The organism is Phocaeicola sp. RTP21198st1_B8_RTP21198_201120, from assembly GCF_040929485.1.
Lineage (GTDB): Bacteria > Bacteroidota > Bacteroidia > Bacteroidales > Bacteroidaceae > Phocaeicola > Phocaeicola dorei.
Window position 1 is genome coordinate 1 of sequence record NZ_JBCOCI010000001.1, and the last position, 57671, is coordinate 57671.

General features: G+C 45.0%; 38 protein-coding genes and 3 pseudogenes (1 of these 41 running past the window's edge). 28 read left to right on the forward strand and 13 right to left on the reverse strand.

Going from position 1 to position 57671, the window contains the following annotated elements:
• Position 1: 1 nt before the first annotated feature.
• The 4 genes from AB5935_RS00005 (at position 2) to AB5935_RS00020 (ending at position 4968) form a co-directional block, all read left to right on the forward strand.
• Complete coding sequence (locus tag AB5935_RS00005) at positions 2 to 1948, forward strand: RagB/SusD family nutrient uptake outer membrane protein (protein WP_368327299.1); 1947 nt, start codon at positions 2 to 4, stop codon at positions 1946 to 1948.
• Between the two features lie 201 nt (positions 1949 to 2149).
• The gene (locus AB5935_RS00010) at positions 2150 to 3586 is read left to right on the forward strand and encodes a glycosyl hydrolase family 28 protein (RefSeq protein ID WP_038610831.1); all 1437 of its coding nucleotides are present in this window, start codon (positions 2150 to 2152) and stop codon (positions 3584 to 3586) included.
• 750 nt (positions 3587 to 4336) lie between these two features.
• Complete coding sequence (locus AB5935_RS00015; protein ID WP_038610822.1) at positions 4337 to 4642, forward strand: DNA-binding protein; 306 nt, start codon at positions 4337 to 4339, stop codon at positions 4640 to 4642.
• Complete coding sequence (locus AB5935_RS00020; RefSeq protein ID WP_007482332.1) at positions 4639 to 4968, forward strand: hypothetical protein; 330 nt, start codon at positions 4639 to 4641, stop codon at positions 4966 to 4968. The genes AB5935_RS00015 and AB5935_RS00020 overlap by 4 nt, the downstream gene beginning before the upstream one ends.
• A gap of 162 nt (positions 4969 to 5130) precedes the next feature.
• Here AB5935_RS00020 and AB5935_RS00025 read toward each other — a convergent pair whose 3' ends face one another.
• The 5 genes from AB5935_RS00025 to AB5935_RS00045 all read right to left on the reverse strand — a co-directional run bounded on the left by AB5935_RS00025 (position 5131) and on the right by AB5935_RS00045 (position 12348).
• Positions 5131 to 6147, reverse strand: coding sequence for a hypothetical protein (locus AB5935_RS00025; protein ID WP_038612519.1), 1017 nt, complete (start codon positions 6145 to 6147; stop codon positions 5131 to 5133).
• Positions 6148 to 6228: 81 nt separating this feature from the next.
• Positions 6229 to 10185, reverse strand: a complete 3957-nt coding sequence (locus AB5935_RS00030) for an N-6 DNA methylase (RefSeq protein ID WP_038612516.1) — start codon at positions 10183 to 10185, stop codon at positions 6229 to 6231.
• A 153-nt stretch (positions 10186 to 10338) separates the two neighbouring features.
• Positions 10339 to 10518, reverse strand: a complete 180-nt coding sequence (locus tag AB5935_RS00035; protein ID WP_007482326.1) for a hypothetical protein — start codon at positions 10516 to 10518, stop codon at positions 10339 to 10341.
• Positions 10508 to 10948 carry a DUF1896 domain-containing protein gene (locus AB5935_RS00040; RefSeq protein ID WP_038610820.1) on the reverse strand — a complete coding sequence of 147 codons (441 nt, stop codon included), beginning with the start codon at positions 10946 to 10948 and terminating at the stop codon, positions 10508 to 10510. The genes AB5935_RS00035 and AB5935_RS00040 overlap by 11 nt, the downstream gene beginning before the upstream one ends.
• A gap of 110 nt (positions 10949 to 11058) precedes the next feature.
• A complete protein-coding gene (locus tag AB5935_RS00045; RefSeq protein ID WP_038610817.1) occupies positions 11059 to 12348 on the reverse strand; it encodes a DUF3945 domain-containing protein in 1290 nt (429 codons plus the stop codon).
• A gap of 258 nt (positions 12349 to 12606) precedes the next feature.
• Between AB5935_RS00045 and AB5935_RS00050 the strand changes: the two genes are divergently transcribed.
• Together AB5935_RS00050 and AB5935_RS00055 are read left to right on the forward strand one after the other, a co-directional pair.
• Complete coding sequence (locus AB5935_RS00050) at positions 12607 to 13338, forward strand: hypothetical protein (RefSeq protein WP_038610813.1); 732 nt, start codon at positions 12607 to 12609, stop codon at positions 13336 to 13338.
• A 108-nt stretch (positions 13339 to 13446) separates the two neighbouring features.
• Entirely contained in the window at positions 13447 to 14328 is an 882-nt protein-coding gene (locus AB5935_RS00055) for a hypothetical protein (protein WP_038610811.1), read from the forward strand.
• A gap of 147 nt (positions 14329 to 14475) precedes the next feature.
• On the opposite strand, the pseudogene AB5935_RS00060 reads toward AB5935_RS00055, so the two are convergent.
• A pseudogene (locus AB5935_RS00060) lies at positions 14476 to 15870 on the reverse strand (type IV secretory system conjugative DNA transfer family protein); the annotation flags it as partial.
• On the opposite strand from AB5935_RS00060, the pseudogene AB5935_RS00065 reads away from it, so the two are divergent.
• The 9 genes and pseudogenes from AB5935_RS00065 to AB5935_RS00105 form a co-directional block, all read left to right on the forward strand.
• Positions 15867 to 16181 (forward strand): annotated as a pseudogene (locus tag AB5935_RS00065) (conjugative transposon protein TraJ); the annotation flags it as partial. The pseudogenes AB5935_RS00060 and AB5935_RS00065 sit on opposite strands and share 4 nt — an antisense overlap.
• 30 nt (positions 16182 to 16211) lie before the next feature.
• A pseudogene (traK, locus tag AB5935_RS00070) lies at positions 16212 to 16835 on the forward strand (conjugative transposon protein TraK).
• On the forward strand, positions 16825 to 17115 hold the full coding sequence (locus AB5935_RS00075; RefSeq protein WP_038610803.1) for a hypothetical protein: 291 nt from the start codon (positions 16825 to 16827) through the stop codon (positions 17113 to 17115). Before traK ends, AB5935_RS00075 begins: the two are co-directional and overlap by 11 nt.
• Positions 17099 to 17947: a conjugative transposon protein TraM gene (locus tag AB5935_RS00080; protein WP_038610800.1), complete on the forward strand. Its 849-nt coding sequence runs from the start codon at positions 17099 to 17101 to the stop codon at positions 17945 to 17947. Before AB5935_RS00075 ends, AB5935_RS00080 begins: the two co-directional genes overlap by 17 nt.
• Positions 17948 to 17977: 30 nt before the next feature.
• On the forward strand, positions 17978 to 18364 hold the full coding sequence (gene traM, locus AB5935_RS00085; protein ID WP_038610797.1) for a conjugative transposon protein TraM: 387 nt from the start codon (positions 17978 to 17980) through the stop codon (positions 18362 to 18364).
• Between the two features lie 4 nt (positions 18365 to 18368).
• The gene (traN, locus tag AB5935_RS00090) at positions 18369 to 19268 is read left to right on the forward strand and encodes a conjugative transposon protein TraN (protein WP_038610794.1); all 900 of its coding nucleotides are present in this window, start codon (positions 18369 to 18371) and stop codon (positions 19266 to 19268) included.
• 24 nt (positions 19269 to 19292) lie between these two features.
• Positions 19293 to 19880, forward strand: coding sequence for a conjugal transfer protein TraO (locus AB5935_RS00095; protein ID WP_038610791.1), 588 nt, complete (start codon positions 19293 to 19295; stop codon positions 19878 to 19880).
• A gap of 25 nt (positions 19881 to 19905) precedes the next feature.
• Entirely contained in the window at positions 19906 to 20367 is a 462-nt protein-coding gene (locus AB5935_RS00100; RefSeq protein WP_038610788.1) for a TraQ conjugal transfer family protein, read from the forward strand.
• Between the two features lie 150 nt (positions 20368 to 20517).
• Positions 20518 to 21432: a M48 family metalloprotease gene (locus AB5935_RS00105; RefSeq protein ID WP_038610785.1), complete on the forward strand. Its 915-nt coding sequence runs from the start codon at positions 20518 to 20520 to the stop codon at positions 21430 to 21432.
• A gap of 9 nt (positions 21433 to 21441) precedes the next feature.
• On the opposite strand, the gene AB5935_RS00110 is transcribed toward AB5935_RS00105, so the two are convergent.
• The 6 genes from AB5935_RS00110 to AB5935_RS00135 all read right to left on the reverse strand — a co-directional run bounded on the left by AB5935_RS00110 (position 21442) and on the right by AB5935_RS00135 (position 26319).
• Positions 21442 to 21903 carry a hypothetical protein gene (locus AB5935_RS00110; RefSeq protein ID WP_038610782.1) on the reverse strand — a complete coding sequence of 154 codons (462 nt, stop codon included), beginning with the start codon at positions 21901 to 21903 and terminating at the stop codon, positions 21442 to 21444.
• Between the two features lie 433 nt (positions 21904 to 22336).
• Positions 22337 to 22576, reverse strand: a complete 240-nt coding sequence (locus AB5935_RS00115; RefSeq protein WP_038612510.1) for a hypothetical protein — start codon at positions 22574 to 22576, stop codon at positions 22337 to 22339.
• Between the two features lie 114 nt (positions 22577 to 22690).
• Positions 22691 to 22915 carry a hypothetical protein gene (locus AB5935_RS00120; RefSeq protein ID WP_038610779.1) on the reverse strand — a complete coding sequence of 75 codons (225 nt, stop codon included), beginning with the start codon at positions 22913 to 22915 and terminating at the stop codon, positions 22691 to 22693.
• Positions 22916 to 22996: 81 nt separating this feature from the next.
• A complete protein-coding gene (locus tag AB5935_RS00125; protein WP_038610776.1) occupies positions 22997 to 24901 on the reverse strand; it encodes a ParB/RepB/Spo0J family partition protein in 1905 nt (634 codons plus the stop codon).
• An 82-nt stretch (positions 24902 to 24983) separates the two neighbouring features.
• A complete protein-coding gene (locus AB5935_RS00130) occupies positions 24984 to 25994 on the reverse strand; it encodes a hypothetical protein (RefSeq protein ID WP_038610772.1) in 1011 nt (336 codons plus the stop codon).
• Between the two features lie 31 nt (positions 25995 to 26025).
• Positions 26026 to 26319, reverse strand: coding sequence for a hypothetical protein (locus AB5935_RS00135; RefSeq protein WP_038612506.1), 294 nt, complete (start codon positions 26317 to 26319; stop codon positions 26026 to 26028).
• Between the two features lie 608 nt (positions 26320 to 26927).
• On the opposite strand from AB5935_RS00135, the gene AB5935_RS00140 reads away from it, so the two are divergent.
• Entirely contained in the window at positions 26928 to 28229 is a 1302-nt protein-coding gene (locus tag AB5935_RS00140) for a family 43 glycosylhydrolase (RefSeq protein ID WP_051926330.1), read from the forward strand.
• A 126-nt stretch (positions 28230 to 28355) separates the two neighbouring features.
• Here the strand turns inward: AB5935_RS00140 and AB5935_RS00145 are convergent, their stop codons facing one another.
• Entirely contained in the window at positions 28356 to 32438 is a 4083-nt protein-coding gene (locus AB5935_RS00145; protein ID WP_038610769.1) for a hybrid sensor histidine kinase/response regulator transcription factor, read from the reverse strand.
• Positions 32439 to 32973: 535 nt separating this feature from the next.
• Here AB5935_RS00145 and AB5935_RS00150 point away from each other — a divergent pair.
• The 12 genes from AB5935_RS00150 to AB5935_RS00205 all read left to right on the forward strand — a co-directional run.
• Positions 32974 to 33780, forward strand: a complete 807-nt coding sequence (locus AB5935_RS00150; protein ID WP_038610767.1) for a DNA-binding domain-containing protein — start codon at positions 32974 to 32976, stop codon at positions 33778 to 33780.
• Between the two features lie 333 nt (positions 33781 to 34113).
• On the forward strand, positions 34114 to 37383 hold the full coding sequence (locus tag AB5935_RS00155; RefSeq protein WP_038610764.1) for a SusC/RagA family TonB-linked outer membrane protein: 3270 nt from the start codon (positions 34114 to 34116) through the stop codon (positions 37381 to 37383).
• Positions 37384 to 37411: 28 nt separating this feature from the next.
• Positions 37412 to 39451: a RagB/SusD family nutrient uptake outer membrane protein gene (locus tag AB5935_RS00160; protein WP_038610761.1), complete on the forward strand. Its 2040-nt coding sequence runs from the start codon at positions 37412 to 37414 to the stop codon at positions 39449 to 39451.
• A 104-nt stretch (positions 39452 to 39555) separates the two neighbouring features.
• Complete coding sequence (locus AB5935_RS00165; protein ID WP_038610758.1) at positions 39556 to 41781, forward strand: alpha-L-arabinofuranosidase C-terminal domain-containing protein; 2226 nt, start codon at positions 39556 to 39558, stop codon at positions 41779 to 41781.
• Positions 41782 to 41810: 29 nt separating this feature from the next.
• Complete coding sequence (locus AB5935_RS00170) at positions 41811 to 43784, forward strand: DUF4978 domain-containing protein (RefSeq protein ID WP_038610756.1); 1974 nt, start codon at positions 41811 to 41813, stop codon at positions 43782 to 43784.
• Positions 43781 to 45475, forward strand: coding sequence for a polysaccharide deacetylase family protein (locus tag AB5935_RS00175; protein ID WP_038610753.1), 1695 nt, complete (start codon positions 43781 to 43783; stop codon positions 45473 to 45475). Before AB5935_RS00170 ends, AB5935_RS00175 begins: the two co-directional genes overlap by 4 nt.
• Positions 45476 to 45522: 47 nt before the next feature.
• Entirely contained in the window at positions 45523 to 48375 is a 2853-nt protein-coding gene (locus AB5935_RS00180) for a family 43 glycosylhydrolase (RefSeq protein ID WP_244057945.1), read from the forward strand.
• A gap of 338 nt (positions 48376 to 48713) precedes the next feature.
• The gene (locus AB5935_RS00185) at positions 48714 to 51050 is read left to right on the forward strand and encodes a glycoside hydrolase family 2 TIM barrel-domain containing protein (protein WP_038612500.1); all 2337 of its coding nucleotides are present in this window, start codon (positions 48714 to 48716) and stop codon (positions 51048 to 51050) included.
• A gap of 44 nt (positions 51051 to 51094) precedes the next feature.
• Complete coding sequence (locus AB5935_RS00190; protein WP_038610750.1) at positions 51095 to 53488, forward strand: glycoside hydrolase family 2 protein; 2394 nt, start codon at positions 51095 to 51097, stop codon at positions 53486 to 53488.
• A 5-nt stretch (positions 53489 to 53493) separates the two neighbouring features.
• Entirely contained in the window at positions 53494 to 55842 is a 2349-nt protein-coding gene (locus AB5935_RS00195) for a glycosyl hydrolase 115 family protein (RefSeq protein ID WP_288259326.1), read from the forward strand.
• 14 nt (positions 55843 to 55856) lie between these two features.
• Positions 55857 to 57029: a mannonate dehydratase gene (gene uxuA / locus AB5935_RS00200; protein WP_038610747.1), complete on the forward strand. Its 1173-nt coding sequence runs from the start codon at positions 55857 to 55859 to the stop codon at positions 57027 to 57029.
• Between the two features lie 57 nt (positions 57030 to 57086).
• Positions 57087 to 57671, forward strand: partial view of an SDR family oxidoreductase gene (locus AB5935_RS00205; RefSeq protein WP_038610744.1) — the 5' portion only. Its footprint extends 231 nt past the window's final position; 585 of the gene's 816 nt are visible here — the first part of the coding sequence; the start codon lies at positions 57087 to 57089; its stop codon lies beyond the right edge, outside the window.

Sequence of the window (57671 nt, forward strand, 5' to 3'; positions counted from 1 at the left end):
AATTATCTGCAAATTCAGTAATGAGAGGACGTGTAAACGCAATAAGGACGTTCAAGGGCTTAGTTGCGGATTTGAGGATAATGTAATTGGATGGAAAAATCTGGATGATAAGCCGTCTTACGATGATATAATGGACCGGGGGACGGATATCAGTGGACTAGGAAGCAATGGAGGTGGTTCTGCACCGGAAGAAAATTGGAGTTGGGACAAGCCTTATTCCCATATCCGTACTTGCAATATCTTGTTGGAAAAGGCAGAAGCCTATGATGGAAGCCAAAGCGATATTGCCCAGTCAGTGGGTACTGCTTATTTTTTTCGTGCATGGCAGCATTTTTATTTGTTGCAACATTTTGGTGGTGTGCCTATTTCAGACCATGTGTTGACTGTCAGTGACGGAGTGTTACAGGCCCCTCGAAACAGTCGGTATGAAGTGGCAGCCTTTATTATGTCCGATTTAAGAGAGGCTGTAAAGCACTTACCTAAAGAGACAGAAATCCCGGAAGGAAGCAAAGGAAAAGTAAGCAAGGAAGCTGCCAAGTCTTTTTTGGCCAGAGTATTGCTTTATGAGGCTACGTGGGAAAAGTATGTTCCTGCTATCAATTATGATTTAGATGGTGATGGTACTTCACAAGGGGCAGGCACTGCTAAGCCAGAAGGATATCCTTCTATAACCGATATGCTGACAGAAGCAAAGCAGATGTCAAAAGAGGTGATAGAAGAAGCTGAAAGTGGAACTTATAAGTTGTGGACAGAATGTGACTCTTTGAGTTATTACTATTTGTTTAATATTGATGATAAAGGTGGGAATATTCCTAATTTCAAAAGTGCGGGAAAAAGTACAAATAAAGAATTTATTTTTTACAAAAAATATGACTACGATCTGAACCGCGGTGGTATTAATTTATCGCATTCAGTCATGGTAGGCGCAGCAACGGGTATGAGTGCCCAGTTTGGTGAATCTTTCCTTTGTCGCAACGGACTTCCTATTCGTATCAGTTATACAGGTAGTATGTCTGATGCGCAGAATAATCCAGAATTCGAGGGATATGCTACATTTATAGGTGAATATCGTAATCGTGATTATCGTTTTGTCGGCTGTACTTTCTTGCCTGACCGTGTATCTTATAGTAGCCGTACTGAAGATGGACGTCAGCGTACGGATGCTAATCAACCGTATCCTACTCCTGTGTTTCCGAAGGACAATGATCATTATGATCCTACTGATCCCGTATATAGCAGTTCTTGTGCAGTGTTCCATCCCACAATCAGAAATAATAGTACAATGGGGGGATATAGCAGCCGTAAATATCTGATTGAAGGAGCGAATCGTCCGGATAATACAGAATCTGCAGATTTCCCGTTGATCCGTTTGGCAGAAGTACATTGCATTTATGCCGAAGCTACTTGTGAATTGAATAATGGAAACATTTCAGATGAAGATCTTAATTTTTCTATTAATAAAAATCGTGCCCGTGCCGGAGTGGCTCCTTTGACCAATGCGTTGATTGCCAATGTTTGGGATGCTGGTTATTGGGATCATGCTACAGGAAAAACTATTTGTAAAAAAATGAATATGTTGGATGAAATACGTAGAGAGCGTGCATGTGAACTTTTTGGTGAAGGCTTTCGTATGGACGATTTGAAACGTTGGGGTATTGCGCATATCAACCTGACTGGCCGTAAACTGGGCCGACATGTTTTGAGGACAGCATACGAAACAGAGAAAGCCAATGATGCCACTTACTTCGGTGAACCTTGTTATTATCCGGAAAAGTATCCTTTGCTTTATGGGCTTTATGAGGGCTCTGATCCTAACGACCCTGACTATGGACGTTCTATAGCAACTTTGGCTGGTAATTTGCTTTATACACAAAGAGATTATTTAGATCCTATTCCTCGTCAGCAGATACGTTTGAATCCGCAATTAACGCAGAATCCCGGTTGGTAATAAAAACTGAAGGATAAATCGAAAATCAATAGACTGATTTATAGCAGATAGGGTGTGAAATAAGAATATTCTTTAGGTAAAAGATTATTTCACGCCCTAATTTATAATGAAATTGCAGTATATTAGAATTGCCGGTAGGCGATTTGAGTGATTGATAGTTATCGAACGTATATTCTATAAAACCAATAATAAACTTTACAAATGGAAAGAATGAGAACATTATGCTTGATAGGTCTTTTATGGATGATGACCTGTATCCTTTATGCGCAAAACCAGTTGATAACTTACACGGTTCCCGGTGACGGGGTGGAGTTGAAAGACGATTTTACAGTTCGGGTGAGGCAATCGGGCGGTGGATGGAAAGAAGTAGTCACTTATCCGGTGAAAGTAGATGAAGTACGCCAGACGAAGCATCATGTTGAACTGGCCTCAATGGGATATTTTGACTTTTCCGGGCAGGTGGAAGTTTCCGTCACCTATAATAAAGGAGAAGTAAAGAGTGGCAGGGTGCGTCCGTTGTCGTATGGTATCACTCCGAGGACCAGCGGCAGTACGATAACTTTTACACTAGACCGTCCGCGTAACTTGTCCATTGAAGTAAATGGAGACATCTTCCATAATCTTCATCTTTTTGCGAATCCGATAGATGAAAACCGCCCGAAGAAATTGAAAGACAAGAATCTGATTTATTTCGCTCCGGGAATACATCAGTTACCCGGCGATACACTCAATGTTCCTTCGGGAAAGACTGTCTATGTGGCAGGTGGGGCCATTGTGCGTGGATGTATCCGTGCGGTCAATGCCCGTGATGTGAAAATTCTGGGACGGGGTGAGGTGCATCCCGAAGGTCGTGGGGCAGGTATCAGCATTATTAATTCACGAAATATATATGTGGAAGGTCTCATCACAACCCAATGTCCCACTGGAGGTTCGGACAGTGTGACAATCCGCAATGTAAAGGCCATCAGTTCATACGGGTGGGGGGACGGTATGAATGTGTTTGCCAGCAACAACGTCTTGTTTGACGGAGTATTTTGCCGTAACTCCGATGATTGCACTACCGTGTATGCTACACGTATGGGGTTTCATGGCGGATGCCGTAATGTAACAATGCAGAATTCTACCCTGTGGGCAGATGTGGCGCATCCTATTTTTATCGGGTTGCATGGAGATGTGGAAAGAAATGAAGTGATGGAGAATCTGACTTACCGGAACATTGATATTTTGGATCATCGGGAAATGCAGGTGGATTATCAAGGCTGCCTGGCTATCAATGCAGGTGATAATAATCTGGTCCGGAATGTGCGGTTTGAGAATATCCGTATCGAGAATTTCAGGCAAGGACAATTGGTGAATCTGCGTATATTTTATAACAAGAAGTATTGCAAGGCTCCGGGCAGGGGCATTGAGAATGTGCTTTTTAAAGATATTACCTATAATGGCGATCATGCCGAACTCTCACATATTGTTGGCTATGACAAGGAACGGATGGTGAAGAATATTCGTTTTGAGAATCTGAAGATAAACGGTAAAGTTATATCGGATGATATGGCCGGCAAGCCTGCATGGTATAAAACATCAGACATGGCGCGTTTCTTTGTTGGGGAACACGTGGGCAGTATTGTATTTACAAAATAAAAAAGGTCAGTCTCAAGCAAGAGTTTCAAGAAGATTTAAACAACTCAGCTAAAAAGACCTACAACATTGTCTAAAGAAAATTATTATAAATGGCATGAGGTAGCAGTGAGTTCGGTAGTATAGCGACTGTTTTCTTACTGTATGTTTTTTGAAAAATATCTGTCACACTGTCATATGACTTTTCAATGCTTTGTTATACAGCGTGTTAAATCTGTGATGAATACTGTGACAGATAAAAAAAGTGTCACCCTTCTCTGTCACATAGAAACGGATGAAGTAGTTCTCTCGACGAACTATTTCATGCAGATAACCTATATGGTTAACAGGGTGTTCCAACGTGTGGAACAGTTGATTTCACCATCAGAAACAAAGTGTTTTAATGTAACTTCTTGATTTATATTTATTTATAGAGATATTCAAAGATATAGGTAACGATTTGGTTGCAAAAGTCTTGCTTTCAGTTACACTGCTTTGCATAATTTCAAATAACTATGTACAAATATAGGTAATAGTTGCAATATAGCCAAATTTATTCAGATATATTTTGCGTACAATACTGACTATTAGAATTTTAACTTATATCGGTGCATAAAATTCTTCCCATTGAAATAGCCGGAATTACCCTCCGGCTATTTTTGTACCTCTTTGTCGGTTTCTGTCTTTTTTTGTCGGTTGCTCAACGGTTGAGTAACCAATGGCCTCATAATAACTCTGTAATATTGCACCATAAACGATAAAAACAAGGTCAATATGAATAACAGAAAAGTCGTACCGGGTGCCGGAGTTACCCATATGTTAAGTACCATCCTTGCCAAAGTGAACAGGATTGAACAGCTGCTTTCACCTAATATTGAAAACCTGCCGGACAGCGAGATTCTGGATTCAAAAGGAGTCCGCCTGCTGACCAAGATGTCCGACAGGACACTTTTGAGACGTCGCAATGACGGCACGCTGCCCTTTCACCGCGACAAGGGAAAGATTTACTACCGCCGTTCGGACGTGCTGCGTGCCATGTTACTGGAAAAGGAAGAACACTCTAAAAATAAAAGGTTATGAGAAAGATGATCAAGATTGAAAGCAGTTCATTCGCTGCGCTCGTGAGAAGTTACAAGAAGTCCCTCAACATGCTGGCCGTACTGCAACATATCTGTGAGGACAACAGTGTCGAATTGTCCATGCTGCCGGATGAGGTATGTGAACTGATAGGGCTTGAACCGGCTGAAATAGAGAAACAGCGTCTGAACGGACGTCTGCGCTTTGCGGAAGAGGAAAACGGCACAAGGCATTACTCAATCGTGGATATAATCAACCTGAAGGATTCGATTGACAGCAGGAGAATAAACAGGCAGGTAGAGGAACTTTCATTCGAGGAAACGGACTGATGTGACACATCCCCGTTTCAGACAAGGGCACGGACGGCAGGTCGGATTTATCCGGGTGCCGTCCGTGCCTTTGTCCTTTCCTGAAAACGGCTCTTTGCGGCAAACTGCGGAAGTGGAGCCTGCGCAGCTTCCGGGGTTTGCCGCAATGTGCCGTGGGAAACATTACGATATTTTTCGGGTTTCCTTTGCCGGCATTATAATTTTCATGGACGGTACATGCCTTGCCTGTTGTGACTGGTCGGGTGCAATATCGCTGCCGCTGACCGGTCTGACCTTTTCCTGCCCGGCCATATCATCGTTCCCGTACTGTTCGGGCTGTTTCAATGTGAGTTGTATCCTCCGGTTCAACGTGGCGAGTTCCTCTGTCAGTTCCTTTATCTCCCCCTCTTTGGGCCAGAGCGTGGAGACTATCTCACGCAGGACCGGCAGGTCTTTCTCCAACTCCGTATTGTCCTTTTTCCGTTTCTCTATCATGCCGGGAATACGCTCCAGCGCATTGATGAAGTTCATTACGGCCAGCTTCGGGTCTTTGGCGATATACCCGTTATTATAGGTGTATTTGATGCCGTCCAGTCCCTCGACCATGAACTTGTTCTGCAAGGATTCCGTGCTTCCGTCCCAGACCTTTTCGGAACGTACCAGAATACGGAAGTCGAACAGCGTTCCTATTTTCATATAGTCATCCTCAGTCCGGGCATTCCGGTTGATTGCGGACAATCTGTCGGCCAGAATCTCGATATTGCCGGACTCCACCCCGTCCAGTTTGAGCGGATTGGGCCTCAATCCGGTGGCCGTATCCGTAGGGGCAACCCGGTTCAGGTATTCCCAATCCCGCGTGAAACGCTCTATGAAAGTTTCGTTCTTTTCAATTTCTGAAACCTTCTCGTGCAGCTTCCCTTTGGCGTTCCCCTTGTTCCTGTGGTATGCCAGCCTTTCGCTCTCAAGGACCGCCAGTTTCTTTTCCAGCTTGGCCTTTTCCAGCAGGTCGTTGTTGTCTGAAAGAATGGCCACGTACTCACTGAAGCTCACCCCGCCGTTTTCATCCATCGCTCCCTCATCAATGGTCCGTGTAGCGAGATTATGGCTTTTTAACTGGTTGATGAACACCTGCTTGTTATGAAGCAGGTTGAACTTGTAACTGTCCAATGATTTTTCCACCGTATAGATATAGCAGTCCACCGTATTGCCGGCATGTTCCTTGGCCACGATATTCCCTTTTCTTACCGCTCTTCCGTTACGTTGTTCCAGGTCGGAAGGCCTTCAGGGTATGTCCAGGTGATGGATGGCCACGGCCCTCTGTTGGGCGTTGACTCCCGTTCCCAGTTTCTGGGTGGAGCCGAAAAGGAAACGGATGCGTCCAGAGTTCATGTCGTCAAACAGTTCCTTACGCGCGTTGTCGCTGTTCACTTCCTGAATGAAACGGATCTGCTTTTCCGGAATGTCGTGGTCTTCCACCAGCTTGCGCCTGATTTCGCTGTAAATGTTCCATTCGTCCGGCTTGTACGTGCTCAGATCGGAAAACACGAATTGCGTGCCCTTCTGGTCGAGATACTTGTAGTAGTATTCCGCAATCCTGGCCGCGCAGTGGGATGCCTTGTTTCCCGGATTGTCCCCGTATTTCATGTCGATGAGGCGCATGTCAAGCGACATCTTGTTCGAGTAGTTGGTGGCTATCAGCATTTTCGCCTTCTCCTCCGCATCGGACAGCGGAAGGCGGTCTATATGGGTGGCGTCCCCGCTCTCCGCAAACTTTATCAGCTTCTCTATGGACATCTCCTGGTCGGGTGTGGGCGGTATATGGTACAGCTGCTGATTAAGCTTCGGCCTGTCCACACCCACGTCTTCCGCAGTCTTGTAGTCGGTTATCTCCGCGTAGAAGTTGGCAAGTTCGGGTACTTTGATAAAGTACCTGAACCGTTCCTTCTGCACGATCTGGTTGGTCACGGAGAACTCAAAATCCGTGCTTTTCTTGGCATATACGGCGGCCCAACCGTCAAAGCAGGTGATTCCCTGCCTTTCCATTTCTCTGGGGCGAAGGTATTTGAAAAGCAGGTAAAGCTCGGTCAGACTGTTGGAGATGGTCGTACCCGACAGGAAGGTGGCCCCCAGGTCCCTACCGGAACGTTCCTGAATGGTACGGATGGCAAAAAGCAGGTTCATCGCCTTTATGCTTCCTTCCGGGTTTCCAAGTCCCGAAACCCTTGCGTGACGGGTGTTGAACATCAGGTTCTTGAAATTATGCGATTCGTCCACGAACAGGTGGTCGATGCCCATCTGTTTGAAATCAACCACGTCATCCGTCCGCCCTTTGATGGTATCCTCCAGTTTTTCAAGTTTCGCCTGAAGATTCTCCTTCCTCTTTTCCAGCCCGCGTATAATCCAGCCGCTGACCTCGTTTCCCTGTTGCTCGAATACGGCAAGGCTCTCCTCTATGCTTTCTATCTCCTTATTGTATATCTCCTGCTGTATCTCCGGTGACTGGGGTATTTTTCCGAACTGGTCGTGCGTGAGTATGATGCAGTCCCAGTTGTTGTTCTTGATGTCATGGAATATCCCGACACGTTTTTCGGGGGTGAAATCCTCCTTTCCCGGATACAGTACCTTCGCGTTCGGATATGCCCTTTTGAATGTGTCGGCGATGTCGTGCACGTTGCTCTTCAACCCTATAATCATGGGCTTGTCCGCCAGTCCGAGACGCTTCATCTCGAAGGCGGCCACACACATGATGAGCGTCTTTCCGGTGCCCACCTCGTGGTCGATTATCCCCCCGCCGTTGAGTTTCAGCATCCATACCGCATTTTTCTGGCTGTCATACAAGCCGGGGATGTCAAGACCTTTCAAATCAAGGAAAGGAAAGTTTTGGCAGGAGCCGTCGTAATCCGGCCGTACATAACAGTTGAACTTGCGGTTGTACATGCCGGCAAGGTTCTGCTTGAATTGCGGGAGCTGCTCGTTCAGCCAGTTCACGAACTCCTTGCGTATCTCGTTGATCTTGGCGTCGGCAAGCTGGATGGCGTCGGCATCGCGCACCTTTATGTCTTTTCCGTCCTTGTCCTGTACGGTTTTTGTGATGTCGGGCACGGTGTTGTGCAGGGCATGTTTCAGCAGGTCATTCCCGTAATATCCCCTTTTTTCTCCTTTCACGAAGTATTTGTCGGTGATGTTCGCGTTGCTTCCTTCAAGGGTTATGCCGAACTCGTCGATGCTTTCCGTATAGCTGATGCGAGTCTTTACCCCGAAAAGGTATTCCGCAAACTCTTCATATACGGATGTGGGTATCCACCGTTCACCCAGGTTGAAATCAAGCAGCTCGAAGCCGATGGGTTCCGGTGCGGCGTCCTTCAGCGCTTCCAGCGACCTCCCGCTTTCCTTGTCATCGGGGTATTCCTTGAGATGTTTCTCTATCCATTCCGCTTTGGCGATGACGTTCCCCGCAATGAAACGGTCCCTTATCTCGTATCTTTTCATCATGGGGTTGTAGAAGATACGGCTTTCAAGCTGCTCAAGCAGTTCCCGCCTGCCGATGTCGCTCAGGCTCTCCATATACTCCAGATTCACCTCCCCGAACTTGTTCAGTGAGGCCGCGAGCGCTTCCTGGGCGGTGTCCGCATGTTTGACCTCGTTGGCATTGAATGATACGGGGACGGTGAATATGTCCGCTTTCTGTATCTTGCCCCGGATGCTTCTTTCCAGTGAGAGCATTTCCCTGCCTCCCGCATCCATCAGCAGGAACTTGGCGTTGTCCTTGTGGTTGAGTTCCAGGAACATGCGTCTGAAACGGTCATACTGCCTGTTGAGTTCCTCACGCAGGCCGGGCTGTTCGGTTTCCGTCTCGGCTTCAGTCCTGTAAAGCTCATGGTATGCCTCACGAAGGGGGATATAATAAGAGGCCCGGTATTGCTGGGTTACTGTCAGTCTGAGCGGGTGGAACTGTACTTCGGGGGTGCTCATGCCCCGAAGGTGGCCGTATTGTTCGCCTGATTTTACAATGGAGCCGTTCTTGTATTCCGGTTTCAATTCCCCGTCAAACGCTCTTGGTTCCATTTCTTTTTTGCGTTCCTCCTCCATCTTCCTCCTGCGTTCCTGCCATGCCGCCTCCGCCTCGGCCTGCGCCAGGGAAAGGTCCTCTTCCTGGACCGCTTCGTCATAAGCGTTCTCCTGCGAGAAGAGATTGAACATTTCGGGCGTGTTATCCTTCTTCTTACGGGATGCCGTCACAACTTTTCTTTCCGGCATTCTGCTTTCCGGTACTTCCGTCTCTTCTTCGGCATAAGTGTCGAAAAGGTTGAGCATGGGTTCATACGGTCTGGTGGAAGGGAGATGTTCCACCCGCTCGCTTTTTTGTGGCCGTTCGCCCTCTTCCGTTATGGTGATTGTCGGTAGGATGGTTGTGGACGGAACGGACTTCCGGGATAGGTTCTCCGTGTAGAGTTCCCGGTTCAGACGGTTCTCGATGTCCCGCAAGAGCAACCCACCGAGTTCTTCGGAAATGGTCTCCACGCTACCGTCATGGATGAAGTTCATGGCGGGCTGCCCGTACATGTTCTTACCGGTCTTGACAGCGGTATGGATAATGTGGTCCAGTTCCTTGTAGCTGTTGTTGATGGTGATGTTTCCGGGCAGTGTGCGGGTCTCGATGAAGTTCCGTTCCGCTTCGGTCAGTCCGTTTTTCCGGCTATTCTTCTGCAATACGATCAAGTCGCTGCTCACTTTGGTTCCGGCATCGGTGAAAAGGTTGCCGGGCAGGCGGACAGCCGAAACCAGTCCGGCGTGGTTCACCAGCCATTCCCGTATGGGACGGTTGCCGGGCGAGTCCATGACTCCCGAAGTCGTGATGAAGGCCATTATGCCGCCTTCCCGCAGCGTATCCATGCCTTTCAAAAAGAAATAGTTGTGTACGGCGTTGAGTACCCCTTTGCGTACCGGATCGCCACTGCGGTCAAAGTCACGGTCATATACTCTGGTATCTCCGAACGGGATATTGGAGGACGCCACATCGAAATAACCATTATAATAAGGTTGTATGGTCTGGAAGCCGTCTATAATGACCTTGCTGTCCGGATAGAGCGCGGAGAGAATCCTTCCGGTGAGCTTGTCCTTCTCAAAGCAGGTTATTTCAGGCACGTCCTTCAGAGAGCTGATGAAAACTCCGGTACCTGCGGAAGGGTCAAGAAAACGTCCGGGGACGACACCCGACGCCTGCAACGTCCTCTGTATGACGGATGCCACCGCTTCGGGGGTATAGAATGCGGTAAGTACGGAATTTTTAAGGCTTTGTATATACTCCTTGTACTGCTTCTCGTCCGTGGAATACTCCCGAAGCAGTTCATGCAGCAGTCTCACCTGAGGGAACAGTTCCTTGTCAGCCGTTCACTTTCCGATGTCCGTGTCTTTTTCTGCCGGATTGAGGATACATTTCAGTCCTCCGAAACCGGTGTAGCCGTTCAATACTTTGCGCCCTTCTTCGGTGAGACAAAACTCCGGGCGCATGAACAGGTATTCAAGTGCGGCCATGTTGTCCGCCAGATGTTGTCGCTTGTTATATGCCATATTGTTCTATATTTGATTGGATGAAACCTGTCAGTTCGATGGTGAGGATACGGTAAGAAGGGGAAGCCTCAAACCTGTCGTCTATGGGATATTTGTTGAATACGGCTTCTGCGGACGGCAGTAGTCCCAGGCAGAGACCCTTCCGCTTTTCAGGGGGCACTTCCAGGAACCATTCCGACACCACTTCAAAAAGGGTGTCGAACTTGGAAAACTGCAAGTCCCGGTAAAGCACGGCGTCCGACTGTTCCAATGCCTGCGTGACGGTCAGACCGTCACGTATGGAATGTTCATAGACATTGGCTGCCTCATCGGCTCTTGACCTGATAAAATCCGGATTCCCGGCCATGTGGGGATGACTTTCTCGTAAATGAAGAAGGAGAGCCGTTTCAAAGTATGACAGTTCTCCCTCTGGTGTATTGTTATGTTGCATAATCGGTTTGTTTTTACGTTGGATGATTCCATATATTCATTAAACATATACCCGACGGCCATCGGTGTGGTAATCGGGTATATATGTGAAGTGTGGCCGTTTCCGTAAGACTATGCCACGGAAAAGCTGTTTTTCTTGGGTTTGGGCGTGAAGGATGCGGCGTGACGTACCGTCTGCTTGCTTTCCTTTTTCTGGTCCTGTTTCCGGTTTTCAAGATTCGGCTTGTACTCCCTCGCGTTCTTTCCTATGAGAAGGTTGTTGCTCTTGTTGCTGAAGCGCACGTCATCGGAGAATGTCCTGCCCTTGTAGCGCATATTCTCAATATATACCATTTCATGGTTTTCCAGCATCTTTTTCTGTTCGGGGGTGATTCTGGCTCCCATGATGGTGTCGTTCACTTTCAGCTGTTCTCCGGCCTGCTTGAATGCGATGTCCATGATTCTCGGATCGACAAAGGCCACGCCGGAAAGAAGCGTGTCGTTCTTGCGCTGTATGTCATTGATGGAAAGTTGCCCGCCTGATGCGAGAACCTGCTTCTGCTTGTCGTCCAGTCTTTTCCCGTAGATGTAGTCCGGTATCTTGATGGCGTCCACGGGCATCGTGATGATACGGTTGCTCGGTTCATGGAAAGCCACGTAACAGTTGCATACTTTTCCTGTGTAGGTATCCTTCATCTCCTTTATTCCTCCCAGTGTTCCGGTATCCTGGAGTTTCTGCTTTTCCTCGTCCGTGAATACGCCTTTATAGGCGGGTAGGTCATATTGCGGCTTGTCGAGCCTGCCCAGTGTTTTCAGCTGTACCTTGCCGTCCTCACCCTTGACACAGAGGAAACAGGCCTCACCCATGTCCTGCTTGATACCGTTGACTTCCTTGCTGATGGGGAAGGCGGTGGAAGTGATTCTGCCCTTGAGCATTTCACCCATGCAATGGTTTTCAAACAACAGTTGCTTGTCCACTCCCAGCGCACTGAGTTCCTTCCAGGGAAGCTGGTGCTCGTCGAACTTGTAGCGTCTGGCAAGTTTGGCGATACGCCCTTCATCGTTCAGTTCACTGTTCTCTACCAGTTTTTTGCCTTCCGGTCCGGGGTCTTCCCCCTTTCGGATCTGGATGACGGCGTTCAGGGTCTTTTCCAATACAGCGAGAGGGATAAGGAAGAAACTGAAACTTGTGGGATTGTTGTATTGGTTCTTGAAATTCGTGAAGAACAGTTCCAACGGTGATGTGCGGTCCAGCTTCAGAAAGCTGTTGTTGTTCTTCTTGTCGGGTGGTACGATTTCGAGACTGCCGTCCTGCTCGTTCATTTTGGAAACGACTGCGGTCTTGTTCGTTCTTTTGTCAAGGACTGCCATTACGTGCTCTTCCTGACCTTGCTGCTCTTGTTCTTGCTTTTTCTTTGCCATAAATTCTAAAATTAAAATGATACAATAATGATTATTACCGGGTAAACTTTAGCCCGTCGGTGCGAATGTAGAACATTAGTTAATAACATGTTATAATATTGAAGGTATGGGGAATGAATGGCTGTATTTGGCGTAAGTTGGCTGATTTAATGATTTTCTCTTTCAATAAATAAGAAATTAGTTTGTGATATGGAATGGAAAAGATAAATTTGCAATTCTATTATTTTAATGATTTAAAATCAATAAAAAACAATATATATGATTCCCAATATCTTTATTCAGAATGTTTCAGAAGTTTTAGGAAATACAAGTGATGGTTTAACAACGTCTCAAATTGTAACATTGTGCTCTGCATATGCAATTGATTTTAATATAGATATCCCTTATACTTCTTTGCCTTTGCCACAAGATGGTTCAGTACCTAATAAAAGAACAGCATTGAGAAAAAATTTAGAACGATTTACTCCAGAACAGCAATTTAAAATTATAAAGGAATTATGTGAACTTGAACAATTTGCAGGAAATGCTAAAGTTAAAGACTTGAAATTGAAATTAATAACTCGTTATGGACACTTAAACGTTGATTCTGATGTCATCAATGAGATACTCATTGATGAAACGAAGCATTGGCTTAATGATTATCCAGATTCTCTTAAGTTGTATCAATCTGCTCTTGATAAATTTAAAGGAAACATATTTGAAAGAAATCTATTAGATGATTTACGGTTGTCATTAGAGATTCTTTTGAAAAATATATTAGATAATGATAAGTCTTTAGAGAATCAATTGTCAGGACTTGGAAAATTTATACAAGATAGAAATGGTTCTAAAGAATTAGGAAATATGTTTCAAAAATTAGTAGAATATTTTTCAAAATACCAAAATACATATATAAAACATGATGATAACGTAATTGAAGAAGAGATTGAATTTATATTTGAAATATCATCCTCGTTTATGAAGCATTTTATTCGTATCAATAATCTGTAATTTCTACTTCAATTGGCGTATTGGACTATTGATATAGATTTGTTGATTAGACATATTTAATGATATTATTCCGAATTTGATTAATGAGTTTATTTATATAGAAAAATTATGCATAACAATATTGTTAATTTTTTGATTCAATTTATATCTCGTTGGGGATGTACAAAAGTTGTAGTATTGTATTTGTCCTTAGTTTTTTCATTCATAACATTCACAGTTGTTTCCATAACGATTGAACCTCAAAGAATAAAAATAGTATGTGGTTCTATGTCTTTTTTAAATATCTTAGCATTGATAATAATAACTTATCCGATATCTCTTTATCTTCGTCAAACACGACAGCTACGGATTAATAAAGGTACTGATATTTTTGCAACTGTATACTTACCTAATTTAGAATATATTTTCTCTTTGTTAAACATAGAGGAATACTCAATATGGAGTTATTATGTTAGTAATTCGGGGCAATTTAAACTTAAAGTGACACAATATGAAAATCTTGACAAGTTGGTACGTTTTATAAAATCGCGTAATCAATATCAAGAATTTGAGAAATGGGATAAATTGATAGCTAATTTAGGATTATTAATAGCAGATTTGATAAAAGTGTGGGATGAACATATCAAAAGTTTTGGTGATGATTATTATACTATAGAAAGTTTTTATAAAACAGAAATGTATGACCATAATTATAATGAAAAATTAGAAGCTAATTATAACTATTGCTTTTTAATTGGAGACTTAATTTTAGAGTTAACACGTTTATCTAATCTAATATTAAATAAGGTTAGAGATAAGTATCCTAACTTTTTAGTAAATATAGGTAATTTATATATTGCATATACTAATAATGATGAAGTTATTCAATACCAAGAAAAAGAGATATCAATATCACCTTATCCAGGCTTAGCCTGTTTTAAACAGGAACGATTAACTCGTAAGGAAACTTTTGGAAAATCAGGAACAAAAGAATGTACTCTGATTAAATAATTTTTGTTATAACAAATGGTCGCTATGTCACAAAAGATATATTTTAAGTGTCTGTCATTCAATTTGTATTGAAGAACCACCTTAAATATTTATTTAAAGAATTCAACTATATTTTGAATGACAGATTGGTCTCTTTTAACAAGAAAATTACTCATTATTATCCAACAAATATTTGAGTTCTGGGTCGTTCTCAATGCGTATCAGTTCATTCTCCACCAATTCCACAATATCCTGCTTAATTTGCCGGTAGTTGGCTTGTATCTGTTGCTCCATTGTATCATTGCCCTCCGCATCCAGAAAGCTGCTGATTTCAGGAATGGGCTGATAAGCCGCCGTCTCTTTCTGTACCGCATCATTATCCACCACTATCTGCGCATGGAAAATCTTCTGGTCTATCGTCTCTCCGAAATTGTCCGTTACAGCACCGACAAACATACCTTGCGAAAGTGTACTGATTTTGCTGGCAGGTATCAGACTGTCCAGTTGTGTGCTGATGGAAGTGGAAGTGTCACTGCGGTTGATGCTAACAGACTCCCGCTTTTGCAGGATTTTTCCAAACCTTTCTGATAGCGTTTTGGCCGTTTCACCCACCACTTGACCGCTGAAAACATTACCGACAGTTGACATGATTACAGCGGCTTCCTTGTCACCATAGTCACGTTTCAACTGGCTGAAGTCCTGAAAACCCAACACAACCGCTACCTTGTTGCTTCGCGCCGTGGCTATCAGATTATCCAGACCTTTAAAGAAAATCGTGGGTAATTCGTCAATGATTACACAACTTTTGAGTTGCTTCTTCTTGTTTATCAGCTTCACGATACGGGAGTTATACAAACCTAAAGCAGCACCATAAATGGAAATTCTATCGGGATTGTTGCCGACACACAGAACTTTAGGCTCCTTCGGATTATTAATGTCCAACGTGAAGTCACTACCGGACATCACCCAATAAAGCTGTGGGCTTATCAGTCTGGACAGCGGAATCTTGGCTGATGCAATCTGCCCCATCAACTGTTCGCTGGCACCGCCTTTCCATGCGTCAATAAAAGGACTCAGATAATTCTCAAGCTCAGGATAGCTTGTCAAGATTGTAAATACATCCTCGTACCTTTTATTAAGCAATTCGATGGCATGTGGGAACGTACAGTATTTGCCGTTTTCATACAATTTCAAAAACCAGATTATCGCCGTAAACAAAACAATCGGAGATTCCACAAAGAAGTCCCCCTGCTTTTGCACCCAACTTTTATTCAGGTTTAACATGATGGTATAACTGGATTCGTAGGCATCCGAAATATCCGTCATCAGTTTCGGGGCCAACGGATTGCAACGGTGGCTCTTTCTCGGATCATCGAAGTTGATTACATAAAACTTGGGGGGTATCTTATAACGGTGTCTGTATTTAATAAGGTGGTTATAAGCAATAACCGACAGGTCGTCAAATTTAAAATCATATATATAAAGTGCATAAGACTTCTCGATTGCCTGCTTTATGTAATTATTGACCACCGCATACGACTTACCGCTACCCGGCGTGCCTACCGGTGGGTGACCTGTTCGGGGCTATCCTCTCGCGCATACAGATCCTGATGTTGCAGCAGGACATCCAGCAGATGCAGGACCCGACATTCATACCGGACGCATCGAACAGCGTATATTGTATCTTCATGATTATAGGTATCATCGGTTACTTCTGCGTGCCCACAGTGTCCTCGTGGATTATACAGGCCGGCGGTGCGGGAGCTTACGGGCAGAAGGCCAACGGTGCCGGGAAGATGGCCGGGAACGGTGCGGCGGCAGTCGGCGGTGCGGTTGGTGGATCGGTAGCCGGACGCATCAAGAAAATGTTTTAAACGTATCACATTAAAAAAACAGAAAAAGACATGGAATTCAAATCATTAAAAAACATCGAGACATCGTTCCGGCAGCTGCGGCTGTTCGGAATGGTATTCCTGGGAGTTTGCGCACTGGTAACGGTTTTCGCCACCTGAAAGGCATACGACTTTGCGGAAGCGCAGCGACAGAAAATCTATGTACTGGACAGTGGGAAATCGCTGATGCTGGCCCTCTCGCAGGATGCGCAGCAGAACCGCCCGGTAGAGGCGAGGGAGCATATCAGGCGTTTTCACGAACTGTTCTTTACCTTGTCCCCCGACAAAAGCGCCATTGAAAGCAATGTGCAGCGTGCCCTTTACCTCTCGGATGAAAGCGCCATTGGCTATTACCGGAACTTGCAGGAGAAAGGCTACTTCAACCGGATGATAGCGGGGAATATCTCGCAGACCCTGACGGTGGACAGCATCGGGGGGAACTTTGACAGCTATCCGTACGAGATGAGGGCCTATTGTCGGCAGCACATCATCCGTTCGAGCAGCGTTACCGAAAGGTCGCTTGTCACCACCTGCCGCCTGAGAAATGTGACCCGGAGCGACAACAATCCGCAGGGCTTCCTGATAGAAGGCTTTACAATCATCGAAAATAGGGACATCGGGCAGTATGAAAGATAACGGGCTGAAAAAGGTCTTCCAGTCGTTCAGAACGGGGAAAGACCGCCATATAGCAAAACTCCGCAGACGCTGGCAGCGGTTGAGTTACCGGCAGCAAAGGGTCATCATTCTTTACCTGCTCGGACTCTTCGCCGCCATCGACCTTGCCTACATCGTGGGCGGTTTCTGCGGTACAGACAAGTTTCCGATTGAGGTGCGGCATCTCCAAAGGGTGATGCTTCCCCTTCCGGACAGTATCCAACCATTAAAAAACAATGTATCCAATGACACAATCCGATAAGAAAGAAGAAAAAGTAAGGGAGAAGGAGACGCTGAAAGCGGAGCCGGTATCCCCAAAGGAGAAAAAGTTAAGCGGCAAGGCCGCCGGAAAGCTGAAATTTTATGGAGTGGTGGCATTCCTCTCCCTGCTGTGTGCCGGATTCATCTGGTTTCTTTTCAAACCGGATACGGCGGAAACGGTGGAAGGGGCGGCGGGCATCAACACCACCATACCCGATGCCATCGCACCCGAAACGATGGCCGACAAGCAGAAAGCCTACGAACTGGAAGAGATGAAGAAGCGCAGGCGGGAGAAAGTGAGGACCTTGCAGGACGTGGCGGGTGACTGTCTGACACCGGATACTTCGGAAGTTAGACCGGAAGCGCCGAAAGCGGATGCCATACGGGAGTCCAGGGAACGGCAGCGGCAGATTTCAAGGCAGATCACCTCGTTCTATCAGGAGCCGGAGGAGAGTCCGAAAGTGGCCGAACTGGAACGGCGGGTGAAAGAGCTTAACGAGAGGCTGGAACGTGAACGGAAATCACAGGACCCGCTGGAACTGATGGAGAAGTCGTATGAGATGGCGGCACGCTATTTCCCCGGTCAGGCGGGCGGTCAGGTGAAGAGCATACAGCCTGCAGACGGCACGGGCAGTTCATCGGGTTATCCTGCGGCGATAGTCGCAGGACGTGCCACGGAGAATGTGGTCTCGTCGCTGGCCTCGCCTCCGCTGCCGGATTCAATCCCACGCAATTACGGTTTTGCCACTGCCGTGGGCGGCGGACAGCTTGCCGGAGCCAATACGATACGGGCCTGCGTGGCCGAAGACCAGACGGTGACTACCGGGGCATGACTAAAATTCCGGCTGCTGGAACCGCTGCAAGTGGGCGGCGTGCTTGTACCGGCCAACACTCCGTTATACGGTACGGTGCGTATTGAGGGGCAGCGGATGGCGGTCACGGTGAAATCCATTGAAAGCGGCGGCAATATCCTGCCGGTGGAACTGGCGGCATACGACATGGACGGGCAGGCCGGGCTTTTCGTCCCCAATACCGCAGAGCGTACCGCCATGAAGGAAGCCGCCGCCAATATCGGGGGCAGTTTCGGGACAAGCATCTCGTTTGCACGCAGCGCTTCGCAACAGCTTGTCATGGACGTGACAAGGGGCGTGCTTAGCGGCGGATCACAATATCTTGCCACAAAGATGCGTGAGGTGAAGGTGGCCGTGAAAGCGAATTATCAACTTTTATTCATATCCAAAAAACAGTAATCAAATGAAGACAAGAATTATTTTATCAATAGTCATGCTTTTCTCCCTGCTGGGGGCAAAAGCGCAGGAGGCGGTGGAAACAAAGATATTTCCCGCCAACCAGATTATCGCACCGCATCAGATTGAGGTGACTTTCCAGAAAACCGTGCATATCCTTTTCCCTTCCGAAGTGAGATATGTGGATTTGGGTTCGTTTGACATCATCGCCGACAAGGCGATGGGAGCGGAAAACGTGGTACGTATCAAGGCGGCGGTAAAAGGCTTTGAGGGGGAAACCAACTTTTCGGTCATCACTGCCGACGGCTGTTTCTATTCATTCAATGTGGTTTACAAGGACGAACCGGCACAGCTTTCCATCGAGATGGAAGACTGGCTCCGGGACAATCCCGAAGGCGGCATTGCCGGTGACCGCATGTTCGTGAAGCTGAAGGAACTGGGCGGGGAGACACCGCTGGTGGTGAACCGCATCATGTACACGCTGTATAAGAAGAATAAAAGGGACATCAGGCATATCGGCTGTAAGAAGTACGGCATACAGACACTGCTCAAGGGGATTTATATCAACAACGACTTGCTGTACCTGCATACATCCGTACGCAACAGGTCGGACATATCGTTTGACATCGACTATATCCGTTTCAAAATCATCGACAAGAAAGTGGCCAGACGTACCGCCATGCAGGAGAACTTCATCGAGCCGGTAAGGACGTATAACCGCCTGACGACGGTGGACGGAAAATCCACGGTGCGCAATGTGTTCGTACTGCCCAAGCTGACACTGCCGGACGACAAGCTGCTGGTGGTGGAAATCTATGAGAAGGGCGGTGCCCGTCACCAGTCGTTCCGTATAGAAAACACCGACCTTGTGGCGGCAAAGCCCGTCAGTGAACTGCATCTGAAATAGTAACCCCTATATAATATAACGTATATGCAAAGAATACTATTCATATTGGCAGTTGCCGTAACGTTGCTATTCGGGACGGACAAGGCATACGCGCAGCGTGACCTGCCGGGGCAGACCGGCATACAGTTCACCACCGGTGGAGTGAACCATTTCCTTTCATGGAAGAGCGGCGGCGGGCGCCATTACTTCACCTCGCTGGCCCTTACCCGTACCAACCGCAACCGTACCCATTGGCTGTACGGTCTGGACTATCAGATAAAGGAGTACACCTATGAGGGCAAGGCGATACCGAAAGCGCAGTTCACCGGGGAACTCGGCTATTTTATCCCCGTATTGGCGGACAAGGGACGGAACGTCTGTCTCCGTGTCGGACTTTCCGCTCTGGGCGGATTCGAGACGGTCAACTGGGGAACTTCCCTGCTTCATGACGGGGCGACAGCCACCAACGGGGACAGCTTTATTTATGGGGGTAGCCTGACGGCGGCTTTCGATGTCTATCTGACAGACCGGATCGTCTTCCTGCTGCAAGTCAAGGAGAGGGCATTGTTCGGGACGGATGCGGGGAATTTCCATACACAGATCGGATTGGGGCTTCGCGTCATTATCAACTAACGAAAAAAAGAAAGGAGACTTAAAAATGAGAAACGCATTATATATATGTATAGGTGTACTGGTATCGGCGCTGGCATTCAGTTCATGCGACGATAAGATAGACATTCGGCAGGATTATGACTTCAGCCTCTCTTCATGGTACCTGCAAAGGCAGATTTCAGCGGATGAGACGGTGGAAATCCGTTTTTATCTGGACCGTGAGGGGAATTATGGGAAGGCAGAGTATGATATAGGCTACATTCAAATGGAAGGCAAGGGAGAGGTGACGGACTGCGAAGGCGTGAAACTCGTCAACCGGGAAGTGAGGCCGTTGGCGGAAATGCCGGGGCTGGACACGGAAAATCCGGTGAGACAGGTGTTTACTCTCTTTTACCGCTCCACAAGTACCAGACGCTCGGAACTGAGATTCTTTGTCCGTGATAATTTCGGACGGGAAAGGGAAATGACGGTGACGTTTGAAGTGGAAAGCGATACGGCAGAAAAATAGCTGTTACCAGCACTTATCAGGAAGAACGGTGGGGTATCCCGCCGTTTTTTATTCCCTTAAATTGACCGGATGGCAGCAATTTGAATGATTTGCCTACCCTTTGAAAGAAAATAATTCTCTATATTTACAAACAGTTTTAAATAAAAGCACATGAAAACAATACTCCGTATATTCCGTATTTTATTCAAGCTGCTCTTGATGGCATACGTGACAGTGGTGAACATCCTTCTTATATCGTTTTTTTACGTCCTATTGCTGGCAATTGTCGGTTGGGTGGCCCCTTCGTTCCTGCCGGGACTGTTTTCTGAATATTCTTTCGCGCATCATCTGGTCTATTCGATGCCTTTCTATGTCGTTCTGCTCTATATCCTCTATACTCTTTCCCCACTGAAGGTTTGGATGATGCGCAGGAGGGAAGGTTACAGGCCATTGGGCGGTGTTGAACGTGTAAGGCTGGAACGCCTGCTTTCAGAAATGGGTATGGACAGAAAACTGAACCTTTACCGGAACGGGGACGCCCGTGCCAATGCGGTGACTTTCGGTTTCAATACAGTGGGCATTACGGACGGAATGATGAAGCAGGCCTCGGACGAGGAACTGAAAGGTGTCATCTGCCACGAAGTGGGACATATCTCACATTATGATTTCGTATATCAGGTGCTTCTGTTTTCGATGGAGTCTTTCGGGAGCCGTTGTCTTTATGGCATATTCCTGATTCCTGCCCTGGTATTCGGGATAATCGGCAGCATGGTGTCCGCACTGGTTCCGGCCCTCGGTTTTTTAGGGGAGCCGGCCGGTAAATTCTGGTGGGGACTTTACAAGTTGCTCCACTTTGTCATTTATGGCATCAGCCGGATAGTTGATGTGAATATCAACAAGTATAGCGAATACCGTTGTGACGCTTATGCGGTCAGATACGGATGCGGCAGCGGCCTGCTTTCTTTCTTGTATCGCTTGAAAAGGGCAGAGGAGATGCGCGGTGAACGTCCTACATTCACCGAATATGTCATGAGTACACATCCAGCCACGGAGAAACGGATTGTACGGCTGGAAAAGCTGTTGTAGTGTAACGGATTATATCCTTGTGAGGATTGAGACGTAAGGCTTGCCGGAATTTCGGATTGCCTCCATCTCCTTTGACTGTTCGTCAAAACAGCAGATGACATGCCCGTAACCGGGCAGCCTTCTCAGAAAGTCTTTCGAGGTACACACTTCTTTGGCATCTGCCTTCACCAGCAGGTCGTCATACAGGGCACGGTGCAGATTGTCCGCTCCTGCCGGATAGCTGTCCGGGGGAGTGACAGTGACCAGACGGATATCCGGGCATTTGTCCGATTCCCGAAGCATGATTGCCGTATCAGCCGCAAGCAGCCCGATATAGGTGTTCATATCACAGAGGAGTGTCCGGTACCCTTCATTGTAAATGGCATATATGTACCGGTAAAGTTCCATGCGGATTTTATCCTCACGGAAATAGTCATACGATGTTGTCTCCCGGATGGTGCGTCCTGTGACGGCTACATTCTTGTTGTACATTCTTATATGGTTTTTAATTGGTTCCTTGTCGATAATCTCTTGTTATGTATCCGTAAAGTAAAGGCACGGTACCTAACAAGTTCTACTCTCCGGCACGACCAAGCGCCTCGCAGGAAACGAGTTAAGACCGTGCCATAAGTGTATGACAAGGACTTCGCCCGTTTATTCTCCTGCTTTAATTTGGTCGTTTTGAGAGTAAGAACAAACAGCTAAAAGCTATTCTTATATGTTATGTTTCAAAATCTTCTAATCTTATAATTTTCTTGTTTTTATATTCAACTACACAAATGTAGATAAAAATCGCGAGTTTTACACCGACAAGATAAAGAATCTGTTTTTTCTTTAGAGGAAAAGTAGAAAAAAAGTCGGGCAATCCTATAAGGACGGCCCGACTTTTTAATACGGTCACTTGTCAGGTGTGGGGTGTGGCAGGTCAGTCCACCGGTTCTCCGCCATAGCACAGACGGCAGATGTCACTATGGATTTCACGCATGATGTGTTCCTGCATCCGTTTGCTGATCTGGCGGTTCTTGGAACGCATGAACAGTCTGTTTTCTATCAGACTGCAAAACTTCGTGCCTTCCTTGTCCACAATACAGAGTATCTGGTTCTCAAGGAAAAAATCCATGTCTGTGGAGTATTCCACATTCGGGGAGATTCTTATGTATTTCATATATTCACGGTTGGGATGATAATTACGGTGGCGGTGTGGGTGGGGTCGTCCGCCCTTTGTTCTTTCAATACGGAAAAAATATGTGCCGGATAATAGTCCCGGCACATAAAATAGTTACTCGCATACAAATAGTTCATCCGCATTCTTTCCCGATAAACGGATAAGCCTGTATTCGTATTTATCGTATAGCTTGTTAAATTCATCCTGATACTTTGAACGATATGTCCCTCTTTCAGTCATCAGCTGTTCGGGCAATTTCCCGTACTTGTCTATCAGTTCCTTTTCTGCCAAAGAACACGCAATTTGTTTGATGGTATCAATCATTTCTTCTTTCTCCATAATGTTACAATCTTATAGGGTTACATAAAAATCGGATCGGGTATTGAAAGGTGAAAAATTTCACCTTTCAATACTATACATTCAAGCAGCCTTATCGTCATGGGGCAATGCAGGGGAAACTTTTTGCTTTTCATCCTTTTTCGCTGCCGCCTTTTCCGCTTTCTTCATCTCCTTTATCCTCTCTCCCAAACGTTCGTGCCTTTTCTGATATTCTTCCTCGTGGGTGGCTTTGGCAAGTCCGTACTGGTCGGGGAAGTGCATGTTTGCGAAGTCCCTCAAGAGCTTGGATGCGTTATTGTCTCCGTAGCCTTCCTCGCAGAGAGAGTGGATGATGAAATCGCGTTTGATGACCGTCCTCTGTGCGTCCGTCAGTTTGGCTACAATCTTCATCCGCTGTTTCTCGTCCAATGGTATCGGCTGGTCCTTGATGCCGCAAAGCGGATAATGCTTCCTTTGCAGTTTGGTCAGCATGATGAAATAAAGCATTCCGTCCTCGTATTGCGTAAACGGACTTTCGGGATAGTCATTCTCACGGACTATCTTTTTCGTATCGGCAACAATCTTCTCGGTGGAGATTTGTTTGAAACGCTTGTCCCGCTCCTGCAATGTCTCAATGGTGACGGGGGCGGTTTCCTTCCTGTTTATCTCCACATAGCAAAGTTCGGGCTCTGTCTGTCCCACTTTGACGTAGGTCTTTATCCTGCCCTCCTCCTTTTTACGGTTGAGTTCTTTCACCTTTTGGGCGTATTCCTCGTTTTTCTGTTCAAAGGTCTGTACCGCTTGTTCATACTCTGTCGGTTCGGAGAACTGCTCCTTTTGCGGTGCTTCGGGTGCTTTGGGAAATTCCCTTGCCGACACGTTGTAATCGAGTTCTTTGATTTCATGCCCTTTCTTGTCTAATTTTTGGAGTGCCGTGTCGTTACGGCTTCCGTAATAAGGTCGGGCGATCACCAGCTTCGGATCGGATTTCAACAGTTTCTCCGTTTCCTTTGCCACATGCGCTGCGTTCTTGGCTTCCAGACATTTGCGGTTGGTGCAATGTCCGCACCCGTTATGTTCGGCAAAAAGGTTGTAGTTGGCTGCGTTGTGTGCACACGCCTTGCATTCTGTCTTGTCGAACTTGTATTGTTCAAGGTCGGTTGTGTAATATTTCTCAAAATGTTTCTTGAACAGATTGAGCGTGTAACCGCTCCAATCGTCCCTATTGCCCTGCTTCAGGTGGTTCTCGTACACGTCCTTTTGGATGTTGGCTTCATAGGTGCTTATTTCCTCGGCCACACTGACGGTGATTGTCCCGTTATCCAGCAGTTCACCGATAGGCGCATACAATTCGTTCAGTTTCAAACGTGTATAGATATACTTCTCGCTCCGTCCGAAGCGGCTGACGAGTGAATACATATCGTACCTGCCCTTTTCAAGCAGGCGTTTGAAGGCTCTCGCTTCCTCGGTGGGGCATACCTGTTCACGCTGTAAGTTCTCGCTTAGTGACATGTCCTCCGCTTCATCGTCCGTTATATGGTCGTATATGGTTGCCTTTATCGTCTTTGCTCCTGCAAGCAGTGAGGCACGGTAGCGGCGTTCGCCGTAGATGATTTCGTAACCGCCTGCCGTGCGTGGACGTACGGCAATGGCCTGCAAGACTCCCACTTCCCGAATGCTGTCCGCAAGTTCCTGCAAGGATATGTCATTGAACGTCTTGCGGTGGTTGTCCGCACTTGGGTGTACGGCTGTGATGTCAAGGTCTGTTTCAGCCGTTGCCGTTGCAAGCGGTGTCTTGGGCGTGGCTTGCTGCGGTGTTTCTTCCACAATGGTGGGAACGGTTGCCGTTTCGGGTGCTTCCGTCACTCCGGCAGTTGTGGGTATGTCCTGCCCACAGATTAACGTCATTGGCTTGGGGATGATTGCCAAAGCGGTTACCTTTACTGCCGTTTCTTTCTCTGATTTCTGAACTTTGTTGTTCTTCCGTGCATTCTTGTTCGTTTTCATAACTATAAATTTTAATGGGTTGATATTGATTGAATTGCTTTCGATAGGTAGGGCGGTTTGTTCCGCCCTGCCTTTTACGTCTCTATACGTTGGCATACGCTGCGAGTGTCTCACGTACTTTCTGTTCCTGCTTCCTGCTGTAAATCCACCCTGCACGCCTTTCACCGTTGTGGGTGAGGTTTGCACGGAACAGACCGTTCAAGTCTTTCAAAACGTCCTTTATCGGCTTGGTGTCCCCGAATACGGCTATCGCCTTTTCGCTGTATTCCACAATTTCAAGATTGAGCGTTGAGAGGTCTGCGGATGTTGTCGGCTGTGCTTCGGTTTCCCCTTGCGGTGCTTTCAGACAAATGTTAGCTTCATCCCCTGCGGTGTGGGCGTATCGTTCAATGAACTTTTCAAGGTCGTAAATCCGCTCTTTTGAAATCGTCCAACCGCTGTACTTGTTATGTCCCAAATACATGCCGTCCCCCATGCTGTAATTTTCACGGTGTTCGTATTCCTTGTCGTTCTCTGCCAGATAAGCCGTTCCCTCAAAATTGGCGGCATGTTTGCGCATTTCGGAAAAGAGGTTTCGTGTATGGGTGGAAAAGCCTAAAATCACGGTTCTTTCTATACGGTATTCGTAGTAGTCCGTATAGCTGTCACACTCGCTCACCCGTAGTTCACCGATAATGACGGCTTTCGCATCCGATGGGATAAGGGGGCGCAAGCGTTCCGCTCCGATTTTTGCGGTGTGTTCGTTCTTCTGCCGTTCTTCCTCCGCTTTTCTGTCATCCTCCGTTTTCTTCTCCCTCGCTTTGGTAAGCAGGGCGGCTGTTTCCAACGGATCCAAAAACTTGGGGTTCGCATCGTCATAATACATGCCTATCCCGAATTTTTCCGACAAGGGTCGGATAAGGTCGGAAGTATGAAACTCGTGTGTCCGCAAATTGATAAGATGATAGGTTATTCCCCACTGGCTGCGGCTTACTTCATACACTACATAGCTGTCGTAGCTGTAACCTTCCAGCATTACCACTTGATTGACTGAAACGGTCTGTTCGTCTCTGTCATAGCTTCTGTTTGCACCTAATAAATGTACTTTGTTCATAATGAATTGCTTTAATGATTAATATTTCGTTTCAGAGTATCACGCAAAAAAGGATGATGAAAAGGAGAAGAACGGAAAGGAAAAGGATAGCGAAAAGAATGCGCCACACGGCACGGATGAGGAAAACCACCAACGCCAAAACCACCAACGTGGGCAGAATACCGCCTAATCCCGTTACCACACCACCGACGAAGGCACACACGAAACGCACCGGCACATACACCATAAAACTGACCAGCGACCACTTCACCAAAATTTTTATGCCGGTTGGAGCGGAGCCGAAGCCTCGTTTCAAATCTTGCTGTATTTCTGTTCTCTTTTTCATAACATTGACTTTTTTTTTATGCCTTGTCGGTGGCTTCACCTTGCTCGTTTCAGGGGGCAGATACGGACGGGGAGAAAATATGCAAGGCTTTTGGTGAAAAATTTTCAACCGCCCCGCTGGACGGATTGAAAAATTTTCGCCAAAACCCGGAGGGCGCGAAGCGGCCTTGCAGATTTTTAGGGGTCCCGGCCGTAGCTTCGCACCCTGAACCATGCAAGGGGAAGTCATGACGGGGTAATAAAAATGAGGAAATCGTTATACTTGGAAAAAGAGAACAGAAATACAGTAAGATTTAGAGGACTATGTTTAGCTATAAATCGTAATATTTAAAATGTGGGTAGAAAATAAGTTTTTTAATGAGGTTTATGAGAGATAGGTTTTAGCTTATTGTATTCTGTTTATTAACGATGGTATTCAATCAAATTGTGTGGTAAAATAATCATGATTGTTCAGCATGTCTATTAAGGCGATTTTACCTCCTATGCTTTGAAAAGTATCGTCTTACATTTGGATACCTTTTAAAGGTTGGTGAATTGAATAACGTTATTATTAATCTTAAAACAAATATTAATCTATTAATCATGAGAAAAGGAATTTTATTTTTTTTGATGTGTACTATTGCACAAATGTTGATGGCTTATGACCATTCGGATAAAATTATACATAATGGTATACCTTGGTTTGACGAGCAGGGAAATATAATTAATGCGCACGGAGCGTGTATTGTGGAAGATGGAGGACGTTACTGGCTCTTCGGTGAATATAAGTCAGATACAAGTAATGCCTTTCCAGGTTTTGGATGTTACTCTTCTACAGACCTTGTAAATTGGAAATTCGAACGGGTGGTACTTCCTGTGCAAAAGGATGGCATATTAGGTCCCAATCGCGTAGGTGAGCGGGTAAAGGTGATGAAATGCCCTAAAACGGGAGAATTTGTAATGTTGATGCATGCCGATGATATGAAATACAATGACCCATACATTGGAGTTGCCACCTGCAAGACTATTAATGGGGACTATGAATTGCAAGGCCCGATACTTTTTAACGGTAAACCGATTAAGCGATGGGATATGGGTACATTTCAAGATACGGACGGTAAAGGATACCTGCTGATTCATCATGGACCGATTTATAGATTGAGCAATGATTATCGGTCAGTTGAAGCGGAAGTGGCTCATGTAGAGGGTATGGGCGAATCACCGGCAATGTTCAAAAAAAATGGAATATACTATTTGTTGACTTCGAATTTGACCAGTTGGGAGCGAAATGACAACTATTATTTTACAGCTTCTTCTATCGAAGGTCCGTGGGAACGGCATGGATTGTTTTGCCCTGAAGGAACCTTGACACATAATTCTCAATCCACTTTTGTGTTCCCGTTGAAACAAGGCAATGATACTATTCCTATGTATATGGGAGATCGTTGGTCATATCCGCATCAGGCATCAGCCGCTACGTATGTGTGGTTGCCATTGCAAGTGAAAGGCAAAAAAATATCCATTCCTGAGTATTGGCCATCATGGGACATTGACCGGATAGAAAAAGTAGAGTTGGAAGGAATGGTAAAAATGCAGAATTGGTCGTCAAACCGGAAGGGAGACTGTTTGAAGATGTCGTTTACCGGAAGTTGTGTAGCTGTTGTGGGGAAAACAGATAGGCATGGAGGATATGCAGAGGTACGTATATTGAATGACAAAGGAAAACTGATGCATCGCTCATCGGTGGATTTCTATAGTAAAGTGCCGGACAATGCAATTCGTTTCATTAGTAAAAAAATGCCATTTGATACTTATACAATAGAAATCGAGGTGACCGGCGAGCAACCAGTGTGGTATGATAAGAGGAAGAACCGTTTCGGTAGCGATGATTATTATGTAAATGTAGAGAAGATTCTGATTTCTGTTTTATAAATTTATATGGGGTTGGGGATATGTGCTCCAAATTCTCCTTTATTGAAATCACCCTCGCTACAAACATCTGTAGCGAGGGTGATTTGCATTTGTAAAAGTTTCTACACACCCCTATGTAAGAGGAACTTATATCGATTGACTTCCACTTCTATGCTGTTTAAGGTATTCGGAAGGAGACATACCAAATTCTTCTTTGAAGCAGTCACGAAAATGTGCCATATTATTGAAACCGGTCATTGAGGCAGCTTCTGATATGTTGTATTCACCGGTTAATATCAGTCGTACGCTATTCTTCAGCTTTATTTTTCTGACAAATTCATTGGGGGAAAGTTCGGTCAAGGCTTTTACCTTGCGATAAAAACTCGAATAACTCATATTCATGCGATCTGTCATAAAAGTAACATCTATCTTCTCTTCGTCCAAGTTGTCCTCCACAAGTGAAGTCAACTTGGAGAGGAACGTTTCATCAAGTTTGCTTAATTGCGGATGGCTGGCAACATTCACTTGATTTTCTGCATCAATCGCGGGTATAGGCACATTCGCTACTATCTGTTTGGCAAGTTGTTTTCTGGTTTCCAGCAGATTTCTGATACGGCTTTTAAGTAATTTTGCACTAAAAGGTTTGGTTAAATAAGAATCTGCTCCATTGTCATATCCTTCTTCCTTATCTTGTATAGAATCTTTGGCTGTTAGCAATATTATGGGGATATGGCTGGTATTCATGTTTCCTTTCACGTTTTTACATAATTCTATGCCGTTCATTTCAGGCATCATTATGTCGCTTACTATAATATTCGGGGTGTATTTCAACGCCAATGATAGTCCTTCCTTGCCGTTGCGACCTTGTAATATCTTGTAATTATCTTGTAATTCTTGAGCAATGTATTCTCTAATGTCTGCATTGTCTTCCACAACCAACAGAATGGGACGTGTATCGGTTTCTTCGTCTTCCTCCATTTTTTCTTCCATATTTGGTAACTCAATCTCTTTATTTTCCTTATGCAATGCTTCAGGATAAGTGTCATCCGTCGGTATACGGAAGAAGAATGTAGTTCCTTTCTCTGTTGCACTCTCTACGTCCAATGTGCCGTGATGCAAAGTCACCAATGATTTCACCAAAGCCAGTCCGATACCGGTACCTGAAGCCTGATGTTTGCCTTTTGCTTGGTAGTAACGGTCGTAAATGTGCGGTAATGCTTCTGCATCAATCCCGTATCCGGTATCCGCTACCACTATTTCCGTATAATCTGTTCCGTTCACTTTTACCGGATGCATGGAAAGCGAGATTTGTCCGTTCGGAGTGTATTTTATTGCATTGGAAAGCAGGTTGTTGAGTATGATTGTAATCACTTCCGCATCAAAGTAAATTACCTTCTTCAAAGGCTCTACTTCAATGTGGAACTCCACACGACTGTTCCGGTTCAATTCTTTGTATCTCAAGCCGATTTCCGTTACCAAATTGCCCAAATTGCCTTTGCTCACTGCCAACTGACGGTTTTGTGTTTCCGTTTTACGAAATTCCATTAATTGGTTAATGAGATTGAGCAACTGTACCGCGCTGCGATGTATCGTCTGTACTTTCGTGCGATACCGCGTCAGGTTCTTGTCGTCTTTCAAATCCTCTAACGGGCCGATAATCAGTGTGAGTGGAGTACGCAGTTCGTGCGCAATGTTGGTATAAAAGCGGAAGCGTTCGTTGTTTAGTTCCTGCTCTTTTTGTCGGCTTCTTCTTTCTGTCTCCCGCGAGTTTTTTTCTATTTCCAGTGAACTCTTCAGCAGGAGTCTTTTCTTATATGAGCGGAAGATGAAATACATAATGAACAATACCAGTAGGATATAAATCGTTTTTGCATACCATGTAGCCCATAGGGGTGGACTGACAATGATATGCATGGATGCAATGTTTTTTTCGTCCCAATCATTGTTTTTCAGCCGTGCTTTGACTTTAAAAGTATAGTTGCCCGGTGCTATATTGTGGAAGGTTATGGTATTGTCTTTCTTTGTGTAATACCATGACTTGTCTTGTCCATCCATTATATAGGCGTAATCCACTTGCCCGTTCTGCGAATAATCTGCTACGGTAAAGGTGATACGGAATGTGTTTTGATTGTAAGGGAGGCGGACGATGCCTTTATCGTCAGGCACTGCTATTTCAAAGTTCCTTCCTGTTGCTTGTTTGCTGAAGCTCTCGCAAGAGATAATCTCTATGGGTGAAACTGTTTTATCATTTTTCATTAGCTGCGGATGGAAGTAACACACACCATGGGGCGAGCTGAAGAACAAAGTCCCATCAGGAGTCATGGCTGATGAACTTTCGACAAATCCTCCCAATGGTACTCCGTCGTTGTAATCATAATTATAGAATGTCTGCTGATAAGCATTCCAGCAGGCAATACCGGTATAGGTACTCACCCAAATGTTTCCTTGCTTATCTTGCTGAATGGCTCGGATATGGCAGTCTGCCAATCCTTGCTGTTCATTGTAGATTTTTATTTGTTCAGGATGATTTGTATCTTCCACATATCCCAATCCATTATAGGTTGCAATCCATAACCCTCCTTTTCTGTCTTTATATATTTGGTTAATGTGGCTTGAATCCAATTTCCAGCCTTCGTAGAAGTGTTTCAGTTCTTTATTGTCTTTTTCGTCAAGGATATAAAGCCCTGCTCCCAATGTACCTACCCATGTTTTTTGCTGGTCATCTTTAGTTATGGCATATATTATGGGATTCCAATTCTTCCATTCCGGAATATCGGCTTTTTTTATGGTGCCTTGACGATGAATGTATATGCCTTCTTCACTTCCTATCCACATTTGGCCTTGTTTGTCTTCATAGAAAGCATGTATATCCAGATTGTCTGCTCCCAAATCAAGATGTTTGAAAGAGTCGGTTCGGGGATTATAACATATCACACCTTCGTCATTTATTCCCAGCCAAATATTACCTTCGCTATCTTTTTCTATGATATAGATAACTGAGTAAGCGCGTGACATATACTTGGATATATCCCAATCCTTTATTATTTTATGGTCTTTGTACAGAGACAACCGGTTCTCTCCTCCCAGCCATAAGCTGCCGTCTTCATTCGCTTTTATTCCATAGATATGATTCATTGCTTTTTTATCGTTCACCTCGCTGAAATAGGGGATGACTTGAAAGTTGGATTGGGCGTGGCTGAGAAAGTCGATTCCTGTGCTGTAGTTTCCAATCCATACATTGTGGAATTTATCTTCCAGTATGATACGTGTATTAGGTGATGAAAGATTACTGTTGGCGGGAGTTATATTGTTGAATGACAAATCCTTTATGTCTGCCTTTTCAAAGTTATGTAAATCCAGGATACTGATACCTCCCAAATCCGATGCTATCCATAAGGTTTCATCCTGCATCTCGGTGACCCAGTGTATATTATCACCCACCAATGAGTGTATATCTGTATTGTCATGCCGGAAATTGATAAATTCCTCAGTTATAGAATTGAACAAAGCCAATCCGCCATTGGTACCTACCCATACGTTCTTCAAGTGGTCTATATAGATGGAACGTACATTGTCGCCGGGCAGGCTCTTAGGATTGCGGGCATCGTGGCGGTAGTTTTTTACTGTTTTATCTTTTAAGTTGACGACACTCATCCCATTGCCGACATGGCCTACGTATAAAGAGCCGTTATAGTCGTCACAGCAGCAGCGATTCCTACCTTTCAAGTCCGGGATATTTTCTTTATTGTATCTTGCCGTGATGCTGTCCGCAGATTTGTCATACCTATCTATCTTCCCTCCTAAATAAACTATCCATATTCCTTCTTCGTCGGCAGGCATGATGTCTGAAACATCATTGGCAGATAACCCGTTCTTGGTCGTTAAATTCCTGAATTGTTGCGTGTGACAATCAAACAGGCTGATTCCGGATGCTCTGGAGCCAATCCATAGCATATTGGTCGGAGTATCATAATAGAGCGAAGTCAGCTCGTTGCTCACTATTGGGGAGTTATTTTCTTTGTAAACGATGTTTTCATTTCCGGTCCATTTGTTCAAACCCGATTCTGTGGCGCTCCATACGAAGCTTTGCCCATCTATTGCCATGTCCAGAATGAAGTCGTTGGACATACCCTCCTGTGCGTTGATATGTTTGAAAGAATATGTGTTCTGTCCTGCTGCTTGTAGAAGCATACACACATATAAAATAAGGAACATAAAGAACTTTTTCATGGCTTATCTATTTTTTTTTCTTTGTACAAAAATAGGTCTTTTATCACTAAATATGCCATGCTGCAAACTAAAAAGAAAAGAAACCATCGCAAAATGGAAGATTTCTTTATTTGATAAACGTTGGGATTGGTCGATTTCCGTAGATAGCTTAAAGTAAGTACGTGTAAAAGGAGTAGGTGAAAAAAGTTTCGCATATGTAGTTGCGTTAGGTGTTAAGTGTAAACAGCCCTTTATAAAAGGAACTTGAAACAGTGAAATGTTGCTGTATTATCGCCGACAATAGTCAGGATAGGGTAAAAAAGAATTGTATTGGAATATATAACTTTTGGATAAACAGGTTATTATCTGAAGTAACTGAAGAAAAGGATGTAAATCTCTCACTATAGTGACAGATTTCCATCCTTTCTCTTACATTATTACATTTAGGAAGAAAAGTATCTTTTAAAAGAATATTCACCTATGTACCCTCTACGACTTCTTCAATACCTTTGTCACGTCAATAAGACACATAACCTCGTAAATATTATGAAAACGTATGGCAAAAAATGTATTAAAAGCATGGTTGGTTGACAATACGGTTACCACCGATGACAAAACAGATAAGATTTTTTCTTTGGAGACCACCCGTAGCATCGGTAAGGATATAATTCTTGACCGCATGGTGGCAAAGAACCCCGGTGTACGCCGGGAAACCATGGCATTGGGCATAGAATTGATGGAAGAAGTGATATCCGAGGCACTGATGAATGGTGAGAGTGTAAATACCGGATTGTTTCGCGGAGTGGCACAGTTTCGCGGAGTGGCAAAACAAAATGCGTGGGATTCCACGGTCAACAGCATTTACGTATCACTGACACAGGGAAAAGTGCTGCGTGAAGCAATTAAAGATACACGTGTAGATGTATTGGGAGAACGTCCGGTTAAGTTCTACATCGGAAGCGGGCAAGACGCTGCTACCCGTGCCGTAGATTTCAGTGCCACTGCGGGACGCAACTTCACCCTTTTCGGCAAGAACCTTACCGTGGTGGGTACCGACCCGTCGGTAGGTGTTACGCTGACTTTTGTGGCAACAGGAAGCGTCACTAAGATAGATAAAGACATGATTGTGCTTAATGAGCCTTCTCGTCTCATTATTTTGCTACCTGCTTCGTTGGAAGACGGTGAATACACTATCACAGTCACTACCCAATACAAAGGCAGCAGCACAGATTTGTTAAAAACGCCACGCAGCACATCGCACAATATATATGTAGGCGGCCTGCCGGATGATGGTGGTTCTACCGAAGAACCGGACGGAGAAGGTAGTGATGACGGTGATCAAACAGAAAATCCTTTAGGGTAAGAATATTTCAGGATAACTTTATGTTTCTTCATCGATGAAAAGGAAAGGATAAGGATTAAGCGAATCATGTAGACAAGTGTTTCCTTAAAACAACAAGGTTAGGGATTTCAAGGTCAATTCATTTACATTATTTGCATAATCCGTGCTCTGAACCTTTTCTCGATGATTTTTATCAGACGAGATATTAGTCTCGGTTAGACTAATCGTTAGTCCGGAGTCAGACTAACTGTTAATCCGGATTGGCTGTGTTTTTAGTCTGAAGACAGAAAAATCATTTGAATTTAAAAATTAAATAGTATTTACCTAAATGTCTAATCCAAACAAAGAAAGACCATGAAATCAGATTCATTAAGATTTCCTCGTAAGGCGACGGTCGCCTTATTGCTTTGCACAAGTGTTGTGGCAAGCTACCCATCGACAATGTGGGCAGAGGATAGCGCCAAAAGCGCTGTACAAGCCGTACAGCAAAGTATTACTGTAAAGGGTGTAGTGAGTGATGCCATGGGACCCGTAATAGGTGCCAGTGTCATGGAGAAAGAGAACAAGGGGAATGGTACCATTACAGATATGGATGGAAACTTTTCTCTTAATGTAAAGCCTGGGGCTGTACTTATAGTTTCCTATATCGGATATAAAACCATAGAAGTACAAGCCATAGCTAATAAACCACTTCATATAACCTTAAAGGAGGATAGTGAAATGCTGGATGAAGTGGTAGTAGTAGGTTTTGGAACGCAAAAAAAAGTAAATTTGACGGGATCTGTGGGAATTGCTACTGCAAAGGAATTGGAATCACGCCCGGTTTCGTCGGCAACACAAGCGTTGCAAGGATTGGTGCCCGGATTGAAGATAACTACTAATACCGGTGCACTTGACCAAAACATGGGTATATCGGTACGTGGTACGGGAACGGTCGGAGGGTTTTCAAAGGGAGACCCACTTATCCTCATTGATGGAATGGAAGGGGATTTAAATTCCATTAATCCGCAAGATATAGAATCTATCTCTGTTTTGAAAGATGCGGCTGCATCGTCTATATATGGTTCACGGGCTCCTTTTGGCGTGATATTGGTGACAACCAAAGGTGGTAAAGAAGGTAAATTCTCTGTAAATTATAGTGGCAATGTACGTATCTCATCCCCAATTAATATGCCCGAATCAATGGATTCTTATACATTTGCTTTGATGATGAATGAAGGACTTCGTCAGAGTGGAAGTAATGTCCGCTTCTCGGATGCCACACTACAGAATATGTTGGATTATCAAGCAGGCAAGCTTACTGACGGTTTGCGTCCCGACGAGGATAATCCTTCTGCGTGGCAAGATATGTTTACTTATGGATATGCCAATGTCGATTTGTTAGATGAACTTTATAAAGACAACGTTATGTCGCAAGAACATAATATGAATATCAGTGGCGGTTCAAAAAAGATGAACTATTATGTATCATTCAATTATCTTCAGCAGAATGGTTTGTTGGAAATAGGTGATGATGGATTGAAACGCTATAATGTAGCAGCCAAAATCAATGCCGATATTACTCCATGGCTCAAATTCTACTATGGCACGCGACTTACAAGAACTGATAATTGGAGACCTACGGATTTCGACGGAGATGTTTATCGGGACTTGACAAGAAATTGGCCCAACGTACCTTTAAAAGATCCCAACGGTTATTGGTTCCACCCCAATGTTCTTAAATTTGCCGATGGCGGCCAGCGTGATAAACAAACAGATTTTATATATGAACAAGTCGCGTTTACTTTTGAACCAATCAAGAACTGGATAACTAAAGCGGAATTCAATTATCGCATGATGAATCAAAATATTAAGCAGTCCACAATTCCCGCTTATGCCCATAATGCTCTCGGGGATGAGAATAACAATAAAGAAACTTCTTATCTTTACAAAGATGACACAAAAGATGCTTATTGGAATTTCAATGTCTTTTCGGAATATTCAAAAACAATAGCCGATAGTCATAATTTTAAAGTGATGGCCGGTTTTCAAGCAGAGCATTGGGGACAAGAATTCTTTTCAAGCAATGTGGCCGGACTTCTTGACCCTAACTTTCCGGAGTTTAATCTGACAACAGGGTTGGATGGCAACGGCAAGGATAAACCTGCCCAGGTAAAAGGAACAAGTGACAGATGGTCGCTTGCCGGTTTTTTCGGTCGTTTGAATTACGATTACAAAGGTCGGTATTTGGCAGAACTTAATATGCGTTACGATGGTACATCTCGTTTCCGTAAGGATAGTCGTTGGAAATTGTCCCCATCTGTATCATTGGGTTGGAATATTGCACAAGAGAATTTTTGGCAACCGATTAGCCATGTTGTTAATCTGTTTAAATTACGTGCTTCCTATGGAGAGTTGAGCAATCAGAATACGACATCGTACTATCCCACTTATCGTACAATCGGTGTTAATACAATGAACGGAAGTTGGTTGCAAGGTGGTTTAAAGCCGAATACTTCTTATATTGGAGACCTTGTCAGTTCTTCTTTGACATGGGAATCAATCCGTACGTGGAACTTTGGTGCTGATTGGGGACTTTTTGATAACAGACTGACCGGAACGTTTGACTGGTTCATCCGATATACGAAAGATATGGTAGGAAAGGCAGGAGAACTTCCTGCGACTCTGGGTATCGGTGTACCCCAAACCAATAATTGCGACCTTCATACGCGTGGTTGGGAAGTCACGATTGGATGGAAAGACCGTCTTAGTTGCGGTTTGAATTATGGCATTGCATTCAATATCTCCGACCAGGTTACTATCATAGATAAATTCCCGGATAACCGTACTAATTCTATCCGGAGTTATCTTCCGGGCTATCGTGACGGGTTGATTTGGGGATATGAAACGATTGGCATTGCCAAAACTGATGAAGAGATGAATGCGCATCTTGCAACGTTGCCTAAAGGTGGGCAGGACGCTCTTGGAGCCAACTGGGCTGCCGGTGATATCATGTACAAGGATCTTAATGGTGACGGTAAAATAAGCAGTGGTGCGGAAACTCTTGATGATCATGGTGATTTAAAAATCTTGGGTGATAGCTATACTCATTATTTTTTCGGACTTGACCTTACTGCCGGATATAAAGGGTTTGACTTTAGAGCATTCTTCCAAGGTGCGTTGAAGCATGATTTTTGGCCCGGTTCCAATGCCTATTTTTGGGGCGTGAATGGCGATAGTTCGGAATGGGGTATGGAAGCCTTTAAACCGCATAATGATTATTTCCGTGCAGAAGCCATTGGCTTGGAAGATCGTAAATTGGAAGCAAATCTTGATTCTTATTTTCCCCGACCATTATTTAAGAGTGGCGGTCAAGGATATAAGAATCAGAAAACCCAGACTCGCTATCTTCAGGATGCCCGTTATGTGCGTTTGAAGAATTTGCAGATTGGTTACACTCTGCCAGCCTCGCTGACGAATAAAATAGGCATAAACAACTGCCGCTTATATATTTCGGGAGAAAATCTTCTTACATTTACTCCGTTGTTTGAGATGTTTGATCCTGAAACATGTACGGGTGGATATGGTGGAAATACCTATCCTTTGTCAAGAACATGGTCGTTCGGCTTGAGTCTTTCATTCTAATATATAAACATAAATATTCAATATAAATATGAAATATCTATCTATAACATTATTGTTGACAGGAGTGTTATTGGGAATGACATCCTGCAATGATTTTCTTGATGAAACACCCAGAAACAGTCTTTCTCCGGAATCATATTTTTACGAGGAAACCCAGCTCTTGTCATACGTCGATGATATTTATCCCAAAATACTTCCCGGTAGCAGCGGAAACTCCTATGGCTTTTATGCCGGTGACAATGGAACCGATAACCAAATTGACAGAAATGCTCCAAGCCGTTTTGATGAAGGGCAATGGAAAGTCCCGCTTAATGATGACAATTGGGGGTTCGAGACTATCTATCGAATAAACTATTTCTTTTCACAAGTGATGCCGCGATTTGGTAATGATTTAAACGGATCGGAAAACACTATTAAAGGAAATCTCGATAATGTGAAACACTATATCGGTGAGATGTACTTTCTACGTGCGGCGGAATACTTCAGCCGTTATCAGAAATTTGGTGATTTCCCTATTATTACTGAACCCTTAAATGATAATCAGGAGGAGCTTACTGAAGCAAGTAAACGTTTTCCTCGTAATGAGGTTGCTCGTTTCATATTAGATGATCTTGAGACTGCAATCCAGTTACTGGGGTCTAAAGATTTAGCGTCTACACGTATAAATCGTGATGCTGCCTTACTTCTTAAATCACGTGTGGCACTTTATGAGGGTACTTGGTTGAAATATTTCAAAGGAACAGCATTTGTCCCCGGTTCTTCGGAATGGCCGGGTAATAAAGGAGGCTCTGATTATCAATATCCAAGTGGAAGCATTGATAATGAAGTTGATTTCTTCCTGACCGAAGCGATGGAAGCATCAAAAGAGGTTGCAGATAAATATGTGGATCAATTGACCCAAAACACCGGTATATTGCAGCAAGATGTTTCTGAGCCTAATAATCCTTATTATGACATGTTTGCCTCTGAGGATTTGTCAACCTATCCTGAAGTTTTATTGTGGCGTCAATATGTGCAAGGGGTTGCCTCGAATGACATGGCACTTGCAGCCAACCAAGGGAATTGGGGAGTTGGTGTTACTCGCAGTTTTGTGCAGAATTATCTGATGAAAGATGGTACACCGACCTATCATCATGGCAGTTACACTGATGGTGATGGCTATTACATGGGAGATAAGACCATAATGGATGTACGTATGAATCGAGATGAGCGCTTGGTGCTTTTCCTGAAAGAGCCACAACAGAAAAATGTCTTGATTGAAAGTATTAAAGGACTCAGTGTGTATATGGAAGAACCTTATCCAAGCATCACTTCGGGAGATGTGCAGCGTGCTTATACTACGGGCTATGCGCTTCGCAAAGCAGGTGCTTTTGATACGAAATATCTGGTTCAAAATCAGGGAAGTATAGGAATTCCCATTTATCGTGCGGCTGAAGCACTCTTGAATTATATGGAGGCAAGCTATGAAAAGTCCGGTAATGGTAGTCTTGACTGGGACCAAGACGCAATGAGGTATTGGAATGCATTGCGCACAAGGGCTGGCATAACAGGAAGCATTCAGTCTACAATTTCTGCGACAACCATGGCTAAAGAAGCAGAAAACGACTGGGGTGCATATAGTGGAGGAACACTGGTTGACCCTATTATATATAATATAAGACGTGAACGGCGTTGTGAATTTATTTCTGAAGGATTACGTTATATGGATTTATGTCGTTGGCGTGCCATGGATCAGTTGAAGGCTGCCAACTATATTCCCGAGGGAATACATCTGTGGGGAACTCCCATGCAAAGCTGGTATGATACCGAAGACGGTGGGACTCTACTGAAGTATGGAGGTACTGATGCAAATGTATCAGCTCCGGATAATGAGTATATCCGTCCTTATCAACGAACCACCAATCAACGATGCTATAATGGTTTTACATGGCACAGTGCGCATTATCTATATCCGGTACCTATAAAACAAATGCAGCTGACATCGAGTAATGGAGTTGACATAGAAACTTCACCGATATACCAAAATCCGTATTGGCCGACAAGCGTGGAAGAGCCGGCAATACAATGAAGGCAAATGATGTAAACTATTAGTTGAAAATAATTATCTATAGGTAATGAGGCCAGTCATGTGAAAATCGATGCTCTCATTACCTCTTTTAAAATTGAAAATATATGTCTCCTATACATTTTAAAATAACATTATGTTGTATCGCTTCTTTCATAAGTTCATTGAATCTTATTGCTCAAAGTTCTCCAATAGAATTATCAGTTGATGCAGATACTCAAATTGCAACTGTGACCCGCTTATTTAATGGTACCAATATAGAAGATTTGAATAATCAGACGAATGGTGGCGTATTCAGTCAGTTGCTGCATGGAGAAGCTTTTGAAGAGAATGTGGATGTGGATTTTTTGAATTTGGAAAGTAAGGATTACTCCAAGGTATATCTGGTATTGGATGATAGGAGAATTCCGCATTTGATTACCCAGTCGGACATCTATCACAAAATCAGTTGGAATAATGCCAATGATAAATATGATTTTACGACTCATGACATTTATAACTCTACTCCGTTCAAGAAACCCGAAATCCTGTCGGGTTGGGAGTTCAAAGGGCGTTTTCTTATATTCGACTCCTTGTCCGGACATATTCAGAAAACGATGCTGGAGCGGATTAACGGAAAAGAGCAGATTTCCAAATTTTGGGAGAAATGGGTGCAGGGCAATCCTGCTTATAGGTATGAGCTACTTCGTGACGGCAATGCTTATATCGGCAGACAGACGCAGACCATTGACTTTGAATCGGGAACGGGTGAGGTCGGACTTTTGAACCGTGGCTTGTATAAGTCGGGTATACGGTTTGTCAAGGGAAAAAACTATGAGGGAGTTTTAAGAGTAAAGTCGGATGCGCCTGCTGAGATATATCTGTCTCTGAGAGATAGTAGCGGCAACATTCTTGCGGAAAGGAGCTGCACATTGAAGGGGAGCGGTGAATACGAGAAGGTTGAATTTGAGCTGGTTCCTACGGCTTCGGTTAATGACGGTGCCTTTGGCATCACATTGAAAAACAAGGGAAAGGTGGAATTGGGATTTGCTTTCTTACAACCGGGAGAATGGGGCCGGGTAAACGGATATCCGTTGCGCAAGGAGTTTGTCGATGCGCTGAAAGATTTGGAGATAAAAGCCATTCGTTACAATGGTTCCATGGTTTCTACAGGTGCCGACACTTACTTGTACCGTTGGAAAAAGATGCTGGGGCCGGTGGATGAAAGACGTGTCTCATTGCGTACGGGCTTTAATATGTATGCCACACATAGTTTCGGTTTCATGGAAATGTTGCAATTGGCCGAAGTTATCGGTGCGGAATGCATTATCGGTATGAGTAAGGATGAAACGGCAGAAGATGTCCGTGACTTTGTAGAGTATGTGAACGGTGCTGCCTCTACTGTTTGGGGAGCCCGGCGCGTAAGTGATGGGCACGCAAAACCTTATAATCTGAAATATATACAGGTGGATAATGAACGGAACATGACATTGGGTTATGTAAAGGATGTTGAGAAATTTGCAGAAGCGGCGTGGAGCGTAGATCCCGATATGTCTATTATGCTTTCGGTTAACATTCCGAGAAGCGGTTATCCCAAAGGAAGCAAAGAGTATCGGCTCGTATCCGATTTAGCTGACTGGTTCATAAAAAAGGGACAAGGTGACAAGCTTTGCTGGGATCCCCATTATAGCGGCTCGCGTGAATTTGCCGATGATAAAAGAGGATTTGAGAATGAGATGGGGATTGCCATTCAGCGTAATCTTGCGGAAGACTTTCCCGGTTTTCACCTGAATCTGCATCCGATGGAAGAGAATGGCTGGCGTTGTGACTGGGATCGCGGTTTGGCTCATGCGCATAACTGGAATACATTGCAGCGATATGGCAACTGCTTCCGTATGCTGGGCACTGCCAATACATTCCAGCCGTTCGGGCTTCATTACATGTGGAATCAGGGGCGTATTCATTATACTCCGGATGCTATGTGGTATCAGCCTTCGGCATGTATCGACAAGATGATGATGCAGACTTGGAAACCGATAGTGGTGGAAACTGCAAGTTCTTGCGACAGTCTGCTTGATATTACTGCCAAAGTGAATGAAAAGAAAACGGAAATGACGGTGTATGTTGCCAATATGAGCAGCCGGGCACAACCTGTTCTTATTAATCTGGAAAATTTCAAATTGAAGTCGGTAGCGGATGCGCAAGTGATAGGCGGGTGCGAACTGACAGACTACAATACATACGATAATCAGAACAATGTAGTATTCAGACCTATCAAGGTAAAGGTATCCGGGCATAAGATAAAGGCTCAACTGCCAAAATATTCCTATACTGTAATAACCGTAAGAAAATAGTGATAACTGAAATTTATAATAAAAGACACATGAAGAAAAATAAATGTATATCTCTGTTATTGAGTTGTTGTCTGGCCTGGTTGGCAACAGCGAGTGCTAAAGAAAGTACTCCGGCAGAGAAAAGGCAACAATTGGTTTCGAACGTAGACACAAGTCTTGAAGGGGCGCAGAAGTATGTGCTCCGTGTAAAGGGAATGCCTTTTTACATGACTAATATCCAGGTAAGGTTGGATCTTTTAAGATATTCGGAAGGATGGGATATGGAGCTATGTGATAAACTCATGGCACAGATTGCGGCAGATGGTTTTAATACGGTTTCTGTTCCGGTTCATTGGTATGAGGTAGAGCCGGAAAAGGGAAAATTCGACTGGACGGTATTGGACAGTTATCTGGAGTTAGTCAAAAAACATGGCTTGAAGATGGAGATGCTTTGGTTTGGCGCCAACAGCGGAGGGCATGTGCAGTGGCTGGGACGTCCCGGCAAGAATGCAGTCCATCTTCGTACACCCGATTATGTACTCTATTCTTCCTCTCCATCTTCCAAAGAGACAACCAGTGAATTTACCATTCGGCGTGATATGTCCGACTATACGCTCGACATTGCTGATGACCGATTGCGCGAACGGGAAACTTATGTGCTGGGAAAAGTAATGGAACACATTGCTGTTTGGGATATGGCCAATGGCAAACAGCATCCGATAATCGGTGTACAAATCAACAATGAGTTTGTAGGACAAAGGATGGCATTCCCTAATTCTTTAGCCATTTCTTACTTGAACAGTGTAGCCGGTGCAGTGAAGCAATCGGACTATGTGGTATGGACACGTGCCAATTGTGTGTTTTGGAACGTAAACGGACGTATTTACGAAAACGAGGCTCATCGTCGTTCTCCGGAACAGACGAACCTTGATTTCGTGGGCATCGACACGTATCGGCATCATTTCCCATCCGATGCCTCCTTCATAGCCAGCATGCGCAACAACCTGCCGTATGTCGAAAAGAATTTCCGCATGATTATGGAGACCAATTCGGGCATACCGGTGTCGGCACAGATGCATTTGGCTGCTTTGTCGGGCAATGCTGCTTTTGATTATTACAGTGTAGAGGCTCTGTATGGGAAAGACGGAGATAAGATTGTTCCCTTAGTAAAGCACTTGGATGACATACGTCGAATGAACAAAGTACTGTTAAGCGATCCTGCAGACCTCGCAACCAAAGCACACGGCTATGGACTGTTCGTGCATAATTGGGAAGGTGTCAATTCTGCCGCAAGTACTTCCAACAGTGGTATTACGTATGTGCCGGCTTATCCCACTTCGCAGGGCATCAGCATACAGAGGAGTGACACAGAAGTGGTATTGATGAGTACCGGTGGAGGACGTTTCACTTTACCTAAATCCATACAAGTGAAAAACGCGTCATACGGTTATTTTGACAAGAAGAACCAATGGGTTAAACAAGGAGATATTAGTCTGGGAAGACAACAGTTGTTTGACAGTGCTCCAGACAAGAATTCTTCAATTTCTATGGAAGCTGGCAGTACAGTACTTCTGATATGTAATTCTGCCCCGATGCTAAGACCCTATCAGACTGTTCAGGCTGAATTTGCATCGTTTAGTTCTGATGTTACCGCGGAATATGATATCAAGAACATCGGTTTTGCCGGAAACGGATATGCGAAGCTGCCTTCTCACGAAGGTGCTTATATCATCTGGAAGCAATTGGAAGCCAAAGAGGATGGGGAACATACGTTACGCATCCGCTATTCTCTTGAGGACAAACGACCGGCATCCCATGTGTTGACGGTAAACGGAAAATCTTATAAGATAAAGCTGCAACCTACTGGGGAAGGCAATCGGTACGATTATTTCAGTATATCGGTCCCTCTGCGGAAAGGAAAAGAAAATGTTGTCCGGTTGGAAACGGAAGGCAATTACTTCCGTCCCGACAGAGTTGTCGTGCCGGCTCCGGCTGGAAATATTGATGAATTGCAAATATTATGAAACAGCTAAAGTACATTATAGTATTGACATTATTAGTCTTTCTTTCTTCGTTCAACGATAAAGTACAACCTGTCACCATATTTATGATAGGCGATTCAACGATGGCAGACAAAAGCTTGAAAAATGGAAATTTAGAACGTGGCTGGGGACAGATGCTTACTGATGTGTTATCGGGTGAAATAAAAGTGGAAAATTATGCCAAAGATGGGCGTAGTACTAAAAGCTTTATAGCCGAAGGACGGTGGGAAACCGTGATGGCGAGATTGAAGAAAGGGGATTATGTATTTATCCAATTCGGTCACAACGATGAAAAAACGGATTCAGCTTTGCACACGGTTGTAGGCGGCAGTTTTGATGAGAATCTACGGCGTTTTGTCAGGGAAACGAGAGCTAAAGGAGCATTTCCGGTTTTATTCAATTCGATTGTAAGGCGTAATTTTCCACCTGAAGGAATGAAAGAACATCGTTATGTGTATGAGAAAGAAGGCGATATTCTGGTTGATACACATGGGGAGTATCGGGAAGTTCCTCGTAAGGTGGCTATGGAAATGAATGTTCCTTTCGTCGATGCCAACCGACTGACACACGACTTAGTGGTAGGTTTAGGGGTTGAAGAATCAAAAAAACTGTTCATGTGGGTACCTGCGGGAAAATACGCCTTCTGTCCGAAAGGCAAGGTTGATAATACGCACTTGAACATCAACGGTGCCCGGACGGTGGCTTCATTGCTGATGAAAGCTACGGTAGAAGTCGTACCGAAATTGAAAAGCTATTTTCGGCAGTACGATTCGGAAGTTTATGTGGCTCCCTACAAAGGAAATAGGCAATGTGCTATAAGCTATACGTTTGATGACGGATTGCTGGAACATTATACATTGGTATATCCAAAGTTGGAAGAATACGGTTTTAAAGGCACATTCTGGGTCTGTGGGAAAATCATTGAAGATAAGAAGGCTGCATTGGGAAAACCACGTATGACTTGGAAACAAATGAAGGAGATGTCGGAAAAAGGGCATGAAATTTCCAATCATGGATGGTCGCATCTGATCCTTCCAGGTAAGACTGAAATACAAATTCGTGAAGAAATCGATAGGAATGATAGTATTATCCTTGCAGAAATAGGAAAACGTCCGGTGACATTTTGCTATCCGGGAAATTATATGGATGAGCAATCTGTTGCGATAGCTTCAATTGGCAGGGCGGGGACACGGCAATATCAATATGCCATCGGAGGTGAAAAGTCACAGTCCACTCCTGAGGAACTGGACAAATGGCTGGATGAGCTTCTGACTTCCGGAGGCTGGGGAGTAAGTATGACACATGGCATTACGTATGGTTATGATTTCTTTGCCGATTCTTCTGTTTTATGGAATCATCTTGAAAAGGTGAAATCGAAGAAGGATAGTGTCTGGGTGGCTACATTCGAGGAAGTGTCAGCTTATGTAAAGGAGTGGAAGAACATACGTCTTGAAATTTGTAAAGGTAAGACGGAATGGGTCGTGACTCCTTGCCTTCCGTTGGATAGTACACTTTTCAACCAACCCCTGACTATAGTCTTGAATTTGAAATCCGAAAACAGAATCAGGAACGTTTGGCAGGATGGGAAGCAGATTCCGGTACAGAAGCGGGATGGGAAATGTTTATTTGAGTTCAATCCTTATGGAGGAATTATACGAATCAGATTGAAATAACTCGGTAGTGATTATTGATTAGATTTTTTTATTTTATGTACAATCTTATGTTTAAAAGAAAGAGGGCATTATGCTTGTTTGCTTTTATGCTCGGCATAGTCGTATCCGGCTTTGCCACGAAAAAAACTAATATTTATCAGGGTTACCTATTCGCTTATTTTGAGGGTACAGGACCTAAAGAAAAGCAGGAACAGTTACGGTTTGCCTATAGCTCTGATGCAAGGAACTGGTATGCGCTGAACAACAACCGGCCGGTTCTTCGTTCCAAGGACATTTCCCAGACGGGAGGTATCCGCGACCCGCACATCCTTCGCCGTACTGATGGAAATGGTTTTTACGTGGTGGCGACAGACATGTTTGTCATGAAGGACGGATGGGAACACAATCCCGGCATCGTGATGCTGAAGTCGGACAATCTTACCGATTGGAACCACAGTGTGATAGACCTCGCCTCTCTCTATCCGGAGAAGTTTGGCAATGTGAAATGGGTATGGGCACCTCAGACCATTTACGACCCGGCAGAGAGAAAATACTTGGTCTATTTCACCGTCCGCTTCAATGGCGATGGGCATTTGGATTTTTACAGTGCATACGCCAACAAGGATTTTACAGGTTTTGAGGCGGAGCCCACGTTGATGTTCCGTGCCAAATATGGAGCCATTGACGGGGATATTATTTATAAAGATGGCGTTTACCACCTTTTCTATAAGGGAAATACGAAGGACAAGAACGGCAAGGAACTGAAGAACGGCATCCGGCAGGCAACCTCGAAAAGTCTGAAAGGACCGTGGAAAGAGAACTTCAAGTATGTGGACGCATACGCCGGCACCTCTACGGTAGTGGAAGGTTCGGGTATCTTCAAGCTAAACGATTCTGATGAGTATATATTGATGTACGATCTGTACACTTCGGGACGCTACGAGTTTCAGCGCAGTAAAGATTTGTACACGTTCACCTCGAAGCCGGAATCGTTTACGAAAAACTTCTATCCACGTCATGGCACCGTCATGAGCATCACGCGGGAAGAAGCTTACCGGCTGAATATGAAATGGGGCGGCATCCCGCAGGAAACACTCAATGACCCGTACGATTTTGTAGCCGACGGCAATCCCATTGTCACACACAAATATACATCCGACCCTGCACCGCTCGTGGTGGGCGATACGCTTTGGCTCTATACCGGTCACGACTATGCCGGAAGGCAGGGCGGGTACAAGTTGAAGGATTGGTGCTTGTTCTCGACTACCGATATGATACACTGGACGGAACACCCCACACCGTTGAAGCTGTCGGAATTTACTTGGGATAAATCGGGGGCAGCATACGCTTCACACGTGGCGGAACGCAATGGAAAATACTATTTCTATGCCAGTACGAACGGTTCTGGAATAGGTGTGGCGGTGGCGGACAATCCGCGTGGCCCCTTCAAGGATGCGCTCGGCAAACCATTGCTCACCAACAAGGATTGTCCGGGGGCCACACATTGGTGGGTGTGCATAGACCCGGCCGTGTTTATTGACGATGACGGGCAGGCCTGGATATTCTGGGGCAACAAGATTTGCTATTATGCCAAGCTGAAGGAGAATATGATTGAAATAGACGGTCCGGTTCGTGTGGTGAATATCCAGAATACCGGAAAGGATATGGATTTCACGGAAGCACCGTGGGTTCATAAGCACAAAGGAAAATATTATCTGACATACGCCAGCGGATGGCCTGAAAAAATATCGTATGCGATGGCTGACCGGATAGAGGGACCATATACTTGCAAAGGCATCCTCGCTGAAATATCGGGTAATAGCAACACTACCCATCCGGGAATCGTGGAGTTTAAAGGACAGGCTTATTTCTTTACCCATAACGGTGGATTGCCGGACGGGGGAAGTTACAGCCGTTCGGTATGCTCGGAGTTCCTGCGCTATAATGCGGACGGAACCATACAAAAGGTGGAAGCTTCTACGGAAGGTGCGGACAGAGGGTTTGTCCCGTTCGATAACAAGAACAATCCCGTCATTCCGGGATATAACGCCGATCCGGAAGTAATGTACTCGCATAATACAGGCAAATACTATATCTATCCTACCAGTGATGGATTCCATGAATGGAGCGGACATTACTTTAAAGCCTTTTCCTCATCGGACTTAAAACATTGGAAAGACGAAGGTGTTATCTTCGATTTCAAGAATGACCTGAGTTGGGCGGATAAGAACGCATGGGCGCCGACCATTATCGAACGGAAGATAAACGGGAAATATCGTTATTTCTATTATTACTCCGCTGAAAAGAAAATAGGTGTTGCCGTCAGCGATTCTCCGACCGGGCCGTTTAAAGACCCTATCGGCAAACCGCTGATAGATTATAAACCGGAAGGCGTGCGTGGCGGACAGCAGATAGATCCCGATGTGTTCCACGACCCGCAGAGCGGGAAGTATTATATCTATTGGGGATGCGGTTATCTGGCTGTGGCGGAGCTGAACGATGACATGGTTTCCGTTAGGAAGGAGACCATGAAGCTGATTACTCCCAAGAGCCCGTTCACTGAAGGTGCGGAAGTGTTCTACCGCAACGGGCTGTATTATTTCCTATGGTCGGAAAATGATACGCGCAGCGAGGATTACCGGGTGCGGTATGCCATAGCCAAGTCACCGGTCGGTCCATTGGAAGTCCCCGACAAAAACCTGATTTTATGGAAAAGGCCTGAGAAAGGTATCTATGGAACCGGACACAATGCAGTCTTGAAAATGAATGGGAAAGACGAATGGTATATTGTCTACCACCGTTTCCGCCGTCCGAATGCCATAAAGATGGGATGGGCTGCCGGTTATCATCGGGAAGTCTGCATGGACAAAATGGAATTTGAGACAGATGGGAGAATAAAGATTGTTGAACCTACTTTGTAAGGTGTTCCCCTTTCAGCTATATCTGAACTTTATGAATAAAGTATTGAGTGTTGTTCATCAATGCCGTGATACCTTATTCATCTATTGAAAAGATAATGGAAACGGGACCCGGATTATGAAGGAGTGTGGAATGGAGATTTTTCATAATGGTGGAAAATCTCCATTCTTTTTCTGTATTACCTAATTTAGAGAGAAAAACATCGCTTAAAGAAAGATTTGTTGGCATCCTATTGGTAGAACTCCCTATATATTTGCTTTATCATGATGGAACAGATTATGTAGTAAAGCTTTCACTTATTGATATTTGGAATTTGGATGGTAAACTAAAAATATTATTTATGCAGAAACGTAATTTATTGGTAACGATTGTTTTCTTGTTTATAGGAGTGTGTGGAATGTCAGCCGAACGTATCCGACAGAATTTTGATTTCGACTGGCAGTTCCGCCTTGGGGAACAAGGCACATATAAAACAGTGCAGCTTCCGCACGATTGGAGCATAGGATTGGACTTTAGCGAAGAAGCCGGTCCGGAAAGCGGGTATCTGCCGGGTGGTATAGGTTATTATAAAAAGGATTTCACAGTACCTTTGTCTTATAAAGGCAAACGGGTCAGCATCGTGTTCGATGGAATATATCATAAGGCAACCATCTATCTGAATGGACGGGAAATTGATTATCACCGCTATGGATACACTTCGTTTGAAACGGATTTGACACCTTACTTGAAGTATGGGGAAAATAATACGCTCAGCGTGAGGGTGGACCATTCGGAGAAATCGCGTTGGTACACCGGTTCGGGTATCTACCGCCATGCATGGTTGCAAGTGACTGACCCGATACATGTGAAAATGTGGGGGACATACGTTACTACTCCCCAAGTGTCCACGTCATCGGCCACTATTTCGTGTGTAACGACTGTTGCCAATGTTTCGACATCAGCAGGGAAAATTGAAGTGGAACAACAGTTGGTCGATGCGCATGGCAATTCGTTGAAGATAAATGGGAAACGGTATGCAGTCCGGACGGATGTCGTGATACCTGAGAACGGGACCAAAGACATAGAGCAGTCTTTTTCTATTTCCAATCCGCAGCTGTGGAGTCTTGAAAATCCCCACTTGTACCATCTGGAGATTGTATTGAAACAAAGAGGTAAGGTAATAGACCGTTATACGACCCGCTTTGGGGTACGTACCATCCATTTTGATAAGGATAAGGGCTTTTTCTTGAATGGGAAGAATATTAAGATGAAAGGTATGTGTCTGCACCAAGATGCCGGTTGCTTGGGCGTGGCAGTTCCTGACCGTTCCTACGAACGCCGCTTGACTATTCTGAAAGAGTTCGGTGTCAATGCCATCCGTTGTTCGCACAATCCGCCTTCGCCGGAATTCCTGGACTATTGCGACTCTATCGGCTTTTTGGTCATTGACGAGGCTTTCGACAAATGGAAATCCGGATACTATGAGCAATTTTTCGATGATTGCTGGCAGCAGGATATCAGTGATATGATTGTACGCGACCGTAACCATCCCTCCATCATTCTTTGGAGTATCGGCAATGAACTGGCAGAGGCTACACGCAAGGATAATGTGGGGGTGGAACGAGCCACGATGTTGCGCGACTTTGTCCGTAAACTGGAACCGACACGTCCTACCATGTTGGCACTGGCTCCTGCATATCAGGATAAGTTTGCAGCAGTGACCGATGTCGTGGGTTACAACTACAGTGAGCTTTCTTATATCGAGGATAGGAAGAAGCATCCCGAACGCATCGGGCTTATCAGCGAGAGTTATCCATATTATAGCGGCTTGCGTCCGTATGAAGCACGCGACTATTCGGACAAGAATCCTTGGAATTATGTAATGGAATATGATTATATTTGCGGTTCGTTCATGTGGGCGGGCATCGACTACATAGGTGAGAGCATGGGGTGGCCCAGTAAAGGATGGGCTGCTTCTCCATTCGACATGTGTATGGACGAGAAGCCGCGTGCCGCCTACTTCCGTGCCGCATGGACGGACAAACCGGTGGTGAAGATGGCTGTTGTGGACTACAGCATAGACGAAGATCCCGGAAAGGACCACTGGCAGACTCCGCCGATGGTACACGACTGGACTTTCCCTTATACGGACTCACGCGTGTTGCCTATACATACGCCCTCCAATTGTGATGAGGTGGTATTGATAGACCCACGCGGAAAGAAATACGGGCCGCGCAAGCCGAAAGACTATCTGAACAATACCATTGTTTGGAATCAGCCTTACCGTCCGGGTAAAGTGGTCGTAATCGGATATAAAGGCGGTAAAGAGGTATGCCGTGACAGCATTCGGACAAGCAAGCCTGTGGCTACACATTATACGCTTACCCCCGACCGCTCGACATTGAAAGCGGACGGACAAGACTTGTCTTTTATCTCCCTGCAACTGTTTGATGAAAACGGGGTTCCTGTCAGGATAAACGACCGCATGGTAACTGTCCGCGTGGAAGGTGATGGACGGCTGATGGGAATAGACAGCGGTGAGATGAGAAGAGAACTTCGGTTTGACAGCCATTCACTGCCCACCTACTTTGGAAAATGCCAGATTGTGGTGCAGGCCGGACGAATAAAAGGAACGCTGAAAGTCATCGTGCAGGTAGAAGGACTGCCGGAACAGGTACTAAATATCGAATGTCTATAATATAGCAATCAATATTTTACTAATACATAAATCATACAATCAAGATGAAACGAATGAAACAGAATTTATTCTACAGTTGGCTATTATCATTGCTTTGTTTACCGGTATTTGCCAATGCCGATACGGTGGAACGTAAACAATTGTTTGACGACGACTGGTCTTTTAAACTGGGTGATACACCCGCCGCTTCGTCATCCGCATGCGACGATACTTCATGGAGAAAAGTGGATTTGCCTCACGATTGGAGCATTGAAGCCGATTTCGATGTGAAAGCTCCTGCCGGAAACGATGGCGGTTACCTGCCTGCGGGTATCGGATGGTATCGGAAGGCATTTCATGTAGATAAGGGGATGGAAGGTAAGAAACTGCGTCTCTATTTCGAGGGCGTTTATATGAACTCGGAGGTCTTTATTAATGAAGAACGTGCAGGCGGGCATCCATACGGCTATTCCTCGTTTTTTTGTGATATTACTCCTTACCTGCACTTCGGACAAGAGAATGTGGTGGCTGTCCGTGTGGACAATTCGGGGCAAAAGAACTGCCGTTGGTACACCGGTTCGGGTATCTATCGTCATGTGTGGCTGCTGACTACGGGAGCGATGCATATTGATGACTGGAGCGTGTATATCCGTCCGGTTAAACAAAATGATAGCGATGTCTGGAATTTGGATATCGCCATGCGCTATGTAGATGCTGTCCAAACAGGAGCAAAGCCGGAAATAAAACATACTGTTTATGACGAGTCTGGCAGGGAAGTGGCAACTTCTGCAAGCGGACACTTGGAGCAATCGCTCTCTGTAAACCATCCCAAATTGTGGTCGCCGGATACTCCTTGTCTCTATACTGTGTGTACGCAACTTATTGTCGGAGGCAAGGTCATAGATGAGGTTAAGAACACTACCGGATTTCGGAGTATCGTTTTCGACAGTGAGAATGGATTGTCTGTGAATGGTAAACCTACGCTTTTGAACGGCGGATGCGTGCATCATGATAATGGCGTGCTGGGTGCACGTTCTCTTGATGCTGCCGAAGCACGTAAAGTACGCTTGCTGAAAGAAGCCGGTTTCAACGCCGTGCGTACTTCGCACAATGTCCCTTCGGAAGCCTTTCTGCATGAATGCGACCGTCAAGGGTTGCTTGTTATCGATGAAGCTTTCGACGGATGGCGCGATGCCAAACATAAACATGATTACTCTGTCCTTTTTGATAAGTGGTGGAAACGTGACATCGAAGCAATGGTACTTCGCGATCGCAATCATCCCTCCATATTCTGCTGGAGTATAGGCAATGAAGTGATAGAACGTAAAAAGCTGGAGGTGGTCACTACAGCGAAAAAACTTGCCGAACATGTCCATGCCTTGGATTCCTCACGCCCCGTCACTTCCGCACTGACCACTTGGGACAAGAGTTGGGAGATATTCGACCCGTTGGCAGCCGTACATGACATTGTGGGCTATAATTACCAGTTGCATCGCGCAGAGTCAGACCACGAGCGTGTTCCCTCACGCATTATCATGCAAACGGAATCTTACCCGCGCGATGCTTTCCGTAATTGGGATCTGGTGAACAAGCATGCTTATATTATCGGTGACTTTGTGTGGACTGCATTGGATTATTTGGGCGAATCGGGTATTGGGCGTTTCTATTACAAAGGTGACAGCGAAGGCGAACATTATGACCGTAACCAATATCCTTGGCATGGCGCATATTGTGGCGACATTGATCTGACCGGTTGGAGAAAACCCATTTCACATTACCGTGAGATGCTTTATGATTCAAAGAAAAAGCTCTATATGGCAGTGCGTGAACCGAACGGTTACCACGGTGAAATCAAGGAAACAATGTGGTCGGTATGGCCTACGTGGGAAAGCTGGAATTGGAAAGGGAACGAAGGAAAACCGATTGAGGTAGAGGTTTATTCTCATTATCCCAAAGTACGCCTTTTCTTAAACGATACCTTGGTGGGTGAACGTCCGGCTGGCTATGAACAGCAGTTCAAGGCTGTTTATACATTGCCTTATCAGGCAGGTACACTGCGTGCGGTTGGTGTGGACGGAAACGGCATAGAACAGGAAAGCGTAGTGTTGAGAACGTCCGGCACTCCCTCCTCTATCCGCCTTACCACCCAAGAGCAAAGCATAAAGGCTGACGGGCAAGACTTGGCTTTTGTTGTCGTCGAGGTGTTGGACAAGAATGGGAATATAGTATCTGATGCTACCAATGAAATAGAATTTTCCGTGCATGGAGCCGGTACGCTGGAAGCTACAGGCAGTGCGGATTTGAAAGATGAAAAGTCATATATGGCATCTGTGCGTAAGGCATGGAAAGGCCGTGCCATAGCTGTAATCAGAAGTACGAAACAAAAAGGTAAGGTTACACTGAAGGTTGTTTCAAAGGGGCTTTCTTCGGATGCCATAATAATCAAGACTAAAAAATGAACGATATGAAAACAGGGTTGATAGCTATTCTGCTCTTCCTTGCCGTGCAGACAGCATGGGGGCAGTTCTGCCTGCATTCGGGTATGGCAGCTACAGTGAATTATAATAAATCGGAAGCTCCGGTGGTGCATACCGCTTTGGAATTGCTTCAGCGGGATTATCGAGCCGTTTTTTCTAATTCTCTGCAATACAGCGAAAAACAAGGTGATATTCTTGTCGGTACCTTGGGACTGAATAATGCGGTGGAGCAATCCGGTGTAGATCTTTCTACCTTGAATAATAAGAAAGAAGCTTTTCTGTTGACGGTATTGCTGGACGGGCGGTTGCTGATAGCCGGAAGCGATAGTCATGGTACGGCATACGGTATTATGGAACTTTCGCGTTTGATAGGCGTATCTCCTTGGGAATGGTGGGCGGATGCCACTCCGGAGAAGAGGGAGTTGTTCGAGCTTCCTGTCGGCTACACGAATATGCAATCACCTTCGGTGGAATACCGGGGCATATTCATTAACGATGAGGACTGGGGACTGACACCTTGGAGTAGCTGGACCTACGAACCTTGGCTGTATTATGGGCCGGGACGTATAGGGCCACGTACCAACGAACGGATTTTTGAACTGATGCTTCGCCTGCGGGCCAACACCTATTGGCCTGCCATGCACGAGTGTACAAAGCCATTCTTTCTGACCAAGGGAAACCGGGAAATGGCAAAAAAATTCGGCATCTATATAGGCGGTTCACATTGTGAGCCAATGGCATCGAGCACAGCCGGTGAGTGGTCCCAGCGTGGCAAGGGTGAATACGATTATGTGAAGAACAGCGCATCTGTCTATAAGTTCTGGGAAAGTCGTGTGAAAGAGGTGGCAGGACAAGAGATCTTTTATACTGTGGGTATGCGTGGCGTACATGACGGCGCGATGAACGGTGCCAAGACGTTGGACGAACAGAAAACCGTACTTGAACGCGTATTTGCAGACCAACGCCGCCTGTTACAGCAATATGTGAATAAGGATGTGACAAAAGTGCCGCAAGTGTTTATTCCTTATAAGGAGGTACTCGATGTATATCACGCAGGACTGAAAGTGCCCGATGATATTACCCTGATGTGGTGCGATGACAACTACGGATATATCAAGCATTTTCCTACCGCAGAGGAGCGTGCCCGCAAAGGTGGAAATGGTATCTACTATCATGTTTCTTATTGGGGACGTCCGCATGACTACTTGTGGTTGGGTACATTCAGTCCCCATCCGCTCTATCAACAGATGAAGCAGGCATACGACCATGATGTACGGAAAATATGGATTCTGAACGTGGGTGATATCAAGCCTATCGAATACCAGACTGAACTTTTCATGGATATGGCTTGGAATATTGACAAGGTAGCCGAAGAGGGTGTTTCCGCTCATTTAGAAGATTTTTTGCAGCGTGAGTTCGGTGAGAAGGTTGGTGAAGAACTGCTTCCGGTCATGGAAGAGCACTATCGGCTTGCTTATATTCGTAAACCTGAGTTCATGGGTAATACCCGTGAGGAGGAATATGGGACACCCGATTATCGTGTTGTAAAAGACATGTCTTGGAGCAAACAATATGTTCTGCAAAGGTTGTCCGATTATCAGAGTATTTCTGATAAGGCGGAACAGTTGGCGAGACAAATCCAGGACGCACGTGGGGATTCTTATTTCCAACTTGTGAAATATCCGGTGCAGGCTGCCGCTGAAATGAACAAGAAGATGCTTTATGCCCAGCTTGCCCGACACGGTGAAGCAGACTGGAACCGGAGTGATGCGGCCTACGACAGTATTGTCTCATTGACCCGTATCTATAATATAGGTATAGGGAATAACGGAAAGTGGCATCGCATGATGGATCATCAGCCGCGCCGGTTGCCTGTATTCGAACCGGTGTCCCACCGGAATGTTTCATCGCCTATGATAACAGAACGCATACCGCTTCATAAATGGAATGGTTCGGATTGTATTGAAGGTGATTATGAACTTTGCAAAGGGTTAGGCTATGAAGGTAGAGCGGTTGCCATAGCCAAAGGAAAGAGCATTACTTTTGAATTCTCCGACTGCTCGTCAGGCTCCGTAGATGTGGAAGTCTGCCTCCTCCCTTCCCATCCCGTGGAAGGAAAACAATTGCGCTTTACGATAGAATTGAGTGGTAAGGAAACTTCACCGATTCACTACGAGACCAAAGGACGCAGTGAGGAATGGAAGGAGAATGTGCTTAGGAATCAGGCTATAAGAAGAGTGACTTTGCCGATTCGTAAAAAGAGAACAAACAAACTTGTAATAAAGGCTCTTGATGAAGGTATTGTATTGGATCAAGTGTCGGTTTATCCGCTTTAATGTTATATAGATCAATGGAAAAGACATGGAGATGGTTTGGCAAGAAAGATAAGATAACGCTTGCCATGTTACGACAGATAGGTGTGGAAGGTATTGTTACCGCTTTACACGATGTGCCCAACGGTGAAGTGTGGCCTTTGGAGTCTATCAAAGAAATGAAAGAGTATATAGAGGCTGCCGGACTTCGTTGGGCAGTAGTAGAGAGTTTGCCCGTATGTGAGGCGATTAAATATGGAGGAACTGAGCGGGAACAGTTGATAGCAAACTATATACAGAGTCTTGCCAATCTTGGCAAAGCAGGTATCAAAACTGTATGCTATAATTTTATGCCGGTCATAGATTGGATTCGTACAGATTTGAATCATCCTTGGCCTGATGGTACTTCGTCACTTTATTTCGATAAAACACGCTTTGCCTATTTTGACTTGAAAATCCTGAAAAGGGAGCATGCGGAAAAGGATTATACTAAGGAGGAATTGGAGGCAGTAGAGAAATTATGTAGTCATATCACCGAAACGGAAGAATTGGAACTGATAGACTCAATTATCGTAAAAACCCAGGGTTTTGTGAACGGGAATATCAGGGAAGGGGAAACTCTTCCGGTATCGGTTTTCAGGAAGCTCTTGTCTCTCTATGACGGCGTGGACAGAGTTGCGCTACGTGAGAATATGCGCTATTTTCTTTCTTCCATCATGCCGGTGTGTGAGGAATATGGCATAGATATGTGCGTACATCCTGATGACCCTCCCTTCCAGATGCTTGGCCTTCCCCGTATCGTGACCGATGAGGAAGACATTGCCTGGTTATTGGATGCGGTGGACAATCCACACAACGGGTTGACTTTCTGCGCCGGTTCGCTCAGTGCTGGTGTACACAATGACACCCGTAAGCTTGCACGCCGTTTTGCCAGTCGTACCCGTTTCGTTCACCTGCGCAGCACGGAAACCCTATCTGATGGGAATTTTATCGAGAGTTCACATTTGTCCGGTAGGGGGCACTTGATAGAGTTGATACGTATCTTCGAATCTGTGAGTCCCTGTTTACCCATGCGGGTGGATCATGGCCGCACGATGCTCGGAGATGAGGAACTCGGATACAATCCGGGGTATTCATTCCATGGGCGTATGCTGGCATTGGCACAGGTGGAAGGAATGATGGCTGTTGTACAAGATGAATTACGAGAATAAAGAGTAAGAATTTAAATAGCAAGTAGATTATACAGATTAGATTATATACAGATTAATATGAATGAATTATTTGGAATCGCAGGCAAAGTAGCCATTATTACCGGAGCAGGTGGAGTATTAGGTGGAAATATTGCAAAGCATTTTATGCGGCAGGGTGCAAAAGTCGTTGCTGTAGATGTCCGTCGGGAACAATTGGACAAGCGGGTTTCTGAACTGGAACAATATGGCAGCGAGATTGTTGGCATTGTCGGTGACGTGCTTGATGTGGTAAGTCTGGAAAAACTGGCCGGACAGATACTTTCCCGATGGGGAAGGATTGACATTCTTCTGAATATTGCGGGTGGAAACATGCTGGGAGCTACACTTGAGCCGGAACAGAATTTTTATGATATGGATATAGTCTGCTGGGAGAAAGTGACCGGTCTGAATATGAACGGTACTGTATATCCGTCAATGGTATTTGGTAAAGTGATGGCCCAACAGAAGAATGGTTGTATCGTTAATGTGTCTTCCATGGCCGCTTATAGTGCCATTACTCGTGTACCTGGCTATTCAGCAGCAAAATCTGCGGTAGCGAACTTTACCCAATGGCTTGCCAGCGAAATGGCCTTGAAATATGGTGACGGCATTCGTGTCAATGCC

Bases quoted from the DNA above. Each gene is read 5' to 3' on its own strand.
- AB5935_RS00010 (WP_038610831.1), top strand. From the start codon at position 2,150: ATGGAAAGAATGAGAACATTATGCTTGATAGGTCTTTTATGGATGATG.
- AB5935_RS00015 (WP_038610822.1), top strand. From the start codon at position 4,337: ATGAATAACAGAAAAGTCGTACCGGGTGCCGGAGTTACCCATATGTTA.
- AB5935_RS00020 (WP_007482332.1), top strand. From the start codon at position 4,639: ATGAGAAAGATGATCAAGATTGAAAGCAGTTCATTCGCTGCGCTCGTG.
- AB5935_RS00035 (WP_007482326.1), bottom strand. From the start codon at position 10,518: ATGGCATATAACAAGCGACAACATCTGGCGGACAACATGGCCGCACTT.
- AB5935_RS00040 (WP_038610820.1), bottom strand. From the start codon at position 10,948: ATGCAACATAACAATACACCAGAGGGAGAACTGTCATACTTTGAAACG.
- AB5935_RS00045 (WP_038610817.1), bottom strand. From the start codon at position 12,348: ATGGCAAAGAAAAAGCAAGAACAAGAGCAGCAAGGTCAGGAAGAGCAC.
- AB5935_RS00050 (WP_038610813.1), top strand. From the start codon at position 12,607: ATGATTCCCAATATCTTTATTCAGAATGTTTCAGAAGTTTTAGGAAAT.
- AB5935_RS00055 (WP_038610811.1), top strand. From the start codon at position 13,447: ATGCATAACAATATTGTTAATTTTTTGATTCAATTTATATCTCGTTGG.
- AB5935_RS00075 (WP_038610803.1), top strand. From the start codon at position 16,825: ATGAAAGATAACGGGCTGAAAAAGGTCTTCCAGTCGTTCAGAACGGGG.
- AB5935_RS00080 (WP_038610800.1), top strand. From the start codon at position 17,099: ATGACACAATCCGATAAGAAAGAAGAAAAAGTAAGGGAGAAGGAGACG.
- traN (WP_038610794.1), top strand. From the start codon at position 18,369: ATGAAGACAAGAATTATTTTATCAATAGTCATGCTTTTCTCCCTGCTG.
- AB5935_RS00095 (WP_038610791.1), top strand. From the start codon at position 19,293: ATGCAAAGAATACTATTCATATTGGCAGTTGCCGTAACGTTGCTATTC.
- AB5935_RS00100 (WP_038610788.1), top strand. From the start codon at position 19,906: ATGAGAAACGCATTATATATATGTATAGGTGTACTGGTATCGGCGCTG.
- AB5935_RS00105 (WP_038610785.1), top strand. From the start codon at position 20,518: ATGAAAACAATACTCCGTATATTCCGTATTTTATTCAAGCTGCTCTTG.
- AB5935_RS00110 (WP_038610782.1), bottom strand. From the start codon at position 21,903: ATGTACAACAAGAATGTAGCCGTCACAGGACGCACCATCCGGGAGACA.
- AB5935_RS00115 (WP_038612510.1), bottom strand. From the start codon at position 22,576: ATGAAATACATAAGAATCTCCCCGAATGTGGAATACTCCACAGACATG.
- AB5935_RS00120 (WP_038610779.1), bottom strand. From the start codon at position 22,915: ATGGAGAAAGAAGAAATGATTGATACCATCAAACAAATTGCGTGTTCT.
- AB5935_RS00125 (WP_038610776.1), bottom strand. From the start codon at position 24,901: ATGAAAACGAACAAGAATGCACGGAAGAACAACAAAGTTCAGAAATCA.
- AB5935_RS00130 (WP_038610772.1), bottom strand. From the start codon at position 25,994: ATGAACAAAGTACATTTATTAGGTGCAAACAGAAGCTATGACAGAGAC.
- AB5935_RS00135 (WP_038612506.1), bottom strand. From the start codon at position 26,319: ATGAAAAAGAGAACAGAAATACAGCAAGATTTGAAACGAGGCTTCGGC.
- AB5935_RS00140 (WP_051926330.1), top strand. From the start codon at position 26,928: ATGTGTACTATTGCACAAATGTTGATGGCTTATGACCATTCGGATAAA.
- AB5935_RS00145 (WP_038610769.1), bottom strand. From the start codon at position 32,438: ATGAAAAAGTTCTTTATGTTCCTTATTTTATATGTGTGTATGCTTCTA.
- AB5935_RS00150 (WP_038610767.1), top strand. From the start codon at position 32,974: ATGGCAAAAAATGTATTAAAAGCATGGTTGGTTGACAATACGGTTACC.
- AB5935_RS00155 (WP_038610764.1), top strand. From the start codon at position 34,114: ATGAAATCAGATTCATTAAGATTTCCTCGTAAGGCGACGGTCGCCTTA.
- AB5935_RS00160 (WP_038610761.1), top strand. From the start codon at position 37,412: ATGAAATATCTATCTATAACATTATTGTTGACAGGAGTGTTATTGGGA.
- AB5935_RS00165 (WP_038610758.1), top strand. From the start codon at position 39,556: ATGTCTCCTATACATTTTAAAATAACATTATGTTGTATCGCTTCTTTC.
- AB5935_RS00170 (WP_038610756.1), top strand. From the start codon at position 41,811: ATGAAGAAAAATAAATGTATATCTCTGTTATTGAGTTGTTGTCTGGCC.
- AB5935_RS00175 (WP_038610753.1), top strand. From the start codon at position 43,781: ATGAAACAGCTAAAGTACATTATAGTATTGACATTATTAGTCTTTCTT.
- AB5935_RS00180 (WP_244057945.1), top strand. From the start codon at position 45,523: ATGTTTAAAAGAAAGAGGGCATTATGCTTGTTTGCTTTTATGCTCGGC.
- AB5935_RS00185 (WP_038612500.1), top strand. From the start codon at position 48,714: ATGCAGAAACGTAATTTATTGGTAACGATTGTTTTCTTGTTTATAGGA.
- AB5935_RS00190 (WP_038610750.1), top strand. From the start codon at position 51,095: ATGAAACGAATGAAACAGAATTTATTCTACAGTTGGCTATTATCATTG.
- AB5935_RS00195 (WP_288259326.1), top strand. From the start codon at position 53,494: ATGAAAACAGGGTTGATAGCTATTCTGCTCTTCCTTGCCGTGCAGACA.
- uxuA (WP_038610747.1), top strand. From the start codon at position 55,857: ATGGAAAAGACATGGAGATGGTTTGGCAAGAAAGATAAGATAACGCTT.